At 66.2% G+C, this 55,296-nt stretch carries 56 protein-coding genes and 1 pseudogene (2 of these 57 cut by a window edge); 28 read left to right on the top strand and 29 right to left on the bottom strand.

All coding sequences use genetic code 11. From position 1 onward, the window contains the following. The 7 genes from C8J47_RS13805 to nadA form a co-directional block, all read left to right on the top strand. Positions 1-80, top strand: the 3' end of a protein-coding gene (locus C8J47_RS13805; RefSeq protein WP_183129110.1) for an NADPH:quinone oxidoreductase family protein. The gene continues 919 nt to the left of window position 1, outside the view; 80 of the gene's 999 nt are visible here — the last part of the coding sequence; the start codon falls outside the window, past its left edge; its stop codon occupies positions 78-80. A 111-nt stretch (positions 81-191) separates the two neighbouring features. Then, positions 192-515, top strand: a complete 324-nt coding sequence (locus C8J47_RS13800; RefSeq protein WP_056047222.1) for a DUF1476 domain-containing protein — start codon at positions 192-194, stop codon at positions 513-515. A gap of 1 nt (position 516) precedes the next feature. Next, positions 517-747 (top strand): BolA family protein, encoded by a 231-nt coding sequence (locus C8J47_RS13795; RefSeq protein WP_056420018.1) that lies wholly within the window; start codon positions 517-519, stop codon positions 745-747. A 22-nt stretch (positions 748-769) separates the two neighbouring features. Continuing rightward, positions 770-1,093 (top strand): Grx4 family monothiol glutaredoxin, encoded by a 324-nt coding sequence (grxD, locus tag C8J47_RS13790; protein ID WP_107957228.1) that lies wholly within the window; start codon positions 770-772, stop codon positions 1,091-1,093. A 432-nt stretch (positions 1,094-1,525) separates the two neighbouring features. Beyond that, positions 1,526-2,383 (top strand): MBL fold metallo-hydrolase, encoded by an 858-nt coding sequence (locus C8J47_RS13785; protein ID WP_121886106.1) that lies wholly within the window; start codon positions 1,526-1,528, stop codon positions 2,381-2,383. Continuing rightward, positions 2,365-3,090, top strand: a complete 726-nt coding sequence (locus tag C8J47_RS13780) for a DUF4230 domain-containing protein (protein ID WP_056047231.1) — start codon at positions 2,365-2,367, stop codon at positions 3,088-3,090. The genes C8J47_RS13785 and C8J47_RS13780 overlap by 19 nt, the downstream gene beginning before the upstream one ends. Before the next feature lie 28 nt (positions 3,091-3,118). Beyond that, positions 3,119-4,117, top strand: coding sequence for a quinolinate synthase NadA (gene nadA / locus C8J47_RS13775; protein WP_121886105.1), 999 nt, complete (start codon positions 3,119-3,121; stop codon positions 4,115-4,117). A gap of 4 nt (positions 4,118-4,121) precedes the next feature. Here nadA and C8J47_RS19225 read toward each other — a convergent pair whose 3' ends face one another. Further along, positions 4,122-4,271, bottom strand: a complete 150-nt coding sequence (locus C8J47_RS19225) for a hypothetical protein (RefSeq protein ID WP_165899642.1) — start codon at positions 4,269-4,271, stop codon at positions 4,122-4,124. Positions 4,272-4,434: 163 nt separating this feature from the next. Between C8J47_RS19225 and nadC the strand changes: the two genes are divergently transcribed. The 3 genes from nadC to C8J47_RS13760 are packed head-to-tail and all read left to right on the top strand — an operon-like array spanning position 4,435 to position 6,493. Further along, complete coding sequence (gene nadC, locus C8J47_RS13770; RefSeq protein WP_121886104.1) at positions 4,435-5,298, top strand: carboxylating nicotinate-nucleotide diphosphorylase; 864 nt, start codon at positions 4,435-4,437, stop codon at positions 5,296-5,298. Further along, complete coding sequence (locus tag C8J47_RS13765; RefSeq protein WP_121886103.1) at positions 5,295-5,783, top strand: hypothetical protein; 489 nt, start codon at positions 5,295-5,297, stop codon at positions 5,781-5,783. Before nadC ends, C8J47_RS13765 begins: the two co-directional genes overlap by 4 nt. Next, a complete protein-coding gene (locus C8J47_RS13760) occupies positions 5,780-6,493 on the top strand; it encodes a ribonuclease T2 family protein (protein ID WP_121886102.1) in 714 nt (237 codons plus the stop codon). The genes C8J47_RS13765 and C8J47_RS13760 overlap by 4 nt, the downstream gene beginning before the upstream one ends. Before the next feature lie 149 nt (positions 6,494-6,642). Here the strand turns inward: C8J47_RS13760 and C8J47_RS13755 are convergent, their stop codons facing one another. From C8J47_RS13755 to ychF, 3 genes are read right to left on the bottom strand one after another with little or no spacing between them, the layout of a single operon-like run. Continuing rightward, entirely contained in the window at positions 6,643-7,068 is a 426-nt protein-coding gene (locus C8J47_RS13755; protein ID WP_121886101.1) for a DUF4112 domain-containing protein, read from the bottom strand. A 5-nt stretch (positions 7,069-7,073) separates the two neighbouring features. Next, positions 7,074-8,564, bottom strand: coding sequence for an ABC transporter substrate-binding protein (locus tag C8J47_RS13750; RefSeq protein WP_310886132.1), 1,491 nt, complete (start codon positions 8,562-8,564; stop codon positions 7,074-7,076). A gap of 37 nt (positions 8,565-8,601) precedes the next feature. Next, positions 8,602-9,699 carry a redox-regulated ATPase YchF gene (ychF, locus tag C8J47_RS13745; RefSeq protein ID WP_121886100.1) on the bottom strand — a complete coding sequence of 366 codons (1,098 nt, stop codon included), beginning with the start codon at positions 9,697-9,699 and terminating at the stop codon, positions 8,602-8,604. Between the two features lie 266 nt (positions 9,700-9,965). On the opposite strand from ychF, the gene C8J47_RS13740 reads away from it, so the two are divergent. Continuing rightward, positions 9,966-11,030 carry an NAD(P)-dependent alcohol dehydrogenase gene (locus C8J47_RS13740; RefSeq protein ID WP_121886099.1) on the top strand — a complete coding sequence of 355 codons (1,065 nt, stop codon included), beginning with the start codon at positions 9,966-9,968 and terminating at the stop codon, positions 11,028-11,030. A 303-nt stretch (positions 11,031-11,333) separates the two neighbouring features. On the opposite strand, the gene C8J47_RS13735 is transcribed toward C8J47_RS13740, so the two are convergent. From C8J47_RS13735 to C8J47_RS13720, 4 genes are all read right to left on the bottom strand, one after another. Beyond that, complete coding sequence (locus C8J47_RS13735) at positions 11,334-11,939, bottom strand: TIGR02466 family protein (protein ID WP_056047257.1); 606 nt, start codon at positions 11,937-11,939, stop codon at positions 11,334-11,336. Then, positions 11,936-12,505 (bottom strand): aminoacyl-tRNA hydrolase, encoded by a 570-nt coding sequence (gene pth, locus C8J47_RS13730; RefSeq protein ID WP_121886098.1) that lies wholly within the window; start codon positions 12,503-12,505, stop codon positions 11,936-11,938. The genes C8J47_RS13735 and pth overlap by 4 nt, the downstream gene beginning before the upstream one ends. 225 nt (positions 12,506-12,730) lie before the next feature. Continuing rightward, positions 12,731-13,429, bottom strand: a complete 699-nt coding sequence (locus tag C8J47_RS13725; RefSeq protein ID WP_056488652.1) for a 50S ribosomal protein L25/general stress protein Ctc — start codon at positions 13,427-13,429, stop codon at positions 12,731-12,733. Between the two features lie 269 nt (positions 13,430-13,698). Next, positions 13,699-14,565, bottom strand: coding sequence for a TraB/GumN family protein (locus tag C8J47_RS13720; protein ID WP_121886252.1), 867 nt, complete (start codon positions 14,563-14,565; stop codon positions 13,699-13,701). Positions 14,566-14,765: 200 nt separating this feature from the next. Between C8J47_RS13720 and C8J47_RS13715 the strand changes: the two genes are divergently transcribed. The 4 genes and pseudogenes from C8J47_RS13715 (at position 14,766) to ppdK (ending at position 20,849) form a co-directional block, all read left to right on the top strand. After that, positions 14,766-15,605: a glycine--tRNA ligase subunit alpha gene (locus C8J47_RS13715; RefSeq protein WP_121886097.1), complete on the top strand. Its 840-nt coding sequence runs from the start codon at positions 14,766-14,768 to the stop codon at positions 15,603-15,605. A 121-nt stretch (positions 15,606-15,726) separates the two neighbouring features. Next, positions 15,727-17,979, top strand: a complete 2,253-nt coding sequence (gene glyS, locus C8J47_RS19565) for a glycine--tRNA ligase subunit beta (RefSeq protein WP_259467553.1) — start codon at positions 15,727-15,729, stop codon at positions 17,977-17,979. Continuing rightward, positions 17,891-18,094: pseudogene (locus tag C8J47_RS19560) on the top strand (DALR anticodon-binding domain-containing protein); the annotation flags it as partial. The gene glyS and the pseudogene C8J47_RS19560, both read left to right, overlap by 89 nt. A 91-nt stretch (positions 18,095-18,185) precedes the next feature. Beyond that, positions 18,186-20,849: a pyruvate, phosphate dikinase gene (gene ppdK, locus C8J47_RS13705; RefSeq protein ID WP_121886096.1), complete on the top strand. Its 2,664-nt coding sequence runs from the start codon at positions 18,186-18,188 to the stop codon at positions 20,847-20,849. A gap of 266 nt (positions 20,850-21,115) precedes the next feature. Here ppdK and C8J47_RS13700 read toward each other — a convergent pair whose 3' ends face one another. Genes C8J47_RS13700 through C8J47_RS13665 form a run of 8 tightly spaced genes read right to left on the bottom strand, consistent with a single transcriptional unit; the run spans position 21,116 to position 28,702 of the window. Then, on the bottom strand, positions 21,116-21,523 hold the full coding sequence (locus C8J47_RS13700) for a hypothetical protein (protein ID WP_121886095.1): 408 nt from the start codon (positions 21,521-21,523) through the stop codon (positions 21,116-21,118). A gap of 53 nt (positions 21,524-21,576) precedes the next feature. After that, positions 21,577-22,569: a type II secretion system F family protein gene (locus C8J47_RS13695; protein ID WP_121886094.1), complete on the bottom strand. Its 993-nt coding sequence runs from the start codon at positions 22,567-22,569 to the stop codon at positions 21,577-21,579. A 10-nt stretch (positions 22,570-22,579) separates the two neighbouring features. Beyond that, complete coding sequence (locus C8J47_RS13690; RefSeq protein WP_121886093.1) at positions 22,580-23,551, bottom strand: type II secretion system F family protein; 972 nt, start codon at positions 23,549-23,551, stop codon at positions 22,580-22,582. Continuing rightward, positions 23,551-24,840, bottom strand: coding sequence for a pilus assembly protein CpaE (locus C8J47_RS13685; protein ID WP_121886092.1), 1,290 nt, complete (start codon positions 24,838-24,840; stop codon positions 23,551-23,553). The genes C8J47_RS13690 and C8J47_RS13685 overlap by 1 nt, the downstream gene beginning before the upstream one ends. Then, on the bottom strand, positions 24,840-25,469 hold the full coding sequence (locus tag C8J47_RS13680) for a CpaD family pilus assembly protein (RefSeq protein ID WP_121886091.1): 630 nt from the start codon (positions 25,467-25,469) through the stop codon (positions 24,840-24,842). Before C8J47_RS13680 ends, C8J47_RS13685 begins: the two co-directional genes overlap by 1 nt. A 48-nt stretch (positions 25,470-25,517) precedes the next feature. Beyond that, positions 25,518-27,140 carry a type II and III secretion system protein family protein gene (locus tag C8J47_RS13675; RefSeq protein WP_121886090.1) on the bottom strand — a complete coding sequence of 541 codons (1,623 nt, stop codon included), beginning with the start codon at positions 27,138-27,140 and terminating at the stop codon, positions 25,518-25,520. Between the two features lies 1 nt (position 27,141). Next, positions 27,142-28,179 (bottom strand): Flp pilus assembly protein CpaB, encoded by a 1,038-nt coding sequence (cpaB, locus tag C8J47_RS13670; protein WP_121886089.1) that lies wholly within the window; start codon positions 28,177-28,179, stop codon positions 27,142-27,144. A 49-nt stretch (positions 28,180-28,228) separates the two neighbouring features. Continuing rightward, the gene (locus tag C8J47_RS13665; protein WP_121886088.1) at positions 28,229-28,702 is read right to left on the bottom strand and encodes a prepilin peptidase; all 474 of its coding nucleotides are present in this window, start codon (positions 28,700-28,702) and stop codon (positions 28,229-28,231) included. A 19-nt stretch (positions 28,703-28,721) separates the two neighbouring features. Between C8J47_RS13665 and C8J47_RS13660 the strand changes: the two genes are divergently transcribed. The 4 genes from C8J47_RS13660 (at position 28,722) to C8J47_RS13645 (ending at position 32,238) form a co-directional block, all read left to right on the top strand. Further along, positions 28,722-29,732: an alpha/beta fold hydrolase gene (locus tag C8J47_RS13660; protein ID WP_121886087.1), complete on the top strand. Its 1,011-nt coding sequence runs from the start codon at positions 28,722-28,724 to the stop codon at positions 29,730-29,732. Further along, entirely contained in the window at positions 29,732-30,817 is a 1,086-nt protein-coding gene (locus C8J47_RS13655) for an FAD-binding oxidoreductase (RefSeq protein WP_121886086.1), read from the top strand. Before C8J47_RS13660 ends, C8J47_RS13655 begins: the two co-directional genes overlap by 1 nt. A gap of 400 nt (positions 30,818-31,217) precedes the next feature. Next, positions 31,218-31,859, top strand: a complete 642-nt coding sequence (locus tag C8J47_RS18965) for a hypothetical protein (RefSeq protein ID WP_147454336.1) — start codon at positions 31,218-31,220, stop codon at positions 31,857-31,859. 22 nt (positions 31,860-31,881) lie between these two features. Beyond that, positions 31,882-32,238, top strand: a complete 357-nt coding sequence (locus C8J47_RS13645; protein ID WP_147454335.1) for a hypothetical protein — start codon at positions 31,882-31,884, stop codon at positions 32,236-32,238. A gap of 24 nt (positions 32,239-32,262) precedes the next feature. Here the strand turns inward: C8J47_RS13645 and rnhA are convergent, their stop codons facing one another. Genes rnhA through ispH form a run of 3 tightly spaced genes read right to left on the bottom strand, consistent with a single transcriptional unit; the run spans position 32,263 to position 34,636 of the window. Continuing rightward, positions 32,263-32,718, bottom strand: a complete 456-nt coding sequence (rnhA, locus tag C8J47_RS13640; protein ID WP_121886083.1) for a ribonuclease HI — start codon at positions 32,716-32,718, stop codon at positions 32,263-32,265. Next, positions 32,715-33,665 (bottom strand): homoserine kinase, encoded by a 951-nt coding sequence (gene thrB, locus C8J47_RS13635; protein ID WP_121886082.1) that lies wholly within the window; start codon positions 33,663-33,665, stop codon positions 32,715-32,717. The genes rnhA and thrB overlap by 4 nt, the downstream gene beginning before the upstream one ends. 14 nt (positions 33,666-33,679) lie before the next feature. Continuing rightward, on the bottom strand, positions 33,680-34,636 hold the full coding sequence (gene ispH / locus C8J47_RS13630; protein WP_056047305.1) for a 4-hydroxy-3-methylbut-2-enyl diphosphate reductase: 957 nt from the start codon (positions 34,634-34,636) through the stop codon (positions 33,680-33,682). 80 nt (positions 34,637-34,716) lie between these two features. On the opposite strand from ispH, the gene C8J47_RS13625 reads away from it, so the two are divergent. Continuing rightward, on the top strand, positions 34,717-35,397 hold the full coding sequence (locus C8J47_RS13625; protein ID WP_259466723.1) for a hypothetical protein: 681 nt from the start codon (positions 34,717-34,719) through the stop codon (positions 35,395-35,397). A 68-nt stretch (positions 35,398-35,465) separates the two neighbouring features. Here the strand turns inward: C8J47_RS13625 and C8J47_RS13620 are convergent, their stop codons facing one another. Then, entirely contained in the window at positions 35,466-36,068 is a 603-nt protein-coding gene (locus C8J47_RS13620) for a Dps family protein (protein ID WP_056047308.1), read from the bottom strand. A 191-nt stretch (positions 36,069-36,259) separates the two neighbouring features. Between C8J47_RS13620 and C8J47_RS13615 the strand changes: the two genes are divergently transcribed. The 3 genes from C8J47_RS13615 (at position 36,260) to C8J47_RS13605 (ending at position 41,099) form a co-directional block, all read left to right on the top strand. Then, positions 36,260-37,174, top strand: coding sequence for an ROK family protein (locus tag C8J47_RS13615; protein ID WP_121886081.1), 915 nt, complete (start codon positions 36,260-36,262; stop codon positions 37,172-37,174). A 107-nt stretch (positions 37,175-37,281) separates the two neighbouring features. After that, positions 37,282-39,201: a bifunctional diguanylate cyclase/phosphodiesterase gene (locus tag C8J47_RS13610; RefSeq protein ID WP_121886080.1), complete on the top strand. Its 1,920-nt coding sequence runs from the start codon at positions 37,282-37,284 to the stop codon at positions 39,199-39,201. Continuing rightward, entirely contained in the window at positions 39,201-41,099 is a 1,899-nt protein-coding gene (locus C8J47_RS13605) for a CHASE4 domain-containing protein (RefSeq protein WP_121886079.1), read from the top strand. The genes C8J47_RS13610 and C8J47_RS13605 overlap by 1 nt, the downstream gene beginning before the upstream one ends. A gap of 26 nt (positions 41,100-41,125) precedes the next feature. Here the strand turns inward: C8J47_RS13605 and C8J47_RS13600 are convergent, their stop codons facing one another. Both C8J47_RS13600 and dinB read right to left on the bottom strand, forming a co-directional pair. Continuing rightward, positions 41,126-41,977: an SET domain-containing protein gene (locus C8J47_RS13600; RefSeq protein ID WP_259467552.1), complete on the bottom strand. Its 852-nt coding sequence runs from the start codon at positions 41,975-41,977 to the stop codon at positions 41,126-41,128. Between the two features lie 499 nt (positions 41,978-42,476). Further along, positions 42,477-43,559, bottom strand: a complete 1,083-nt coding sequence (gene dinB / locus C8J47_RS13595) for a DNA polymerase IV (protein ID WP_121886077.1) — start codon at positions 43,557-43,559, stop codon at positions 42,477-42,479. Positions 43,560-43,658: 99 nt separating this feature from the next. Here dinB and C8J47_RS13590 point away from each other — a divergent pair, with 99 nt between their 5' ends. Continuing rightward, positions 43,659-45,086: a phospholipase D-like domain-containing protein gene (locus C8J47_RS13590; RefSeq protein WP_121886076.1), complete on the top strand. Its 1,428-nt coding sequence runs from the start codon at positions 43,659-43,661 to the stop codon at positions 45,084-45,086. Positions 45,087-45,299: 213 nt separating this feature from the next. Here the strand turns inward: C8J47_RS13590 and ctrA are convergent, their stop codons facing one another. From ctrA to C8J47_RS13575, 3 genes are all read right to left on the bottom strand, one after another. Continuing rightward, positions 45,300-46,001, bottom strand: a complete 702-nt coding sequence (gene ctrA / locus C8J47_RS13585) for a response regulator transcription factor CtrA (protein ID WP_055872989.1) — start codon at positions 45,999-46,001, stop codon at positions 45,300-45,302. Between the two features lie 202 nt (positions 46,002-46,203). Further along, on the bottom strand, positions 46,204-47,532 hold the full coding sequence (locus C8J47_RS13580) for a HAMP domain-containing sensor histidine kinase (RefSeq protein WP_121886075.1): 1,329 nt from the start codon (positions 47,530-47,532) through the stop codon (positions 46,204-46,206). A 41-nt stretch (positions 47,533-47,573) separates the two neighbouring features. After that, positions 47,574-48,239 (bottom strand): response regulator transcription factor, encoded by a 666-nt coding sequence (locus tag C8J47_RS13575; protein ID WP_121886074.1) that lies wholly within the window; start codon positions 48,237-48,239, stop codon positions 47,574-47,576. Between the two features lie 126 nt (positions 48,240-48,365). On the opposite strand from C8J47_RS13575, the gene C8J47_RS19360 reads away from it, so the two are divergent. Continuing rightward, a complete protein-coding gene (locus tag C8J47_RS19360) occupies positions 48,366-49,058 on the top strand; it encodes a hypothetical protein (protein WP_220683378.1) in 693 nt (230 codons plus the stop codon). A gap of 51 nt (positions 49,059-49,109) precedes the next feature. Here the strand turns inward: C8J47_RS19360 and C8J47_RS13560 are convergent, their stop codons facing one another. The 3 genes from C8J47_RS13560 to C8J47_RS13550 all read right to left on the bottom strand — a co-directional run bounded on the left by C8J47_RS13560 (position 49,110) and on the right by C8J47_RS13550 (position 51,477). Then, on the bottom strand, positions 49,110-49,343 hold the full coding sequence (locus C8J47_RS13560) for a hypothetical protein (RefSeq protein ID WP_121886073.1): 234 nt from the start codon (positions 49,341-49,343) through the stop codon (positions 49,110-49,112). Further along, on the bottom strand, positions 49,340-50,470 hold the full coding sequence (locus C8J47_RS13555) for a PepSY domain-containing protein (RefSeq protein WP_121886072.1): 1,131 nt from the start codon (positions 50,468-50,470) through the stop codon (positions 49,340-49,342). The genes C8J47_RS13560 and C8J47_RS13555 overlap by 4 nt, the downstream gene beginning before the upstream one ends. A gap of 329 nt (positions 50,471-50,799) precedes the next feature. Beyond that, positions 50,800-51,477 (bottom strand): fumarylacetoacetate hydrolase family protein, encoded by a 678-nt coding sequence (locus tag C8J47_RS13550; RefSeq protein WP_121886071.1) that lies wholly within the window; start codon positions 51,475-51,477, stop codon positions 50,800-50,802. Between the two features lie 122 nt (positions 51,478-51,599). Here C8J47_RS13550 and C8J47_RS13545 point away from each other — a divergent pair, with 122 nt between their 5' ends. From C8J47_RS13545 to C8J47_RS13535, 3 genes are all read left to right on the top strand, one after another. Then, positions 51,600-52,694 carry a catalase family protein gene (locus C8J47_RS13545; protein WP_183129109.1) on the top strand — a complete coding sequence of 365 codons (1,095 nt, stop codon included), beginning with the start codon at positions 51,600-51,602 and terminating at the stop codon, positions 52,692-52,694. Positions 52,695-52,701: 7 nt separating this feature from the next. After that, complete coding sequence (locus C8J47_RS13540) at positions 52,702-53,457, top strand: metallophosphoesterase (RefSeq protein WP_121886070.1); 756 nt, start codon at positions 52,702-52,704, stop codon at positions 53,455-53,457. A gap of 215 nt (positions 53,458-53,672) precedes the next feature. Continuing rightward, positions 53,673-54,668, top strand: a complete 996-nt coding sequence (locus tag C8J47_RS13535; protein ID WP_259467551.1) for a VacJ family lipoprotein — start codon at positions 53,673-53,675, stop codon at positions 54,666-54,668. A 27-nt stretch (positions 54,669-54,695) separates the two neighbouring features. Here C8J47_RS13535 and C8J47_RS13530 read toward each other — a convergent pair whose 3' ends face one another. Continuing rightward, a protein-coding gene (locus C8J47_RS13530; RefSeq protein WP_121886069.1) for a hypothetical protein crosses the window boundary here: on the bottom strand, positions 54,696-55,296 show its 3' portion. 185 nt of this gene lie beyond the right edge of the window; the window shows 601 of its 786 coding nt (coding positions 186-786); its start codon lies beyond the right edge, outside the window — the gene reads right to left on this strand; the stop codon is at positions 54,696-54,698.

Here is a 55,296-nt window from a genome sequence, read left to right as displayed (position 1 = left end):
CGTTCGAGGACGGCGGCAAGGCGATCGCGAAGATGGCGGCACGCGGCGCAATCGGCAAGTTGGTGGTCGAGGTCGGCTGATCCCGGCGGCCCGCGGCGGTTCGCGACACCACGTTCCACCGTCATTATTGCGCATGCGCGGTCCGCGACCTATCTCCGGCTTGATACACGGCTGTACCGGGGACTTGCGCAATGACCAGTTTCGACGATCGCGAACGCGCCAGCGAGGCGCATTTCGCGCGCGAGGAGGAGATGGCGTTCCGCATCACCGCGCGCCGCAATCGCCTGCTCGGCGGCTGGGCGGCGCATGAGATGCAGCTGACGCCGGAAGAGACCGACGCCTATGCTACCGCGCTCGTCCATGCCGACATGGAAGGCGGCGGCGACGACGACGTCGTCCGCAAGCTCGTCGGCGACCTGACCGCGGCCGGGCTCGACCACGACGAGGCCACCGTCCGCCGCGCGCTCGCGCAGCAGATGATCGAAGCGCGTCGCCAGTTGCTGGAGGCGCAGTAAGATGCCGATGGCTGCCGACGATATCGCGACGATGATCCGCGACGCTATCCCCGACGCCCAGGTCGAGATCACCGATCTCGCGGGCGACGGCGATCATTATGCCGCCAAGGTCGTCGCGCCTAGCTTTGCCGGCATGAGCCGCGTGAAGCAGCACCAGGCGGTCTACGCCGCGCTCGGCGGCCGCATGGGCGGCGTCCTGCACGCGCTCCAGCTTACCACCGCAATTTCCTGAGGACCCGGAGATGACCCAAGACATGACCGACGACACGAACGCCCGCATCGACGCGGTAGTCAAAGCCAGCCCCGTGGTATTGTTCATGAAGGGCAGCCCGCTGTTCCCGCAGTGCGGCTTCTCCAGCCGCGCGATCGCGATCCTCAACCATCTCGAAGTCGAGTTCGAAAGCGTCGACGTGTTGCAGGACCAGGGCATCCGCCAGGGAATCAAGGCCTATTCGGACTGGCCGACGATCCCGCAGCTCTACGTCGACGGCGAGTTCGTCGGCGGCTCCGACATCATGATGGAGATGTACGAAAGCGGCGAACTGGCCCAGCTGTTCGAAAAGCAGAAGACGGTCTGAAGTTTCCGCTGGGGGCGGGGCGAAGCATCGGGGGGATCACCTCGGCCAGCACGGCTCACCCCACCCCCCGTCATCCTGACGAAAGTCAGGATCCAGAGCCAAGAGATGCTGCGTCCCGTTACCCTGGATCCAGACTTTCGTCAGGATGACGGGAGAACCGATCGATGCACCTTAAATCTTGAGACGTCACCGGGGAGGGTGGATCGATGCGAGACCGGACGGTAGCGATCGATCCACCCTGCTTGAACGCCGCAGCGTTCGGTGACGGGACAGACGATGCAGTGCGCGTGCCAGAACGCGGTATCCCACCGATCTACGCCACATATGTTAGTTAATCGCCGAAACGCCGATCCGCGATGTGTAAAATCCGCCGACACTGCGGTCCGATGACGGGGTCTTGCCATCCCCGCTCGCAACGGCCATCTCGGTCGCATGGCTGAGCACCCGACCGGTATCCCGATCCAGCTCGAGCCGCTCGTCGTTCGCGTGCTCGCGCCCAATCCGTCGCCCTACACCTACACCGGTACGCAGACGCATATCGTCGGCACGACCGATCTGGCGGTGATCGATCCCGGCCCCGACGATCCCGCGCACATCGCCGCGCTGATCCGCGCGATCGACGGCCGCCCCGTCACCGCGATCGTCGTCACGCACCATCACCGCGATCACAGCCCCGCGACGCGCCCGCTTCAGGCGATCACCGGTGCCCCGATCGTCGGCGCCGCGCCGTTCGATATCGAGTATTCCAGCGCACGCGGGGATGCGTCGTTCGATGCCGCCTACGCGCCCGATCGCGTGATGACCGAGGGTGACACGATCACCGGCGAAGGCTGGACGCTGGCGGCGATCGCGACGCCCGGCCACACCTCGAATCATCTCGCCTTCGCCTTGCCCGAGACCAACGCGCTGTTCTCGGGCGATCACGTGATGGGCTGGTCGACGACGATCGTCTCGCCCCCCGATGGCGACATGGCGGCGTATATGGCGAGCCTCGAAAAGCTGATGCGCCGCGACGACCGGGTCTATTATCCCGGCCACGGCGAAGCGGTCGACAAGCCGCAGCGACTGGTCCGCGGGATGCTCGGCCATCGCAAGCAACGCGAGGGGCAGATCCTGCGCCTGTTGCGGAGCGAACCGCAACCTATCGGACGAATGGTGGCCCAGATGTATGTCGGGCTCGACGCGCGGCTCGTGCCCGCCGCCGAGCGGTCGGTGCTCGCGCATCTCTACGACCTGCAAAACCGTGGCTTGGTGATCGAGGAAGGCGAAACATGGCAGATCAAGATTTGAATGCGCCGAATACCGGTTCCGGCGTCGGCGGCTTCCTCGCCAAGGCGGCGGGGTTCGTCGTTATTCTCGTGCTCGCCGGCTTGCTCGCGCTATGGGGCGTGCAGCGCTACGTCAGCGACCGGCTGACGCCCGATCCGACGACGATCGCGAGCGCCAGCCTGGAGGGCCTGCGCGAGCAGAACCGCCTGTCCGCGTTCGCCGCGCGCTATGTCGCGGTCGTCACCTCGAAACAGTCGCAGCTCGGCTTCACCACCGAGAAGACGCTGATCATGCCCGGCATGGTCCGGTACGAGGTGGACATGGGCAAGCTCACGCAGGCCGACGTCGCGTGGGACGGCGCCACCAAGACGCTGGCGGTACGCCTGCCCGCGGTCGAGGCGGATGGCCCGCAGGTCGATCTCAACGCGGTCCGCGAATATGGCTCGGGCGGCGTGCTGACCACGTTCACCGATGCCGAGAAGCGGCTCGACGATGCCAACCGCCGTGCCGGCCAGATCGAACTGATCCGCCAGGCGCGCGAACCGGCGATGATCAAGCTTGCGCGCGACGCAACCCGCCGTGCGGTGGAACGCAGTTTCGCGATGCCGCTGCGCGCTGCGGGGATCGACGCGACCGTCGCGGTGCGCTTCGCCGACGAGCCGGTCGCGAACGGGGAGCGCTGGGATACCTCGCGCTCGCTGCAGGACGTGCTAGGGAACCGCCAGTAAACGCGATCGGGCTATTCGGGATACGACGATGGAATTGAACCAGAACTTTGCGGGTATCGACATCCGCGCCGAGATCGAGCGCCTCCGCAAGGAGAAGAACGCGGTCATCCTCGCGCATTACTACCAGAAGCCCGAGCTTCAGGATCTAGCGGATTTCGTCGGCGACAGTCTCGACCTGTCGCGCAAGGCGGCGGCCACCGATGCCGACGTGATCGCGTTCTGCGGCGTCCGCTTCATGGCCGAGACCGCGAAGATCCTGTCGCCCGACAAGATCGTCGTGCTCCCCGACATGGACGCCGGGTGCAGCCTCGAGGACAGCTGCCCGCCCGAGCAGTTCGCGGCGTTCCGCGCGAAGCATCCCGATCACATCGCGCTGACCTACATCAACTGCTCGACCGAGGTGAAGGCGCTCTCCGACATCATCGTCACGAGTTCGTCGGCTGACACGATCCTCGCGCAGATCCCGCCTGAGCAGAAGATCATCTTCGGCCCCGATCGCAACCTCGGCGGCTATCTCGCGCGGAAGACCGGCCGCGACATGCTGCTCTGGCCCGGCGTCTGCATCGTCCACGAGGCGTTTAGCGAGACCGAGCTGATGAAGCTCAAGGCGCAGCACCCCGGCGCGCCCGTCGTCGCGCATCCCGAATGCCCACCGATCATCCTCGACCACGCGGATTACGTCGGCTCGACGCGCGGTATCCTCGACTACGCGCTGGCGATGCCCGGCGACACGCTGATCGTCGCGACCGAACCGCACATCATCCACCAGATGGAAAAGGCGCTCCCAAACAAGCGTTTCATCGGTGCGCCCGGCGCCGACGGCAATTGCAACTGCAACATCTGCCCGTACATGGCGCTCAACACGCTGGAAAAGCTCTACGTCGCGCTGCGCGATCTCAGCCCGCGGATCGAGATCGAGGAAGGCCTGCGCCTCCAGGCGAAGAAGAGCCTCGATGCGATGCTGCGGATGGCGTCGAACACCGTCGGCAAGGGCGATCTCGGCCCCGCCGGCAGTGCGAACGCCTGATCCGTCAGGCCGAGGGCGCGGCCTTGGGCACCTGGGCCAGCGCCTGATCGATATGGATCGCGGCGATGGTTAGTTCGAGCGTGTCGGCCAGTACGAGGGCCTCGCCAAGCAGTTGGGTCAAACGTGCTGTCTCGGCCATCGTCTTGGTATGCATCGATCGTTCCTCGGTATCGGTCAGGCAAACTCGCCTGGGGATGTTCGGTTCCAACGCGAAAATCTTTATGGTGCAGACAGATGCGGCGATTTCGCTGGCCCCGCATCATGCTCGCCGGCATCTGCACTGATACGACCGACGGGTCGCCACTGGGAGTCTTGAGATGAACGCAGCATTGCCCGACGTCGGATTGCCGGCACAGTTCGTCGTCGACGCGTTCGTCGCGTCGACGCTGGCGGAGGATCTCGGCACGATCGGCGACATCACGTCGAACGCGGTCATCCCTGCCGACGCGCGGTTCACGGGTGTCATGGACAGCCGTGACCCGATCGTCGTTGCCGGGCTGGATCTTGCCGAGGCGTTCTTCCGGACGCTCGATCCCGACGTCCGTATCGAACGGCTCGTGCAGGACGGACAGCAGGTCGCGGCGGGGACGATCCTGATGCGACTCGAAGGGGCAGGGCGGGCGATGCTCACCGCCGAGCGGTCGGCGTTGAATACCGTCCAGCATCTGTCGGGGATCGCCACCATGACTCGCAGCTATGTCGACGCGATCGCCGGCACCGGCGCGATCCTGCTCGATACGCGGAAAACCATTCCCGGCCTGCGCGTGCTGGAGAAATACGCGACCCGGATGGGCGGCGCGCAGAACCACCGGATGGGGTTGTGGGATGCCGCGATGATCAAGGACAATCACGTCGCGGTTGCCGGCGGCGTCGCCGAAGCGGTGCGCCGGGCGCGTGATGCGGGGATCGCGCACATCATCGTCGAGGTCGACCGCATCGACCAGATCGCTCCCGCCCTGACCGCGGGGGCCACGCATCTCCTGCTCGACAACATGCCGCCGGCAATGCTCCGCGAGGCGGTCGCGCTGGTCGGCGGTCGCGTGCCGACCGAGGCATCGGGCGGCGTCAACCTCGACACGATCCGCGCGATCGCCGAGACCGGCGTGACCTATGTGTCGGTCGGCCGCTTGACGCAGTCGGCACCCGCGGCGGATATAGGCCTCGATTTCACGACGGCATGACCGGCTCGCCGGTGCGCCCCGGTCGCAGCATGATCGATAACGGGGACAAGACGATGATCAGGCCGGTATCCATCATACGCTACGAACGGCTGTATCTCGCCTCGTTCGTGATCGGGTTGATCGTGTCGGCGATGAGCTGGGGGCCGCGGACCGCTATGGTCGCGGCCACGCCGATGCTCGCAAAGATCGGCTGGATCCTGCCGACGTTCGAGGTCGCCGGGATCGTGATCACGCTGACGCTCTGGTATTTCACCGTGCGGGCGCCGAGCGGCGTCGCGCGGTGGGTGGTTATCGCGCTGGCCGCGCTCTCCGCGATCGGCGTCGCGATCTCGCTGGTGCAGTTGGCGACCGGGCATGCGGTGCCGAGCGCGACGTTCGGGCTGTCGATCGTCGCAAGCGCGGTCTACATCGGCGCGGGGCTGCAACTCCTGAAACCCGACGCGAAACTCTGGTTCGACCAAGCTGGACGAGGACATGCCGCATGATCGTTAGACTGACCATCGCTGCGGCGGCGCTGGTGCTGCCCGGAGTCGCCCAGGCGCAGGCCTATCAATGCTCGACCCCCGCCACCGTCGAGCGAGTCCGCCCCGATCTACCCTCCGACAGCCAGCCCAAGCGAGTCGTCCCGATCGGCGGCTATACGCTGGCGATCACCTGGGCCCCGCAATATTGCCGCGACAACGGCACGCGCTCCGGGTCGCAGTTCCAGTGCGGCGCGGCCAACCGCTTCGGCTTCACGCTGCACGGCCTGTGGCCCGACGGCGTCGACAAGGACTGGCCGCAATATTGTCGTGCGGCGGAGTTCGTCCCGCCACCGGTGATCCGCGCGCATCTCTGCACGACGCCCTCTGCGCAGCTGCTCCAGCACGAATGGGCCAAGCACGGCACCTGCATGCCGGGCTATCGACCCGCGAAATATTTCAACCAGTCCGCCGGACTGTACGGCAAGCTGCGCTATCCCGACATGGACTCGCTGTCGCGCTCGCCGCTGACCGCCGGACGCTTTGCCGCCGCGATGGCGTCCGCCAATCCCGGGCTCAACGCCGACATGATGCGCGTCACTGCGACGAAGCAGGGCTGGCTCGACGAGGTCTGGATCTGCCTAGACCGCCGCTTCCGCTACCGTCGCTGCCCCGTCCACCAAGGTGGCCTGGCCGATGCCGCATCGCTTAAAATCTGGCGCGGTAGCCGCTAAGGAACATACCAATCCTCCCCTGCCAGGGGGGGGTGGCGCCGAAGGCGACGGAGGGGGAGGACACGGAGCAGAGGTTTCCCTTACCTCCCCCTCCGTCAGGCGTTGCCTGCCACCTCCCCTGGCGGAGGAGGATCAAGGGCATGACGCCGCTACCCCTCCAGCGTAGTAGTCGACGGGTAGTGCCGATCCAGATGCTTCTTGATGATCCGCAGGTTTCGCGTGTTCGAGCGGAAGAAGAAGTCGGGGATCGCGCCGACGAACGGGATCATCCCGAGCGCCCAGTCGAACCCGATATTGCCCGCCATCCGCGCGACCTGGACCTTCGACATGCCGATGTTGCGTGCCTCCCACGCCATCCAGCCGCCGACCGCCGCGGCGATCGTGCTGCCCGCGAACGGCACGATATCGAGGATCACGTCGAGACCGACCTTGCGGTTGGTGCCGGGGATCTGGAACAGCCCCTCCATCACGCGTTCCATCGCCTCGACGCGGCGGCGCACGGACAGCGCATCGCGCCCCATCGGCAGCGAGTCGAGGATCGATCCGGGGGTGATGCGGGTGACGGTCGGTTTCATGCCATCTAGTTGGTATCGGCGCGCAACCGGTTCAACGGGTGCCACGCGCGCGGGTTGGGCTGCCACTGCGCCAGCCTGGCGGTGACAAGCGACCAGCGTAGCGGGCGCGCCAGCGGGATGAACGCGACATCCTCGTTCATCGCCGCGTCCGCCGCGGCGATGCGCACGCTTCGCTCCGCCAGCGTCGGTGCCTCGCGTGCCGCCTCGACCGCCGCCTGCGCCGCCTCGCCGCACACCACGCACGCGCTCGCCAGATACCAGCGTGCGCTGTCATAGGGCGCGACCGCGTCGACCAGCTTCAGCTCGGCCTCGGCATCCAGTGCAACCCGAGACGGGGTGATACCGATCGCCATCAGCGAAGCAGCGACGTGCGCGTACAGCAACGTCGCACCGGGCCCCGCGGGCAGCGCGATCCGCACGCCGATCGGTCCGCCCGTCCAGCCAGCGACGCGCTGCCGCGCCGCCGCGCGTCGCTCGTCCTGCGACAGCAGTGACCAGGGCGGAACCTGGGGCAGTGCGGCGGAATCAAGGATGTTGGGAAGAATCCGGTCCGCCGCATCCCAGTTCGGCGCGATCGCCGCGGTCAGCGCGGTCCGGTCGATAGCCTCCGAGATCGCCGCGCGATTGGCGGCATCCGCGAGGAACCCGTCGCGCCGCACGATCGCCAGCCCGAACAGCCCGACCGCGGGATCGACTCGGATATTGGCGGGCGCGATTTCGGCCGTCGCGAGCAACGGCCAGTCGACGAAGCTCCCACCGCTGACCAGATCCGAATCGCGATGGGCGAACCGCGCGATCGCCCGCGCGGCGCGTTCGCCGATCAGCCGGACGTCCTCCTCCGCCTTCACGTCATGCTGGTCGTCGGGGTCCGCCTCGCCAGGATCGAAGGCGGGGCGCAGCAACGGCGCGGTCCCGCCGCGCGCGATGTGGAACGGCCCGGTGCCGCTGACGGGCTGCAACCGCAGCAGCGCGAGTTCGGGTTGCGCGAACAGCTTCAGCAGGTCGGGGCGCGGGCGCGACAGCCGCACCTCGATGACCTGCGGCGTCATCACGACGATCTCGTCGATCGCGGTCATGAACGGCGCCAGCGGATTGCGCGATCCGGTTCGGAACTGGCGTTCCAGCATCGCCACGACCTGCGCCGCGGTGACCGGCGTGCCGTCGCTCCATTTCACCTCGCGCAGGCGGAAGATGTAGCTCATCCCGCCGTCGATCACGATCCAGCGTTCGGCGATACCGGGCTCGATCTGCCCGGTCGCATCGAACCGCACCAGCCCCTGCGCGGTCGAATCCATCAGCAGGCGCGCCGGGGTATCGAGCGCGACCCGACTGGCATCGACCGCTTCCGGGTGCGCGCCGATCGCACTGACGACCACCGCCCCGGTATCGCGCCGCTGGTCGCACCCCGCCAACGTGACGCAGCCGGCGAGCACGAGCGCGCGAACCGCAGAACGGAGGGCGGGCGGAACGCGGCGAGTCAGCTTTTCACCCCTCAAACGACGCCCTCCGCTTCGGTCCGCTTTCGACTATGCCTCAGCTATGCAGGAAGTGCATCACGTCGCCGTCGTGGACGACGTAGGCCTTGCCTTCCGCGCGCAGCTTGCCCGCCTCGCGTGCCTTCGACTCCCCACCGAGTGCGATGAAGTCGTCGAACGCGATTGTCTCGGCGCGGATGAAGCCCTTTTCGAAATCGCCGTGGATCTCGCCCGCCGCCTGCGGTGCGGTCGCGCCCTCGTGCACGGTCCAGGCCCGCGCTTCCTTCGGGCCGACCGTGAAGAACGTCAGCAGGTGCAGCAGCTTGTACCCCGCGGTGATGACGCGCGCGAGGCCAGTCTCCTCCAGCCCCAGCTCGCCCAGGAACTCGCCACGATCCTCGGCGGGCATCGTCGCGATTTCCGCCTCGATCGCCGCCGACACCACGACCGCCTCGGCGCCCTCGGCCTTCGCCTTCTCGAACACGCGCGCCGACAGCGCATTGCCGTTCGCCGCATCGCTCTCGTCGACGTTGCACACGTACAGTACCGGTTTCGCGGTCAGCAACTGCGCCTGTGCGAACACGCGCGCCTCGTCCTCGTCCTTCGGCACGGTCAGTCGCGCGGGCTTGCCCTCGCGGAGCAGTTCGAGCGCCTGGCCGAGCACGGCCGCGCCGATCTTGGCTTCTTTGTCGCCCTGCATGCCCTTCTTCGCAAGGTTCGGCACGCGCTTCTCGAGGCTTTCGAGATCGCTCAGCATAAGCTCGGTGTCGACCGTCTCGGCGTCGGCGATCGGATCGACCTTGTTATCGACATGCGTCACGTCGCCGTCCTCGAAGCAGCGCAGCACATGGACGATCGCGTCGACCTCGCGGATGTTACCGAGGAACTGGTTGCCGAGCCCTTCGCCCTTGGACGCGCCGCGCACGAGGCCGGCGATGTCGACGAAGCCGAGCTGAGTCTCGATGATCTTCTGCGATCCGGCGATCTTGGCGAGCGCATCGAGCCGCTTGTCGGGCACGCCGACGTTACCGACATTCGGCTCGATCGTGCAGAACGGATAGTTCGCCGCCTGCGCCGCGGCCGTCTCGGTCAGCGCGTTGAAGAGAGTGGACTTGCCGACGTTCGGCAGCCCCACGATGCCGCAGCGAAAACCCATGATATGCCCTTGGTATAAGAATGTGGTGGCGCTTTAGGACAGGGCGGTCCGGAAGGCCAGTAAAGGCCGCACGCGCGGTAAGAGTTCATTCTGCCCCCCTCCCTGAAAGGGAGGGGAGCAGCTCCACGCCTCGCGGCACGGTCCCGCATCCCGCCTGATCGACCCACTCGATTGCCGCAGTGCAGCAAAATAATCATACCGAACGGTAGTTATCATATGGTCGACGCTTATATCCCGATCCCAGCTTGAGATAGATCAGGAATTCCATGACCACGACCGCCAACGGCTACGCCGCGCAATCCCCCGAAACGCCGCTCGCCGCGTTCAGCTTCGAGCGCCGCGAACCCGGCAAGACCGACGTCGCGATCGACATCGCGTTCTGTGGCGTCTGCCATTCCGACCTCCACACCGCCAAGGGCGAGCGGGAAGGCACGCTCTACCCCTGCGTCCCCGGCCACGAGATCGTCGGTCACGTCACCGCCGTCGGCAGCGACGTCACCAAGTTCAAGGTCGGCGACGTCGTCGGCGTCGGCTGCATGGTCGACAGCTGCGGCGAGTGCCCGTCGTGCAAGGACGGCGAGGAGCAATATTGCGAGACCACCGGCTTCGTCGGCACGTATAACGGCCCCGATCCCGTGCTCGGCGGCCACACCTTCGGCGGCTATTCGGACAAGATCGTCGTCGACGAGGGCTTCGTGCTGAAGGTCTCGCATCCCGAAGCCGATCTTGCCGCGGTCGCGCCTTTGCTCTGCGCCGGCATCACCACCTACTCGCCGCTGAAGCACTGGAAGGTCGGCCCCGGCCAGAAGGTCGGCATCGTCGGCTTGGGCGGTCTCGGCCACATGGGCGTCAAGATCGCCAACGCGATGGGCGCCGAGGTCTATGTCTTCTCGACCTCGCCGAACAAGCGTGACGATGCCAAGCGTCTCGGCGCGAAGGACCTGATCGTGTCGAAGGACGAGGCCGCGATGGCGGAGCACGCCAACAGCTTCGACTTCATCCTCAACACCGTCGCGGCGAGCCACAACCTCGACACGTTCACGGCCTTGCTGAAGCGCGACGGCACGATGACTCTGGTCGGTGTGCCCGAGCACGCGCATCCGTCGCCCTCGGTCGGCAACCTCATCTTCAAGCGCCGCGCGATCGCCGGCTCGCTGATCGGCGGCATCGCCGAGACGCAGGAGATGCTCGATTTCTGCAACGAGCACGGCCTGGTGTCGGACATCGAGATGATCCGCATGGACGAGATCGAACCCTCGTATCAGCGCATGGTGAAGAGCGACGTGAAGTATCGCTTCGTCATCGACATGGCCTCGATGAAGACGGCCTGATCGGGCAGGGGCGGGGCTCAACGAGTGCCGCCCCAAACTCCCTCCCCTTCAGGGGAGGGGCGGGGTGGGGCAGTGCCACGAGCGAAGCATGTGCGGCCAAGCCCCACCCCAACCCTCCCCTGAAGGGGAGGGGGTAAGAAGGTACCGAACGCTTCCACGAAATCCACCACCCCGGCGAAGGCCGGGGCCCAGGTGGGAAGGCCAGTGTGATGAAGGGCAGTCCTTCGTTAGCGACGTTTCCCAACTGGGCCCCGGCCTTCGCCGGGGTGGTGCCATTTCAAGCACGGCGCCCGTCCGCCCCAATCACCACCGATAATTGAAACTAATACTAATCCGCTCGCCCTTGGCAGCATTCGGCACGACCTCATGCCGCAACCAGCTCTCCCACAGAAAAACACTCCCCGGCTTAGGCTCCGCATAAACGAACGTCCGCAAATCCTCCGCCGCATCCTCCAGCCGCGTCGGTGCCGCCATCATCATCGGCAACCGAGGATCCTCCAGCTTCAGCGCCCCAGCCCCTTCCGGAATCGCGACGTACATCGTCCCCGACACGACGCTATGCGGATGGATATGCCCAGAATGCGCGCCCCCAGGCTTCAGGACGTTCACCCAAAGACTGTCGAGCTTCAGCTTCCGCCCGCCCAGATCGAACGCGCAATCCTTCGCGAACTGCGCGACATGCTTGTTCAGCAGCCGCACCAGATCCCCGAACCGCGGATCGCGCAACGGCAGGTCGTTCAGCGACGCATACGACGTATACCCGCGATACCCATGCGCCTTCGACCACGCGACCCCGGCGCGATCCGCCTTCGCCAGTTCGAGCGCGGCGTCCTCGAGTTCCTCGACCAGATCGTCGTCGCCGAGATCGGCCTCGTAGAACCGCGTGGCAAACAGGGAACGGGTGGTCATGGCTGCATCCTCAACGCGACATCGTTCATGAAGCGGACGTCGTCGCCTTCCGCCAGCCACTTGGCCTCCGCCGCGACCGCGCCGAGCATGTCGGAGAGCGGCTCGATCTCGGCCTTCGCGTAATTCCCGAGCACGTATCCGGTGACGCGATCCTTGTGCCCCGGATGCCCGATCCCCAGCCGCACGCGGCGAAACTCCGGCCCCAGATGCTGGTCGGTCGAGCGCAGCCCGTTATGCCCCGCAGTCCCGCCGCCGGTCTTCACCTTGACGCGGAACGGCGCGATATCGAGTTCGTCGTGGAACACCGTCAGCGCCTCGACCCCGAGCTTGTAGAAGCGCAGCGCGTCGCCGATCGCGCGGCCGCTTTCGTTCATGAAGGTGGCTGGCTTCAGCAGCAGGATCTTCTGCGAGCCGATCCGCCCCTCCTGAGTCCAGCCCTGGAACTGCTTCTTGACCGCGCCGAAACCGTGCACCTCGGCGATCGCGTCGGCGACCATGAACCCGACATTGTGCCGGTGCATCGCATATTGCGCCCCCGGATTGCCGAGTCCCGCCCAGATCTGCACGTGTGATTCTCCAAGAAAAGCGAAACGGCCGAGCGCTCGACCACATAAGCTGCTCTCCTGCGAACGCAGGAGCCCAGGGTAACGGACGGCGGCGCTGCTTGATCCTGGACCCCCGCGTTCGCGAGGGAACAGTAAGGGGCAGCCCCGTAAAACGAAACGGGCGGGAAAGCCCTAGCTTTCCCGCCCGCCCAAACGCCTACAAAAGTCATCCGAAGACGAAGGAGGTTAGTCCTTCTTCTGCGGCGTGATCTTGTCGTCGTCGTTGTCATCGTCGTTAGGCTCAACGACCGGCTCTTCGTCCGAAGCAGCCTCGGCAGCCTGTGCTTCGGCGACTTCGGCCTCGAGCTCTTCGTCCTCGACGGTCGGCACGGTCGGCGGCACGATCGTGGCGATCGCGAAGTCGCGGTCGTCGATCGCGGGCGTCGCGCCCTTGGGCAGCTTCACGTCGCTGATGTGGATCGAATCACCGATCTCCAAACCGGCGAGCGAAATCGTGATCTCGCTCGGGATGTCCGAAGCGTCGACGACCAGCTCGATCTCGTGACGCGTGATGTTGAGGACGCCCTTGCCCTTCTTGATGCCCGGTGCGTCGTCCTCGTCGGTGAACGCGATCGGCACCGCGACGGTGACGGTCGAATGCTCGCCGATGCGCAGGAAATCGACATGGATCGGACGATCCGAAACCGGGTGGAACGACACGTCCTTCGGCAGCGTGCGCACGCCGTTGACCATCACGACGGAATTCATGAAGTGGCCGGTCATCAGCGCCTTCATCAGCGCCTTTTCCTCGAGGTGAACCGAGGTTGGTTCCTGGTTCAGGCCGTAGATCACGGCAGGCACGCGGCCATCACGACGCAGCGCCCGGGAGGCTCCCTTGCCAACCCGGTCACGCGTCTCGGCTGCGAGCGTCAACTGGTCGCTCATCAATATTCTCCGAAACTCGTTTGTTGTCCTTCCCGCCCACGCCTCCAGGGATGACCATGGACCGGAAGCGCGGGCGCATAGCGGAAGTGGGGGATTTAATCAACTAAACCTGAACCCTCGCCCCTCCGGGGAGAGGGAGGGGCCCGCGTGCGCTTGCACGTGGGAGGGTGAGGGGTGGTGAGGCTTGGGACGTTCGCGTCAACTCCCCCTCACCCTTCCGTCGCAAGGGCTCCTCCCTCCCTCTCCCCGAGGGGAGAGGGACTCGGGCATCAATACTTGACCCGCTCAGCCTTCACCCCGAGCTTCGCCAACTGCGCCTGAACGCTGTCCTTGCCCGCCAGATGCCCCGCACCGACCGCGATAAACACCGTCCCCGGCGACTTCATCCGGTTCGCGACCCACTCCGCCCAGCGCGCATTGCGGTCGAACAGCAGCGCCTTCGCCACCTCGGGCGAGTCCTTCAGGTCGTCGTTCATCTCCTTGGCCAGCGCCTCGGGATAGCCCTTCGCCCATTCGTCGACCATCGTCGCCATCGTCTTCTCGAGCGTCGGCAGTTCGTCGATCGTGCTCCCTAGGAACTGCAACTGCGCCTTCTGCGACAGCCCCCCGAAATACCCGAGCTGCTGCTCCGCCGTCTCCAGCCCGATCACCGGCTTCCCCGCCGCCTTAGCCGCCGCGGTGATCACCTGCTCGGGCCCGTTCGCCGCATCATAGCCGAGCTTCGACAGCGGCGCGATCGACAGGTTGGTCGCCGCCAGCCAAGGCTTGAACCGATCGAACGCATTCGCCGGCAGGCCCAGGTCGGTCACCGCCTTCGCATACGCCGCACGCTTGTCCGCGGGCAGCTGCTCGGTCAGCGTCGGGCCATCCTTCGACACCCCCGTCGCCATCACCAGCGACTGCATCTTGGCGGGATCGGGCATCACCAGCTCCAGCACCACCTGATTCGACCGATCGAACGCGGTCTTCACCGCCTCGTCGAACCACGTCATGCCGGGCTTCAACACATGGATCGTCCCGAACAGGTAGATCGTCGTGTCCTTGTCCTTCACCACCCAGAGCGCCGGATCGGCATCGTTCGCGGCCTGAGCCGGCTTTGGCGCAACCTGCGCACAGGCGGGCAAAGCGAACGCCATGGCGATGGCAGAGAGCGCGGATCGGAACGAAACGATCTTCGAGAACAGCTTCAAGGTGACGGCATCCTTATCGTTGGTGGAGCCCATGTAGGACGCCCGGCCGCAACGCACCACTTGCCTCCCGCACCCCCATCCGCCAAAGCCCGCGCGTGACCCAGCCCGTGACCCAGCCACCGACAAAGCCTCTTAGCTTCCAGCGCATGATCCTCACGCTCCACGATTACTGGAGCGAACACGGATGCCTGATCCTGCAGCCCTATGACATGGAAATGGGCGCGGGCACCTTCCACACCGCCACCACGCTCCGCGCGCTCGGGCCGAAACCGTGGAACGCCGCGTTCGTGCAGCCCTGCCGCCGCCCGACCGACGGCCGCTACGGCGAGAACCCCAACCGGCTCCAGCATTACTACCAGTATCAGGTCATCCTGAAACCGAGTCCCGCCAACCTCCAGGAACTCTACCTCGGCAGCCTCGCGGCGATCGGCATCGACATGCTGAAGCACGACATCCGCTTCGTCGAGGACGACTGGGAAAGCCCGACGCTCGGCGCCTGGGGGCTCGGCTGGGAGGTCTGGTGCGACGGCATGGAGGTGACTCAGTTCACCTATTTCCAGCAGATGGGCGGCTTCGACATGAAGCCCGTCGCCGGCGAGCTCACCTACGGGTTGGAGCGCCTCGCGATGTACATCCAGGACAAGGACTCGGTCTACGACCTGGCGTTCAACGACGCCGGCGTGACATACGGCGACGTCTTCCTGGAGAATGAGCAGGAGATGTCGAAGTGGAACTTCGAGATCGCCGACACGGACTCCTTGTTCGACCAGTTCCGCAAGCACGTAGTGGAATGCGAGAACAGCCTCTCCGCCAAGCTCTCGATCCCAGCCTACGAGCAGGCGATCAAAGCCAGCCACATCTTCAACCTGTTGCAAGCCCGCGGCGTAATCTCGGTCGCGGAACGCCAAGCCTATATGGGCCGCGTCCGAGACCTCGCGAAAGGCGCCTGCGCCGCGTGGATGGACAAGCACGGATGGGCGGCGTGACGCGCCCCCGTAGCGCCGCAGGCCTCAATCAATCCTTCTTATCTCTTCGCGCCTTTGCGCCTTCGCGTGAGAAAATCTTGTTCACGCAAAGGCGCGATGGCGCGAAGATGGAGCGTTCCGCGTGACTGATTTCCTCCTAGAACTCCGCTCAGAAGAAATCCCAGCCCGGATGCAGGCGCGTGCGCGCGAAGATCTGTCGAAGCTGTTCACAGCCGAGCTCGCCAAGGCCGGCATCGCCACCAGCGCGATCGTCACCTACGCGACCCCGCGCCGCCTGACGCTGATCGCGCGCGACCTGCCGCTCGAGACCGCCGCCGTCTCCGAGGAAACCAAGGGCCCCAAGACCTCAGCCCCACCCCAGGCGCTCGAAGGCTTCCTGCGGAAAACCGGCCTCACGCGCGAGCAACTCATAGACCGCAACGGCACGCTCTTCGCGGTCACCGAGAAGTCCGGCCGCGCCACCGCCGCCGTTCTGGCCGAAGCGATCCCCGCGATCGTCCGCGCGTTCCCATGGCCGAAGTCGATGCGCTGGGGCGATGCCTCCGCCAGCACCGAGTCGCTCCGCTGGGTCCGCCCGCTGCAAGGCATCGTCGCGCTGCTCGGCGAAGAGATCGTGCCGTTCGAGATCGCCGGCATCGCCAGCGGCGCCGCAACGCTCGGCCACCGCTTCCACCACCCGTACCAGATCACGATCGGCGGCGCGCACGACTATGTCGAGAAACTGCGCGCCTGCCACGTCATCGTCGACCACGACGAACGCGCCACGCTGATCCGCGACCACGCCCGCGAAGCCGCCGCGCAGGCCGGGCTCGAACTGATCGAGGACGAGGGCCTCGTCGCGGAGAATGCCGGGCTTACCGAGTGGCCGATTCCCCTGCTCGGCCAGTTCGACCCCGCGTTTCTCGACGTCCCGCCCGAGGTGATCCAGCTCACGGCACGCGTGAACCAGAAATATTTCGTCTGCCGCGGGGCTGATGGAAAACTGGCCAACGCGTTCGTCTGTACCGCTAACATCGCCGCGCACGACGGCGGCGCGAAGATCGTCGAGGGCAACCGCAAGGTCCTCGCCGCGCGGTTGTCGGACGCGAAGTTCTTCTACGACACTGACCTCAAGGTGCCGCTCGAAGAGCAGGCGGAGAAGCTGTCGAAGATCGTCTTCCACGAAAAGCTCGGCACCGTAGCCGACAAGGTCGACCGCGTAGCGAAGCTCGCCCGCTGGTTGGTAGAAGAGGGCATAATCCTTCCCGGAACGGGGAGGGGGACCAGCGAAGCTGGTGGAGGGGGCGCGCCACGAAGCGCAGCGTCCGCGGAGAACCCCCTCCACCCTCAGCCTGCGGCTGACGGTCCCCCTCCCCTCGCAGGGGAGGAATTGGCCGACCTAGCAGACCGCGCAGCCCGCCTCGCAAAAGCAGACCTCGTCACCGGCATGGTCGGCGAGTTCCCCGAGCTGCAAGGCCTGATGGGCGGCTACTACGCCGCCGCACAGGGCGAGCACCCGGCCGTCGCGACCGCCATCCGCGACCACTACAAGCCGGTCGGCCAAGGCGATGACGTCCCCACCGCCCCGATAACGGTCGCGGTAAGCTTGGCGGACAAGCTTGATACGCTGATTGGTTTTTTTGCGATCAATCAAAAGCCATCGGGCTCTCGCGATCCTTTTGCACTTCGTCGGGCAGCGTTGGCTGTCATTCGCACGATTCTGGTCGCAGACCTTCGCGTAGGTATCGGGCGGTTGTTGGAAGGGGCATACCTGACCGGAAAGTACTCGATGGGCACGACCCATTTTGTAGACGGCGCTCCGGATCTGGTCGCCGACTCAATGCATAACCGTGACGTGAACAGCGCGGTTGAGGCACTCGAAAAGATTGCTCCAGGATCGATCGATTACGAAAGCTTGCCATCAGGGCCTGCACGTAACGATTTTGGCCCTATTACTGCCTTTGATCCACAAGCCGTGTCCGTTGAGCTTATCACCTTCTTCGCCGACCGCCTCAAAGTCCAGCAACGCGAAGCCGGCGTCCGGCACGACCTGATCGACGCGGTGTTCGCGCTTGGGGGCGAGGACGATCTCGTCCGCCTGCTCGCGCGCGTCCACGCGCTCCAGGCGTTCGTGACCACCGAGGACGGCACGAACCTGCTCGCCGGCTACAAGCGCGCCGCCAATATCCTGAAGAAGGAAGCGCCTTCTGCTTCCTCTCCCCGCAGGGGAGAGGGAGAAGGTGCTGTCCTACACCCCCGAACCGGCAGAGACCGCGCTGATGACCGCGCTCGACTCCGCCGAACCCCGCGCCACCGCCGCGATCGAACGCGAGGATTTCGCCGCCGCGATGGGTGCCCTTGCAAGCCTCCGTGCGCCGATCGACGCGTTCTTTGATAGCGTTATCGTTAATGATTCCGATCCCGCCAAGCGCTCCGCCCGTCTCGCGCTACTTGAGCGAGTCCGTGCCGCAGTGCACAATGTCGCAGATTTTTCGAAGATCGAGGGCTGACTGGAGGAAGTGCACACATCGCGCCAGCGTGTGAACTTTGTGAACTTCGCTCCGGCCCAACGTATAAAAACAGGCACTTAGAGGACCGACCATGACCCAATATGTGTACCGCTTCGGCGGCGGTGTTTCGGATGGCGGCAAGGGCGACAAGAACCTGCTCGGCGGCAAGGGCGCGAACCTCGCCGAGATGGCGTCGATCGGCCTGCCGGTCCCGCCGGGCTTTACGATCTCGACCGATTTCTGCGCGGTCTATTACGACGAGGGCGGCCAGTTCCCGCAAGGCCTGCGCGATGAAGTCGCCACCGGCCTCGCCCACATCGAGGGCGTCACCGGCAAGACATTCGGCGACCCTGCCGACCCGCTGCTCGTCTCCGTCCGCTCGGGCGCCCGCGCCTCGATGCCCGGGATGATGGACACCGTCCTCAATCTCGGCCTCAACGACCAGACCGTCGAGGGCCTCGCTGCCAAGTCCGAGGACGCACGGTTCGCCTGGGACAGCTATCGCCGCTTCATCCAGATGTACGCCGACGTCGTCCTCGAGCTCGATCACGGCGCGTTCGAGGAAGCGCTGGAGATCGCCAAGGAAGACCAGGGCTTCACGCTCGACACCGAACTGTCGGCCGACGATCTGCGCAAGCTCGTCGCCGAATATAAGGGCCTCGTCGAGAAGCTCTGGGGCAAGCCCTTCCCGCAGGACGTCCACGACCAGCTCTGGGGCGCGGTCGGCGCGGTGTTCGGTTCCTGGCAGTCCGAGCGTGCGAAAGTCTATCGCCGCCTCAACGACATCCCCGGCGGCTGGGGCACCGCGGTCAACATCCAGGCGATGGTGTTCGGCAACATGGGCGACACCTCGGCGACCGGCGTCGCCTTCACGCGCGACCCGTCCAAGGGCGATCGCGCCTATTACGGCGAATTCCTGATCAACGCGCAGGGCGAGGACGTCGTCGCCGGCATCCGCACGCCGCAATACCTCACCAAGACCGCGCGCGAAGACGCCGGCGCCAAGCCCGCCTCGATGGAAGAGGCGATGCCCGAGGTCTACACCCAACTCGCCGACGTGTTCGACACGCTCGAAAACCACTACCGCGACATGCAGGACATCGAGTTCACGGTCGAAAAGACCAAGCTCTGGATGCTCCAGACCCGCGCCGGCAAGCGCACCGCCAAGGCTGCGCTCAAGATCGCCGTCGACATGGCCAACGAAGGCCTCATCACGCGCGAGGAAGCGATCCTGCGCGTCGAGCCGATGGCGCTCGACCAGCTCCTCCACCCGACGCTCGATCCCAAGGCACACCGCGACGTGCTGACCAAGGGGCTTCCCGCCTCGCCGGGTGCAGCCTCGGGTGCGGTCGTGTTCGACGCCGATGCCGCCGAGAAGAAGGCCGCTGACGGCGTCGCGGTGATCCTGGTCCGCACCGAGACCTCGCCCGACGACATCCACGGCATGCACGCAGCGAAGGGCATCCTCACCGCACGCGGCGGGATGACGTCGCATGCGGCTGTGGTGGCGCGCGGCATGGGCCGCCCCTGCGTTTCCGGCGCCGGCACGCTGTCGATCGACGCCAAGGCGAAGATCATGCGCTGCGGCGGTCGCGAGGTGAAGGAGGGCGACCTGCTCACCATCGACGGCACCACCGGCGAAGTGATGATCGGCGCGGTCGCGACCGTGCAGCCTGAGCTGTCGGGCGATTTCGCGACGTTGATGGTCTGGGCCGACGAGGTCCGTCGCCTGAAGGTCCGCGCCAACGCCGAGACCCCCGAGGATTGCCGCGTCGCCCGCGAGTTCGGCGCCGAGGGCGTCGGTCTCTGCCGCACCGAGCACATGTTCTTCGAGAGCAGCCGCATCACCAACGTCCGCCAGATGATCCTGGCGAGCGACGAGAAGGGCCGCCGCGTCGCTTTGGAGAAGCTGCTCCCCGAACAGCGCAAGGACTTTACCGAGATCCTCGAGGTGATGGCCGGCCTGCCGGTGACGATCCGCTTGCTCGATCCGCCGCTGCATGAATTCCTCCCGCACGAGGAATCGGAATTCGCCGAAGTCGCGACCGCGGCGGGCGTCGACGTCGACACCTTAAAGCGCCGCGCGGCGGAGTTGCACGAGTTCAACCCGATGCTCGGCCACCGCGGCTGCCGTCTCGGCGTGACCTATCCCGAGATCTACGAGATGCAGGCCCGCGCCATCTTCGAGGCGGCGGTCGACGTCGCGGAGAAGTCCGGTGCGGCACCGATTCCCGAAGTCATGATCCCGCTCGTCGCCACCCGCCGCGAGCTGGAGCTGATGAAGGCGGTGGTAGACAAGGCTGCCCAGGCCGTGTTCGCCGAAAAGGGCCGGACGATCGAGTATCTCGTCGGTACGATGATCGAACTGCCGCGCGCGGCACTCCGTGCGGGCGAGATCGCGGAAGTCGGAGAGTTCTTCTCGTTCGGCACCAACGACCTGACGCAGACCACGTTGGGCGTCAGCCGCGACGACGCCTCGCGCTTCCTCGGCGCGTATGTGGAGCAGGGCATCTACGCCAAGGACCCGTTCGTCAGCATCGATGTCGAAGGCGTCGGCGAACTGATCGAAATCGCCGCCGAACGTGGCCGCAAAACGCGTGCCGGCATCAAGCTCGGCATCTGCGGCGAACACGGCGGCGATCCCGCGAGCATCGCATTCTGCGAAAAGGTCGGCCTCGATTACGTCTCGGCGAGCCCCTACCGCGTCCCGATCGCCCGCCTGGCGGCGGCACAGGCAGCGCTGTCGAAGAAGTAACGCTCGCTCAAAAGTAGCACCAACCCAATGAGGGCCGCCACCCCGGCGAAGGCCGGGGCCCAGTTGGAACGTCCGATGTAACGAAGGACCGTCCCCAGTTACTCGACATTCCCAACTGGGCCCCGGCCTCCGCCGGGGGTGGTGGCTAATTGGTTGGGTGATCGTAAACCAACAGTGTTTCCCCGCGAAGGCGGGGACCCAGACTGGGCTCCCGCCTTCGCGGGAGAACAAGGGGGAGGGGGCTGACCTAGGCCCGCCCCCAAACCTTACCGACGCGGCTCGAAATCGAACCAGCCCCGCTTGGTCCCATCGGCATTATACGCCGGCCGAGCATAACCCGGCCGCGCCGAAGACAGCGCCCCAGACCGCGACGTATCGACAACCGGATCACGTCCAACAACCGGCGCCCGCTCAACAACCGGAGCTGCAACCCGCACCGCTTCGACGTCCTTCACCAACCGAGCATTCTCCCGCTCCGCCTCGACAGCCCGCTTCTCCGCCGCCGCCGCCCGCACATCGCCATCCTTCTTCACCGCAGCATGCGCATCCCGCTCAGCGAGATACCGCGCCTTCCACTTCTTCCCGCCCGGATGGCTTGCCAATCCGAACAGCCAGCCGGCGACGAAGACCAGCGCAAGCGCCGCAAACTGCGTAGGTGTAGAAAACAACGGCATCGTGAAACCCTCCTGTTACGGAAGCCCAACGATCCGCCGCGCCGCCGGTTGCCTCAGGTCTTCAACAGCGCGTCGGAGATCGAACACGCCGCCGGCCCGAGGATGACGACGAACAGCACGGGCAGGATGAACAGGATCAGCGGGATCGTCATGATCGCCGGCAACCGCGCCGCCTTCTCCTCCGCGCGCATCATCCGCTCGTTGCGGAATTCGCCCGACAGCACGCGCAGCGCAGACGCCAGCGGCGTGCCGTATTTCTCGGTCTGGATCATCGTCGTGACGACGCCCTTCACCGCATCCAGCTTCACCCGCTGCGCCAGATTCTCGAACGCCGAGCGCCGGTCGGTCAGGAACCCGAGTTCGATCGCGGTCAGCGTGAACTCCTCGCCCAGCTCCGGATACGCCCGCCCCAGCTCCCGCGCGACGCGGTGGAAGGCCGCATCGACGGTCAGTCCCGCCTCGGCGCAGATCACCAGCAGATCGAGCGCATCGGGCAACCCCTTGCGGATCGCATCCGAGCGCTTCTTGATCTTGTTGTCGAGATACAGGTCGGGCGCCTTGTAGCTCATGATGAAGGTCATCGCGACGAGCCCGTATTTCTTCAGCGGCCCCCAGGCCGCGAAGCCGTCGGTGCCGTACACCCAGTACAGCATCGCCCCACCCAGCACGATCGGCAGCACGAGCCGGCCGAAGATCACCGACGGCGCCCACTCCTTCGAGCGGACGCCGGCCTGCATCAGTTTCAGCTGGACCGCCTTCACCTGGCTGTCCTGGAGTACCTTCATCGACGACAGGATGCCGCGCAGCTTGTCCGCGGTGTCGTTGCGCTGGACCAGCTTGGCACGGCGCTTGGTCGACGCGGTGATGCCCGCCTTCAGCTGTTCTCGGCGATCGTTGAGCGCCTTGACGCGCTTGGTCATCGGATCGCTGACGGTCGTCGCCGCGTAGATCGCGATCATCACTGCGAAGGCCGCGACGCCCGACAGGATCGTCGCGACGAGCAGGACGTCGATCCCGAGAATGGTAGGTCCGGCGGTTCCGCCCATCATCGTGTCCCTAAATCTCGAAGCTGATCATCTTCGACATGATGAAGGCGCCGATCGCCATCCACACCATGCCGCCCATGCCGATCGCCATCAGCCGTTCGTCGATGAAGAAATTCTGCATGTACCGGCCGTTGATCACCCAGATCATCCCGAACACGATGAACGGCAGCGCGCCGATGATGTACGCGGATGCCTTCGATTCCGACGACATCGCCTTGATCTTGAGCTTCATCTGGCCGCGTTGACGCAGCACGTGCGACAGGTTGGCCAGCGTCTCCGCCAGGTTGCCGCCGGTCTCGCGCTGGATGGCGATGGTGATCACGAAGAACTGGAATTCGGGCGTGCCGAGCCGGTCCGCGGTATCCTGCAACGCGGCGTCCATCGTCCGGCCGATCTTCATCTTGTCGCTGACCGCGCGGAATTCCTCGCCGACCGGCCCCTCGACCTCATGCCCGACGACGCCGATCGTCTCGCTGATCGGCAGGCCCGAGCGCAGCCCGCGGACCAGCAGGTCGATCGCGTCGGGAAACTTCGCGGTGAACTTGCCGATACGGCGCTGGATCGTCTTGCCGACGATGAAATGCGGCAGGCCGACGCCGACGAACACGCCGAACAGCAACGCGAGCAGGATCGGCAGGCCCTTCAACAGCATCAGCGCGGCGACGACCAGCGCAATCCCCGCGGTCGCCAGCCCGTATTGGCCGACGGTCCAGTCCTTGCCGGTCATCGCGAGGCGCTTGGCGAGCTGTACCGGGTTCGGCAGGATACGACCGAAGGCAAGATCCATCTTGGTATCTTGGGTCATCGAGATGCGCCGTAACTGCGCCTCGGCGACCACCAGCGCGTCGCCGTGACGCTCGCGCACGGCAGCGATCCGGCGCGATTGGGCGCGCCCGGTCGACGGACCGGCGAACGCGAACAGCACGATCCCCAGCGCCAGGGCGGAACCGATCATCACCAGAAGGAACGGCAGCATATCCATTACTTGGCAGGTACCGGCTTGACCGTGCGCTTCGGCATCAGGCCCTTGAGATTGCTGAACTTGCCGATCAGCGACTTGCCCTTCGCGCCCTTCACGACGCCGAGATCGGTGTCGACCGATGCAGCGGCCAGCTCGGCGGCGAGTGCCAGGATCGGCGCGATGGTCTTCGACGTCTTGCCGACCTCGACGATCGGCTTGCCGAGCTTGGCCGCCTGCGCCGCCAGCTTCTGGTCGAACGGCACGATGTAATCGATCTTGCGCTCGATCGACCCTTCGAAATCCTTGCGGTTGATCTCGAGCTGGCCGCCCGCGTGCATGCGGTTGGCGATCACGTACACCGTCGTCTGCTGGGCGTTCGACTTGAGCCACGACAGGATTCGGATCGTATCGCGCGCTGCCGCCAGCGTCAGGTCGGTGACGAGGACGAGGAGCTTCACGTCGCTGATCAGATGCGGGTGCTGGATCAGCATGCCGCGCGGCAGGTCGACGACGGTGCATTCGAACGCCAACCGCATCTCCTCCTGCAACTGGAAGAAGGCGGAGCCATCGGTAATCAGCGGTGTGTTGATCGGCGCCTCGGCCGACAGCACGGAGAGTTTCTCCGACGCCTTCACCATCGCGCGTTCGATGAACAGCCCGTCGATCCGGCTCGGATTCTCGATCGCGTCGGTCAGGCCGCGGCCCGGTTCGAGATCGAGGGCGAGCGCGCCGGTCCCGAAATGGACGTCGAGATCGAGCAACGCGGTCGCGCGCCCTTCATGCTCCGCGAGCAGCCACGCGACCGATGTCGCGATCGTCGATGCGCCGACCCCGCCACGCGTGCCGATCACCGCGACCGAACAATGCGCACGATCGGGCGATACCTCGACGTGCTTGGGCGCATTCAGGATCGTCTGCGCGTGCGAGAACGCCTCGCGCAGCATGTCGGGCTGCAACGGCTTCAGCAGATAATCCTGGATCCCGCTGGCGACCAGATCGCGGTACAGCCGGACGTCGTTGACCTGGCCGGCCGCGATCACGACCGTACCCGGCTCGCAGACTTCGGCGAGCGCGTTGATGTCGTTGAGCGGATCACCCGATTCGGCGAGATCGACGAACAGGATCTGCGGCGAGGCGGACACCGACAGCGACTGGACCGCGTTGCGCAGGCCGCCCTTGAAGATCTTGTCGACCGACCAGCCCAGTTCGGCGGCGATCGGCCGCAGCGCGTCCGCCGTCACCTCGTCGCAGACATAGGCGGTAAACGGTTCGCGGTGCGCGATGCCGCCTGGCTTCCACGGAGCGTTCATCATTTTCCTCCCGTGGTGGTGGCGGACAGGCCACCGGCACCGGTCGGTGCCTTTTTGCGATACGTATCGATCGCCTTGTACGCGACCGCCGTGTCGGTGGTTTCGGCGCCGGGCGCGCCGCGGACGAGATCGGCAGGATTGGCGACCATCGCCGCGAGGTTACTGTTGATCGCGCAGCCATAGTTCGACGAGGTGTTCGCCTGGAACTCGTTGGACGCATCGCGCGACCAGTCGGGGCAACGCGGTACCCCGGCATGCATCCTGGTCACGACCACGCGGATCGTGCCGGGCGCGAGCGGGGCAGGCGTCACCGGTGCATCGTCGCTGAGCAACAGCCCGTATTGCGCCACGACCGCAGCGATGTCGCCGCGCGCGGCCGGTGCTTCGCCGGCGGGATCGTCGATCGTGACGCGGTCGCCATAGCCGAGCCGCATAGTCGTCATCCAGCCCGCCAGCCGCTGCTGTTCGCCGCCCGCCAGCGCACCCCCGGACACGCCCAGATCGAGCGCATAATCGGATCGGCTGACGACCGGCTGGTGGACCGATTCGAGGCCGCGATTCTCGGTTCCCATGCATCCACCGAGCAGCAGCGCGGGGAGGAGGGACGCTAGGATCGATTGCTTGATCATCGGAAATCCTTGAGACGTCGGGTGCAGGGGCATGTCACTGCGTTCCGATCAGTTCGAGAAGCCGGGGGCGGGGACGACAGCCGTGCCCGGCTTGCTGCCTTTGCCTGTGCCGTTGGCGATCGGAGCCGGCGCTCTGACGTCGTCTTCGCTGCGGCGGATGTCGCTCCGCGGCACCGGCATGACCGGTGCGGTGGCGCCGACGGAGGGCTGGACATAGGCGGGACGCGCCACGGTCGGCACCGGCCGCTTGCCGCCGCCGCTCGCGCTCAGCGTGCCGAGCAATACCCGATCGATGTCGGACGGTGCGCGCGCGCCGTCGGTCGGCAGGGCGATGTCGCTCGCGTTGTTGACCGGCTTGACCAGATACGGCGTGATCACGATCACCAGTTCGGTCTCGTTGCGCTGGAACGCGTTCGAGCGGAACAGCGCGCCGATGATCGGCAGGTTCGCCAGTCCGGGGGTCTTGTCGTACGAGTTGTTGTGACTGTTCGACAGCAGGCCGCTGATCATCATGCTCTGGCCCGAGCCGAGTTCGACGGTGGTTTCGGTCCGTCGCGTCGTCAGGCCGGGTACGCGCGTGCCGTTGAGCGTGACCGCGTTCGAATAATCGAGCTGCGACACTTCGGGACGGACGCGCAGCGAGATGCGGCCATCCGAGAGAACCGTCGGCGTGTACGCCAGGCTGACGCCATATTGCTTGTAGTCGACCGTGACGGTGCCGAGCGCCTGCGCGATCGGGATCGGCACTTCGCCGCCAGCGAGGAACGTCCCCGTCTCACCCGACAGCGCGGTAAGATTCGGATTGGCGAGCGTCGTCACTTGGCCGGTGGTCTCGCCGAGGTCGATCGCCCCGATGAGGTCAAGTCCGAGCAACTTGCCGGCGAGACCGAAAGTAGTGCCCAACGTCGATTGCGTGACACCGCTTTGGGCGGGTGCGGTGAAGCCTGTCGACAACGCGCCGCCAGGAAAGAATTGGTTGCTTGCGCCGCGGCCTTGGGCAACGCCGAATTTGAAACCGCCCGTACCGTCCCTGCTTTGGATGTTTACCCCGATATTCTTGACGAAACTCCGGCTGACCTCTGCGATCCGTACCTGCAGGTTGACCTGCAACGGCGTCGCGGTCTTCAGCCGCGACAGGACCTTGGTCGAGTCGCCGACGAATGCCTGAACGAGGCGCTCGGCCTCGGCGGCGTCCTCGGGCGCGGCCACCGTACCGGTCAACAGGATCAGGCCGTTCATCGGCGTCGCGACGACCTGTGCTTCGGGCATCGCCAGCCCCAGCATCTGCTGCACCGAATCGAGGTTGTTGCCGACGCGGATCGTCGCCGAATAGACCACTGCGCCACCCTTGGCGGTCGCCGAGATCGTCGTCTCGCCGGTCTTCTTGCCGAAGATGTAAAGCTGCGTCGGCGAGCGGACCTGGACATCGGCGATCGCATCGTCGGCGACGAACAGGTCGCTCATCGGCCGTGCGAGCGTCACCAGCCGACCGCGGCCGGTATTGACCTGGACAACCGGCGATCCGGCGGGGGCGGTCGCGCCACGACCGCGCTGCGCCATCGCGGGGACCGAGGGCGCGGCGCTGGCTGCGACCAGGGCGACCACGAGCGGCCATCCCAACGTCGTTTTCTGGCGAGCCGCGCCAAAGGGGTGCGTCAACGGAATGCGCATTTCAATTCTTCCCCCCGACCGGAACGACGGTCATTGCGTTGCCGCGCGCCACCCGCACGATCGGCCCTTGCACGGCGACTGCACCCGTCGTGGGTCCTGCAACCGGCATCATCGGCATCCCGCCTTGCCCGCCAGAACTTGCTGCCGGCTTTCCAGGGACCGAGCTGCGCTGGTAGCGCGAGACGTCGGCGCCGGTCTGGTAGCTTCCCGCACCGGCCGATGGCTGGCTCGCGAGCCGGACCATCATCGCCTTCTCGGCCTTCGGATCGTTCCCGTTGGGCACGTGCACCGCGCCCGAGGCGATCGCCTCTTCGAGTTCGGCGGAATTGTCGGCGATCGAGCGCAGCGACAGCGACAGCGTGCCGAGCGTCTGCGCGACCGCGACCTGCTCCGCCATCTTCGGCGTCGCTTCGATCGTCACGTTCGAGAAGGTCTGGACCTTGGTCTTGCCGTCTTCGCCAACCAGATTGTCGGTACGCTGGTCGGTGGCGAGCACGCGGATGTTGCGCATGATCGTTTCCGACACCTTGAGCGGCTGGCCATCGCCGCCACCGGCGACGTTCTGCGTCAGGACGAGGTCGATGCGGTCGCCCGGAAAGACGAAGCCTGCAACCGCGGCCTGCGCCGAAACGGGGACGGAGACCGCGCGCATGCCAGGGCCGAGCGCCGCGGCGAGAAATCCGCGGTCGCCGGGCTTGACCAGCGCACCCTGCGTGACCGGTTGTCCCGCCGTGATGATGCTGCGCACCACCGTGCCCTGCAACGACTGGAGGTTGGTCTTGTCCTTGAGGTAATAGGCGTTGTCGACCAGCTCCTTGGGCCAGGGCTGATACTTCAGCGCGGTCGCGTCGAGGATCGTGCCGACCGGCAGCGAGCGCGTCGCGACGAGCACTTCGGGCCCGTCGACGGCCGGCGCGGCCATTGCGGAGGCACCGGCTTGCGGTGCCGAACTTCCCGCCACAAGCGTTCTGGCAAAGAAGGCTGTTACGGCCGCGACTATAAGCGCGCCTACCAGCAGAATTATCTTGCGGCTGTCCATGACTACATCGTGCCTTTCAGGCGCCCGGTGTTCGTTCCGAGGTTAATCATCACTGAAACTGGTTAAGGAGTGGTTCGCGGAGTGCGAGAATACCGGCGAATGCTATAGCGACCCCATATGGAACCTCGATTTGTCCGGTATTCTTCTTGATCGTGCGCTCGATCATCATGACGATCGTGACGATCCCGCCGGCGATCGACATGATCATCAGCATCGACAGGAACGCCGGGAACGGCAGCCACAGCGCGAGCGCGACGATGAGCTTGACGTCGCCGCCGCCCATCATCCCGAAATGGAACGCGATCAGAAACACGGCGAACACGGCCAAGGCCACGCCGAGCTGGAGCGCCATGTCGGGCCAGACATCCAGGCCGTTGGCATACCACCAGATTGGCGCGAGCAGCGCGACCGCGGCGTTCTTCCAGTTGGCGATTTCCCGAGTCCGCACGTCCTCGATGCCGGCGGAGACCAGCAGGCCCCCGAGCACAAGAATCAAGATTGGAAGCGCAATGTTGGACCCCATCGGCTAAGTCCTAACGGAGATGGCTTTCGAAAAAGTAACCGTGCCGCGCAAAAATACCGGCGATACCGAGGCTTGTACGGCGCGACGGGCAATCCCGGTCGGCGCCCGCATCGGTTATTGGACCGCGCCGGACGGCTGGAAGCTGCGTCGATTCGACTGGCCCGCCGCGGCGCCGCGCGGGCGCGTCCTGTTCCAGACCGGCCGTGGGGATATCTTCGAGAAATATCTGGAAACGTTCGCGCATCTCCACGCGCAGGGGTGGTCGGTGACCGCGTTCGACTGGCGCGGGCAGGGTGGTTCGGGGCGGCTTTCCGCCGATCCGCATGTCGGCCACGCCAGCGATTACGGTGTGTACGACCGCGATCTCGCGGCGTTCTGGGCGGACTGGAGCGCGGAGGACGCGCGGTCGGCGGATGCACGGGACGCGGCGCTGCCGAGCGTCGTGCTCGGCCACTCGATGGGCGGCATGATGGTGATGCGCGCGCTCGCGGCACGGTCGATCCAGCCGGCGGCGGCGATCCTCGTGGCGCCGATGATCGGGCTGAAATCACCGTTCGGCACGGGCTTTGCCAGCAAGGTGACGCAGTGGATGGCGGCCCGCGGCGATCCGGCGCGCGCGGCGTGGCGGACCAACGAGCGGCCCGGATCGGTCGCGTCGCGGCAGACTTTGTTGACGCATGACGCCGCGCGCTACGAGGACGAGCTCTGGTGGCAGCGGACGTGTCCGGAGCTGGTACTCGGCCCACCGAGCTGGGCGTGGCTCGCGCAGGGGTTCGCAGGCGCGGCGGCGCTGGCGAAGGATCCCCGTATCGAGTCGATCGATATCCCCGTGTTGATGCTGATCGCCGACGCCGACAAGCTGGTCGATCCGCGCGCCGCGCTCCGGCTGGCGGCACGCTTGCCCGATGCGCAGGTCGTCCGGTTCGGCCGCGAGTCCGCGCACGAAATTTTGCGCGAGGCCGACGGCGTTCGCGACCGTGCGCTGTCGGCGATCGATTCGTTTCTCGCAGCGTGCGTGCCGCTCCGCTGATGGCACCCGTCTACGACATCGCGATCGTCGGGGCCGGCATGGCCGGCGCGAGCCTCGCGGCGGCGCTCGGTCCGCATGCGCGCGTGCTCGTGCTCGAAGCGGAGGACGCCCCCGGGTATCACGCCACCGGTCGTTCGGCGGCATTCTGGTCGGAAACCTATGGCGGCCCCGATATCCAGCCGCTGACGACCGCGTCGGGTCCGTTTCTCGAGGCGGGCGGGCATCTCGCGCCGCTCGGCTCGATCCATATCGGTCGCGCCGAAGACGAAGCGGCGATCGACGCGTTCCTGGCCGAATTCGCGGGCAGCGACGTCGCGCTCGACCGGGTCGACCCCGCTGCGTTCGTCCCCGGTCTCCGCACCGACTGGACGCTCGGCGTGCAGGAGGCGAGCTGCGCCTATATCGACGTCGCAGCACTTCATGCCGAAAGCATCGCCACCGCGCGCCGTGCCGGAGTCGATTTCGTCAGCGATGCCGCGTTCTCCGGTGCGACTCGCGTCGGCGGCGTGTGGACGGTCGACACCAAGGCGGGCGCGTTCAGGGCTCGCGTCATCGTCGATGCGGCGGGCGCTTGGGCGGACGCGGTCGCGGTGCGAGCCGGCGTCCGTCCGCTTGGCCTGCAAGCCTATCGCCGGACGATGGTCCAGCTGCGTACCGATCCCGGCGCGCCCGAAGGCTTGCCGCACATCGCCGACATCGCAGGGCGGTTCTATTTCAAGCCCGAACCCGGCGGTCGCCTCTGGCTCAGCCCGCATGACGAGACACCGACAGCCCCCTGCGATGCCGCGCCCGAGGAAATCGACATCGCGATCGCGGTCGACCGATTCGAACGCGTCGTCGATTGGCGCGTCGCGGCGATCGAGCGGCGTTGGGCGGGGTTGCGGACCTTCGCTCCGGACCGCTTGCCGATCTACGGCTTCGACCCCGATACTCCCGCGTTCTTCTGGTGCGCGGGGCAGGGCGGGTTCGGAATCCAGACGGCACCCGCTGCCGCGTTGCTTGCCGCCAGCCTGCTGCTCGGCATCGCGCCCGATCCGTCGGTCGCGGCGATCGATCCGGCGCGCTATTCGCCCCACCGGTTTTGAACGAGCCTCGGTGCGCGTTCGACGGGGAACCGTAGCGTAGCTGAAAGGTTCGCCAAAACGCAATCGACTCGATCCCCGTGAGCCGTGCCATCGCCCCCGTCGAAGGTCTCCGATCGAGCAATTCGACTCGAGCCGGGCCCGTTTCGTTCTGCAGATAACGCTCGCTTTCAGTAAAAACGACGCGGTTTATCCTGTCCGATATGGCTGCATCGCTATTTTCGCACACCGAAGTGATGTGAAGATTCGCGAATCCATTGGAAAAAATTCCGATCTTCATTCGTAGAAATCGACAGGATCGGGTTAGTCCCAAAAACCTAACCGAGGTTAAATACGCGATATGGTTAACGCGAGATAATTCCGGGGCTGGCAGAGTGCAGCCAGCCTTTTCGGTGTGTAGCGCATGGTTGATTTCTTCGTTGGCAGCTCGATTTCGACGATCAACGCGAAAGGCGAGCTGACTTTACCCGAACATTTCTGCGTGGCGATACAATCGCGCGCGATCCGCGACGATCTGTTCGTCGGTCTTCATGCGGATCACCCGTGCATGATCGTCTGCGACCGTGACAGCGTCGCGGTGCATCATCACGATACTCGGGACAACTTGCTCGGCGGGTGGGAGCGCGAGGCGCGTGAGGCGCTGTTGCGAAGACGGCTGGGGTTCGTCGCGCCCGCGCAGATGGACGGCAAGGGGCGGATCCGGATCGCGCCCTGGATGCGGTCGCGACGCGGCATTCGCCAGCGCGCGCTGCTGATCGGCATGGGCCGTCATTTCGAAGTCTGGAATCTCGATCTGGTGCTCGAACAGGGGCCGAGCGACCTGATCGTCCTCGCCGCACTGCACCTCGATATATCGATCACCAAGGAGGATCGCCATGAACCTGCTATGCCACGTCTCGGGGCACGTCGCCGCGCCGCTCGTCCTGGAAAACCAGGGCTTTCTGTTCAGCCGGTGCCAGCGCTGCCGACACGACCTGATCCGCTCCGCCCGGCCGTCGATCGACCCGGCGAGCGACCCGCAAAGCGAATCGTCGCCGGCCGATAGCTGGACGGCCGTCCCCGACGGTATGCGAGTCGCGTGGCGCTCGACGGACGTCTCGGCGTTCGACCAGCCGTCATGGCACGCACGGTCGTTGCAGCAACTTCGCGACTATTCCCGCGATGCGGTCGTCACGATCACCGACGCGACGCACGTCGCGGTCGCGGTCGTCGGTTGGCACGGTGCGGACGCCGCCCGGCGGATCAAGGCGGCGGCGCTTGCCACCTATCGGTCGGGCCGCCGCGTCCTGCACCTGCCGAAGCCGACGCGGCCGTCCTATGCGGGGATCGTCATCATCAATCTGACGCTGAAACGCGACTCCGCGTCATGGCGCGACGACCAGCCTATGCAGGACACCCAGTTCGGCGACGTGATCGGGGCATGACCGCGCCGGACCGGACGAAGCGGGTCAGCGCCGCCCCGCCGCCACCGCGGCATCGCTCGCCAGTTTGTCGGCGCGTTCGTTCTCGGGGTGGCCGGCATGGCCCTTGACCCATTGCCACTCGATCTTGTGACGCTCGACCGCGGCCAGCAGCGCGTGCCAGAGTTCGGCGTTCTTCACCGGCTTCTTGTCGGCGGTCTTCCAGCCGTTGCGCTGCCACCCCTTCACCCATTTGGTGAGGCCATCCATGACGTACTTGCTGTCGGTATACAGCGTGATCGCGCACGGCCTGGTCAGCGCATTGAGGGCCTCGATCGCCGCGGTCATCTCCATGCGGTTGTTCGTCGTCGGGGTTTCGCCGCCCGACAATTCCTTCTCGTGCGCGCCCATGCGGATCACCGCGCCCCAGCCGCCGGGGCCGGGATTGCCCTTGCACGCGCCGTCGGTGAAGATCTCCACCTTCGTCATCTCGCCGTCAGTCATGCGAACATATCGTCCTTTGCGTAAGCTTCGTAGCGTCGCCAATAGGCGAGCGGATCCTTCCGCGTCACCAGTGCGCCCGCCGGGGTATTCAGCCAGTCCCACGCCCGCGTCAGCAGGAACCGCAGACACGCACCCTGCGCCAGGATCGGCAATGCGGCGCGTTCGTCGTCCGATAGCGGATGCCGGTCCGCATAGCCCCGGACCAGCGCATCGCCCACCGCCGCGTCATAGCGCTCGCCACGGTCGTCGAAGCTCCACGCGCTGTGCATGATCGCCAGATCATAGGCGCGGATATCGGTGCACGCGAAATAGAAATCGATCAGTCCACCGACCGTATCGCCGCGCATCAGCACGTTGTCCGGAAACAGATCGGCATGAATCACAGCGCGAGGTAGCCTATCGGGCCAGACCGAGACGACGCCGTCCAGCGCCGTCGACACGCGATCGAACAAGCCAGGCGCGATCGTGTCGAGATCGTCGCCGCACTGCGCCAGCAACGCCTGCCATCCCGCCGGCCCCAGCGTGTTCGGCCGATCGAGCGCGAACCCGGCCAGACTCTCATGCATAGCCCCCATCGCCGCACCGGCGGCATAGGCCTGCGCGGCGGTCGGCTGCGATACCGACACACCGTGCAGGAACTCGATTAGGCAGGCGGGGCGGCCGCACAGCTCGTGGATGAGCACGCCGTCGCGGTTCGCCAGCGCTCTCGGCACCGGGTTGCCGTCGGTCGCGAGATGCTCGAGCATCGCCATGAAGAACGGCAGGTCGCCCACCGACACGCGCTTTTCGTACAGCGTCAGGATGAACCGTCCGGCCGTCGTGTCGACCAGATAATTGCTGTTCTCGACGCCCTCGGCGATCCCCTTGAACGAGACCAGTTCGCCGTGATCGAAACCGGCGAGGAAGCTCGCGAGCGCTTCGGCCGACACCTGCGTATAGACCGCCATGCTAGGCGCCCATCCTAAGCAGCGGCTTCCAGGCCACGCGGCAACTTGAACGCGATCGTCTCGCGGGTCGTCTCGACCTCGCGCTCCGTCACGGTAAAGCGTTCCGACAATCGTTCGACCAGTTCGCGCACCAGCAGTTCGGGGGCGGAGGCGCCGGCGGTGATCCCCAGCGTGCGGACGCCCGCCAGGAAATCCCAGTCGAGTTCGCTCGCACGCTGGATCAGTCGGGCCCGCGTTCCCTCGCGCTCGGCGACCTCGACGAGGCGTACCGAGTTGGACGAATTGGGCGCGCCGATCACCAGCATCGCCTCGCAGTTATGCGCGATCGCCTTGACCGCGGTCTGGCGGTTCGACGTCGCGTAGCAGATGTCCTCGCCCCGCGGCGGCAGCATCGCGGGGAATCGCCGCTGCAACGTCGCCACCACGGCAGCGGTATCGTCGACCGACAGCGTGGTCTGCGTCAGGAAGGCGAGGTTGTTCGGGTCGGCGGGCGCGAACGCTTCGGCATCCTCGACGGTCTCGATCAGCGACATCGCGCCCTCGGGCACCTGGCCGAACGTCCCGATCACCTCGGGATGCCCGGCATGGCCGATGAACACGATGTGCCGTCCGGCGCCGACCAGCCGTTCGGCCTGGCGGTGCACCTTCGAGACCAGCGGGCAGGTCGCATCGAGATATTCCAGCCCGCGATTCTGTGCGTCGAGCGGCACCGATTTCGGCACACCGTGCGCCGAGAACACGACCGGCGCGCCATCGGGCACCTGGTCGAGTTCCTCGACGAAGATCGCGCCCTGCGCCTTCAGCGTGTCGACGACGAACTTGTTGTGGACGATCTCGTGACGGACGTAGACCGGCGCACCGTGTTTCTCGATCGCCAGTTCGACGATCCGGATCGCGCGGTCGACGCCGGCGCAAAAGCCTCGGGGTGCTGCGATCAGCAGGTCGAGCGGCGGCTTGTCGATTGGGCTCATGATGCGGCTGCCTCTACGCGATTGCTTGCCTGGACGATAGCCGGTTCCTATGGTGCGCGGCGACAGGGGCCGCTTGCGACATGCGGTGGCCCTTTCGCTCGTTCGAGAAGGTAAGCGTCGCCGTGAAAGCCCCCATCCTCGCCATATCGGCCGTTGCTGTTCTTTTAGGAGGATGCGCCGGCAAGGGCGAAGTCGACGCGACCGGCGGTATCTCCGCGGTCCGTTCGGTCTGCCCGGCCGTGGCGATCCCCGCCGCGACCGGCGACGTCACGCTATTCGATCCGACCACCAGCCGCGACCAGTCGGCGATCGACGTCGCCGCGCTGATGACCAACGTCCGCTCGACCTGCGCCGACGCGACCGATCAGGTCGTCACCAACGTCACGTTCGACATCCGCGCCCGCCGCAACCGTACCGAGGGTGCGCGCGACGTGACGCTGCCCTATTTCATCACCGTGGTCCGCGGCGGCAGCGCCGTCGTTGCCAAGCGAGTCGGCCGTGTGACGTTGCATTTCGCCGCCGGTCAGGCGCTCGCCTCGACCTCGGCGACCGCATCGTCGACGATCTCGCGCGCCGCCGCGACGCTGCCCGACGATGTTCGCGAGAAGCTGACGCGCAAGCGCAAGGCGGGCGATCAGGATGCTGCGGTCGATCCGCTGAGCACCCCCGAAGTCCGGCAGGCGGTTCTGCGTGCAAGCTTCGAGGCGTTGGTCGGCTTCCAGCTCACCGACGATCAGTTGAAGTACAACGCGACCCGCTGATCGCCGGGTCGCAACAATGACGCGATGAAGGCGGGGTCCGATTGCCAGGCAATCGGACCCCGTTTCGTTTACTTGTCGCTGCGGACCAGTTCGGTCTCGGCGAGATGCTCCGCCAGGAACCAGACCTGCGGCTCGTGCGTGCGCACGATGTTGCTCACGAGCAGATCGTTGGTGCCGTCGTCGCCGGACTCGTCTGCCGCTTCGGCACCCTCATGCGCCTGGCGCAGGATGATCTCGTGCGCCTCGAGCAGCCGGGCAAGCTGCGTCGGCACGTCTTCGCGACCCTTGGGCGGACGGGGGATCGTCGTCATTTCGGCAACATCATGCGCCATCGCGATCGAGATGCCGCCCAGCGCCATGATCCGCTCCGCAACGAGATCGACCAGTGCAGCCTGTTCTTCGTAATGCTTGTCGAGCAGAAGGTGCAGTTGATAGAATGTCGCACCCGACATCTGCCAATGATGCTTCTTGTACATGTCGCGCAAGGTCATCGTATCGGCCAGAACCTGGTTGAGGATCGATACGCTCTGCGCACGGGCGTTGTCCTCGAGTGCGATCGGCAGGCGCTTCAGCGTTCCGTAAGGCTGGATCTCGCGATACTCGACCTTGTACTGTGGCTGTGCTTCGACCGACGTATCGACCTTCGGCATCTTGAGGGGTTTCTTGGCCATCGGGAATTCCTGTCTGCAAGCGGAAGAGAGAACTACCCTAACGCACGACCACGCGGATCGATAGCGGACGAAAACATCGTTGAGCGTGATCGGTGTTTTGCGTCGTTCCGGACGGCGCGGTCGGCCGAGCCTCTTGACTGGACGACGCCGGCAAAGGAAGCGGGCGGCTGTAAATGCGTAGGGAGTTCAGGATGACGGAAGCACCTTTGGTCGCAGGGATCGAACTCGGCGGCACCAAATGCATCTGCATCCTCGCGCGCGGCCCCGACCAGATCGAGGAGACCGTCCGCATCCCGACCACGCGGCCAGAGGAAACGCTGGCGGCGATCGAGGCGGTGCTCGACCGGTGGAGCGGGTTCGTCGCGATCGGCATCGCCAGTTTCGGGCCGGTGTCGATCGATCGTCATGCCGGCGATTACGGTCACATCACCTCGACACCGAAGCCGGGCTGGGCAGGGACGGATATCGCCGGCCGGTTGCACCGCCGCTACGGCGTGCCGACCGGCTTCCATACCGACGTCGTCGGGGCGGCGCTGGCCGAAGCGCGCTGGGGCGCCGCCACCGGGCTACCCGATATCGCCTATGTCACGGTCGGGACCGGGGTTGGTGTGGGGATGATCGCGAATCACCGCCCGATCGACGGGCTGACGCATTCCGAACTCGGCCATATCCGTCCGGTCCGATTCCGCGGCGACGACTGGGTCGGCAATTGCCCGTTCCACGGTGCCTGCCTGGAGGGGCTCGTATCGGGCCCCGCCATCGCCGCGCGCATTGGCAAACCTGCCGACCAGGCACCGGCGGAAGATCCCGTATGGGACGGCGTCGCCGATGCGCTCGGTCAACTCTGCCATACGCTGGTGCTGACGGGCATCCCGCGGCGTATCGTCATGGGCGGCGGCGTGATGGGCGCGACGCATCTGTTCCCGCGCGTCCGGGCGGCGATGACGCGAAGCCTTGGCGGGTACATCACGCTGCCCGAGGTCGCGCTGACCGACACCTTCATCGTGCCGCCCGCGCTCGGTAACAATGCCGGCCCGCTCGGCGCGATCGTGCTGGGAGCTCAAGCACTTGGCCAACAACTGGCCTCGTCGTTTACACCGTCTTAACCGCGTTCCGTTACCGCTTGCGTCAATAGAGAAGGGCATCGCGCAGTACCGTTTAGTGGCGGCCTGTTACGCTTGGCCTGCTAAGTGCGACATGGAGCGGTACATCGATGCGTATTCTGATCGTGGACGACGAGCCGGCGATGCACGACAGCTATCGGCGCAGCTTCGCCGGGCAGCATCCGATCGGCGCCGCCACGCTGGGTGCGATGGCGGCCGAGTTGTTCGGCGACTCCCTAGCTGACGATGCGCTGGATACCGCCGATGCGATCCCTGCGTTCGTGTTGACGCACTGCGACCAGGGCCTTGATGCGGTTGCGGAGGTCGAGCGTGCCAGCGCCGCCGGCGATCCGTTCACGGTCGCGTTCATCGACGTTCGCATGCCGCCGGGGATCGACGGCCGCGAAACCGCGATGCGGATCCGCGCGATCGATCCGGCGATAAACCTGGTCATCGTCACCGGATTTTCCGATTTCTCGCCGGTCGAGATCAGCAAGGTCGCGGGGCCCGCCGACAAGATCTTCTACATCGCCAAGCCGTTCGAAGTCGCCGAGATCACGCAGACCGCGACCGCGCTCGCCAAGCGCTGGGAGAACGACCGCGAGCTGGTGGCGGCACGCGATCAGCTCGCGGCGCAGGTCATCCAGCTCGAGGAGCAGGGTGCCGAACTGGCGGCGAACGAAAGCCGCGCGATCCACATCGCCACCCATGATTCGCTGACCGAAGCGCCCAACCGTCTCGCCTTCCTTCGCGCGCTCGCCGAGCGCACCAAGACGCAGGGCGCGTTCGCGACCGTGATGGTCGACCTCGACCGGTTCAAGCTCATCAACGACACGCTCGGGCATCTCGCAGGCGACGAACTCATCCGCGAGATGTGCGCGATCCTCAATCGCGCGTCGCCCGAGGGCGCGCTGGTGGCACGGCTCGGCGGCGACGAATTCAGTATCCTGTTCGAAACCTCCGGCGAGGCTGCGGCGGTGATGGCGTGCGAGCGGGTCATCGCGGCCTGTTCGGTCAGCGTCCAGGTGTTCGGCAATTCGGTCCAGGCCGGTGCATCGGCGGGGCTGGTCGTTACCGAAGGCGGGCAGGGCGGCGACCCGGTCGACGTCATGCGCCGCGCCGACCTCGCGCTCAACGATGCCAAGCGCGGCGGTCGCGGTATCGTCCGGCTGTTCGACGAGAGCATGGACGAAGGCATCCGCTTTCGCCGCCGGGTCGAGGGCGGCCTCAGCCAGGCGATCGCCAAGGGCGAACTCAGTCTGGTCTACCAGCCGATCGTCTCGGGAAGCGCGATCGAGGTGATCGGGTTCGAAGCGCTCATCCGCTGGAACACCGGGGAATACGGGTCGATGAGCCCGGCCACCTTTATCCCGATCGCGGAGGAATCGAACCTCATCCACGAACTCGGCGACTGGGTACTGGGCGAGGCGCTCCAGGTCCTGAAGCAATGGCCCGGGCAATATGTCTCGGTCAATTTCAGCCCGCGCCAGTTCCGCCGCCAGAATTTCGTCGGGCATATCATGCAGAGCGTCCAGCGCGCCGGGATCGAGCCCGCGCGCCTGCAGATCGAGATCACCGAAACCGCGATCTTCGACGACGCCGAACGCGCCGCCGACACGCTCTACAAGCTCCGTCAGATGGGTTTCCGGATCGCGCTCGACGATTTCGGGACGGGCTATTCGAGCCTCTACAACATCCGCAAGTTCGCGCTCGACTGCCTCAAGATCGACAAGTCGTTCATCGACGGCATGGGCCGCGAACGCGAAAGCGCGGCGATCGTCCATTCGATCATCCACCTTGGTCGCGCACTCGGGCTCGGCGTCATCGCCGAGGGCGTCGAGACCGAAGCGCAGGTCCAGGCGCTCCGCCTTGCCGGTGCCAGCCATCTCCAGGGCTATTTCTTCTCGCGTCCGGTCAGCGCGGAGGTCGCGCTGGACATGGCCAATGCGCGGATCGTCGGCGGTAGCGACGACACCGCGGGCGACGGTCCGATGGTGTATCGCAGGTCGGGCAACGGGACGCGCGGCTGATGGCGGTACTCCCCGTCGGCCTGGTGCGGCGGTTCAGGCGAGTCCGCGGTCCGGCATCGCTCGGCGCCAAGCTCGTGCTGATCATGACCGCGGTCGGGCTGTGCGCGGCGATCGCGATCACGATGCTGCTCGCCGGTATCATCACGCCGAGCTTCACCCAGCTCGAGGACAAGGCGATCGCCGGGCATATCGAGCGGACCCGCGCGGCGCTGTCCGAATACGAGGCCAAGGTCGAAAGCGCGGTGCGCGACTATGGCGACTGGAACGACAGCTACGCCTATATGGTGGATCCCGCGGCGACACCTCGGCGCGAGGGAGCCGAACACGCCCGCTTCGAGAACGACAGCTTCTCACCGCTGGCGATGAGCAACATCGGCGTCGATGGCATGGCCTATGTCGCCCCCGACGGCCGGATCGTCATCGCCCGCTGGCGCGATCCGGTCAGCGGCGTCGAGCGGCCGGCGATGCGTCGCCAGTTGATCGCGACGATCGCCGGGACGGATCTCATGCAGGCGCTGCAGGGGCAGAGTTCGGGGCGGTTCTACGCGCGGATCGGTGACAGCGTCGCGGCGGTCGGGATCGCCCGCGTGCGCCGCTCGGACGGCAGCGGCGCGCCGCGCGGCTATGTGCTGATGGCGCGGGTCATCACCTCGCAGCAGATTTCCGACCTGCTCCAGCTCGACGCCCGGATCGATCTGAACGCGGCGGGGATCGCCGAGACCGTGATTCCTCGCACCGGTATCCTGACGATCGCGGTGCCGATGAAAGGCGCCGACGGCCGCGGCGTCGCGAGCACGCGGTTCAGCGTGAGACGCGACGTATCCCTACTCGGCCGCCGCATGTTGTTGCTCGCGGTCGCGGGGTCGACCGTCCTGCTGCTGCTCGTCCTGGTCGTGCTGCGACGGACGATCACCCGGCTCGTGCTGCGTCCGCTGCACCGCGTCGAAAGCCATATGGAGCGGGTGCGCGCGTCGGGCTCGCTGGCGCTGCTGAGCGAGCATGGTCGCCGCGACGAGATCGGTTCGCTCGGTCGCAGCTTCAACGCGATGCTGCGGCAGTTGAAGGACCTGCGCGAGCAGATCGAGGTGCAGTCCTTCGATCTCGGGCGCAGCGAAAGTGCGGTTGCGGTGATGCACAACGTCCGCAACGCGCTGAACCCGATCAGCACGATCCTCAGCCAGGGCATCGCGCAGGCCCCGCCGATCGAGCGCACCACGGTCGACCGCGCGCTGGCCGAGCTCGTCCGCACCGATGTTCCCGAGGCGCGCCGTCGCAAACTGGTCGCGTTCGTCGCCGCCGCGGTCGAGGCGGAGTCGGCCAACCGCGAGGCAATGCGCCGCGAACTCGCGGTCGGGCGCGAAGCGATGGCGCATGTCCTCGAGATCATCGGCCAGCAGCAGAAGGCCGCGCACGAGCGGCCGACGCTGGAACAGTGCGACGTCGCCGACATCATCGCGCGCAACGCGACGATCGCGCGCTATTCGCAGAACGTCTCGATCGCGTTCAGCTTCCCCGCCGGGCCGATTCCCGTGATGGCCAGCCGGGTGATCCTCAGCCAAGTGATCGGCAACCTGTTCGGCAACGCGTCCGAATCGATCGTCGCGCGGGGGCTGGGCAGCGGATCGATCATGACGTCGATCGTCGAACAGGACGACCGCGTCACGATCGTGATCCGCGACGATGGCGAGGGGTTCGCCCCCGACCTCGCGCCAAACCTGTTCCAACGCGGGTTTTCGACGCGGCATCACAAGTCCGGCGGTCTCGGGCTGCACTGGTGCGCCAATTCGATGACCGCGATGGAAGGATCGTTGCGGCTGGAAAGCGACGGGCCCGGATTGGGCGCGGTCGCGATCCTGTCGCTGCACCGCGCGGCGGCGGGGATGGCCAAGGCGGCGTAGGCAGCAGCGGTCGGGGTTGCGCCCGGTCAGGCGGCGCGCGCGCCTTCAATCGCCGGGCGCAGATACGGTGCAACCATCTCCTGGTCGAGGAACCAGCGTTGGCGTGCGATCGGCAGCGTGCCGAACCCGCCGATGATCCCCCGACACGACGCGCTCCCGCACGCACACGGCATCTGCCAAGCGGGATCGGCGAGGGTGGTCGAATAATCCCACGCGATCTCCTCGCCGACCGCGATATCGCGGATCGCCACCAGGAAGACATTGCCGCCGACGAACCGCAGCCCGGTGTTGGGCGAACAACTGTGGTTGATCAGGTCGTCGATCCGCCCCGATGGGCCCATGAAGCTGCCCGCGGTCACCTGCATGAAGCGATCGGCGGTCCCGTGCATCGCCGCGGGGACGCGGTCCGCGGCGATCCGGCGCCCCGAAAAGCGGATGACGGTCTCGCCCGCGGCGAACCCCGCGGCGGCATACACCGTCTTGCCGAGATGAGTCTCGCCGACCGCGAACAGGTTGGTTGTCGAGCGGTAGGAATCGAGAACGAAGAACCGGCCGAGCCGCAGCCCGAACGATCGCGCCGGATTGATCGTCGACAGTCCGACCATCATCCACACGCTCGCATGGCAGAGCAGCTCGACGACGATATAGCCGTATTCGCCGACCCCCGAGCCTTGCGTCCGCGTCGCCAGCAACAGCGTCGCGAGATCGCCGAACGTCCACAGGCCCCAGGCGGGCGAGCGTTCGCGCGTGCGATCTTCCCGGACACTCTGCCAGGTCGGCCAGAAGCTGATCGGCACGGCGGCAACGACCAGCATGTGCGCCCAGAAGGTTTCGTGAAACGCGACCCACAGCAGGATCGCGGCGAACGCGAACGCCATGCACAAGGTTTCGCTCGGGGTCGGTGCGCGCCACCGAGATCGCCGCCACATGACCAACGTGACGGCGACGCAGGCTATCGCCGACCCGCCGAAGACGAGGCTTTGCGGAGCGTGCGGATTGACCGCGGCGTAGGTGGTCGCCTCGACCCCCGTCGCGGCGCTCCAGATCAGCCAGGAGGCGCGATTGGGCTCGACCAGATGACGCTGCAGCCCCGCGAGGTAGAGCGCGTAGCCCGCCGCACTGAAACCGATTGCGATGAAGAACCAGAGTGCGATCGCGGTTCCCCCCGTGTCTCGTCCGCGGAAGGGTAAGCGTGGTGACCGGCGCCGTCCACGGTAAAGCGCGATCCTCCTTCTCCCTCTCCCCTGCGGGGAGAGGGTAAGGTGAGGGGCAGCCCAGCAATGCTCCGCCCGGAACAGCCCCTCACCCCAACCCTCTCCCCAAAGGGGAGAGGGAGCAGATTATTCCAGCTCTCTCCCCAGAGGCAGAGGGAGCACATCACAACAAGCTCGGCTGCACCTCGTCCTCGTCGCCGACGATCCCCGACAGCGTCAGCCCCAGCAGCCGCACCCCATCCGGCACCGGCAGTTGCGCCATCAACAAATCCAGCCCGGCCGCCAGGAACGCGGTCTTGTCCGTCACTGCCGACAGCGACGACCGCGCCCGCGTGATCGTCCGGAAATCGGCATGCCGCAGCTTCAACGTGATCGTCCGTCCCCGCGTCCCGTGCTTTTCGATCCGCACCCACGCGGCGTCCGCCACCCGGTGGAGCGCGGCGCGCAGATCGTCTGGATCGCGCAGGTTGGTCTCGAACGTCCTCTCCGCGCCGACCGACTTGGCGGCACGATTGACCCGCACCGGGCGATGGTCGATGCCGCGTGCCGCGCCGTACAGATACTCCGCATAGCTGCCGAAATTGGCCTGGAGGAAGGCGAGGCTGCGCCCGAACAGGTCCGCGCCGGTCAGGATGCCGAGCCGTTCCATCTTCTGCGCGGTGACCGGCCCGACCCCGTGGAAGCGCTTGACCGGCAGCGACTGGACGAACGCCGCGCCGCGCTTCGGGGTTATGATGCAGATCCCGTCGGGCTTGTTCTGGTCCGACGCAAGCTTGGCGATGAACTTGTTGTAGCTCACCCCGGCGGAGGCGGTGAGGCCGGTATCCGCCTTGATCCGCGCGCGGATTTCCTCGGCGATCGCCGCGGCGGTGCCGAGCCCGCGGATATCCTCGGTCACGTCGAGATACGCCTCGTCGAGCGACAGCGGTTCGACCAGATCGGTGTAGTCCGCGAAAATCGCGCGGATCCGGTCGGAGACTTCGCGGTACACGTCGAACCGCGGCGGCACGAACACGAGGTCGGGGCAGCGCCGGATAGCGGTAGCCGACGGCATCGCGCTGCGTACCCCGAACGCGCGCGCTTCGTAGCTTGCCGCGGCGACGACGCCGCGCGCGCGCGATCCCCCGACCGCGACCGGTTTCCCCCTCAGCGACGGATCGTCGCGCTGCTCCACCGACGCATAGAAGGCATCCATGTCGACATGGATCACCTTGCGCTGGGCGGGCGGCTGGGTAGGAGGACTCATCAGCGCGCTAGATAGGCGCGCGGGGGGCGGCGATACAGGTGCATCCGCAACCAATCGTCCGGCCGCAGGTATTGCCGACAGGCAAACGAAGGGACGCGAATGCAGGTCGGGACGGAATGCTGGCGGGTCGAACGCGCCGAACAGATGGCGGTGATCGTCGATGCGGCGGACTATTTCCGGACCGCGCGCGTCGCGATGATGGGTGCCAAGCGTCGCATCCTGCTAATCGGCTGGGACTTCGACGCGCGCATCGCCCTCGAACCTGGCGTCGATCGTCCCGGCGAGCCCAAGACGCTCGGCGAGTTCATGCTTTGGCTGGTCGAGCGCGAACCCGAGCTTGAGATCTTCGTGCTGCGTTGGGATACCGGCGCGATCAAGTCGCTGTTCCGCGGGTCGACCGTCTTCACGATGCTGAAATGGATGAAGCACAAGCGCATCCACACCAAGCTCGATGGGCATCATCCGACCGCCGCATCGCACCACCAGAAGATCGTGATCATCGACGATGCGCTGGCGTTCTGCGGCGGCATCGACATGACCGGCGACCGCTGGGACACGCGCGATCACCACGATGGCGATCCGCACCGCGTCCAGCCGTCGGGCAAGCCGTACAAGCCGTGGCACGACGCGATCAGCGCGGTGCAGGGGCCCGTGGCGCATGCACTGGGCGAGCTGTTCCGGCGGCGCTGGCATCTGGCTGGCGGGATGAAGATGGCGGCGGGCAAACCCGGCGGAAAACACTGGCCCGAGGGGCTGCCGGTCGATTTCCGCGATGTCGACGTCGCGATCGCGCGCAGCGAACCCGAGATGTCCGACCAGGAACCGGTCTACGAAAGCGAGGCGCTGTTCCTCGGCCAGATCGCGCGGGCGAAGAAGCATCTCTACATCGAGAGCCAGTATTTCGCGTCGCGGAAAATCGCCGAGGCGGTGGCGCGGCGGCTCGACGAGGCGGACGGGCCCGAAATCGTCATCATCAACCCGACCACCGCGCAAGGCTGGCTCGAACCGATCGCGATGGATACCGCGCGGGCGCGGCTGATGGAGGCGCTGCACCGGCGCGATACGCACGGGCGGCTGCGGATGTATCATCCCTACACCGCGGGCGGCGAGCCGATCTACTGCCACGCGAAGATCCTGATCGCCGACGACGACGTGTTCCGGCTCGGGTCGTCGAACATGAACAACCGCTCGCTGCGGCTCGATACCGAGTGCGATCTGGCGATTCGCGCGACCGACGACGCGACCGCGCGGGGCATCGCCGCCATCCGCGACGGGTTGATCGCCGAACATCTTGGGGTCGAGGTGTCGGTGGTCAGCGATCTGATCGCCGAGACCGGGTCGCTGATCGAGACGATCGAGCGCCTGCGCGGTAAGGGGAAGACAGTCCAGCCCTACGAGGTCCCCGACCTGACCGCGGTCGAGGAATGGCTGGCGGACAATGAGGTGCTCGATCCCGAAGGCCCGGAAGAAATGTTCGAGGCGCTCAGCAAGCGCGGCCTGTTCCGGCGGCTGCGGCGGAAGAAATAGGTCTGACCCGCCCGCGACCCGTCATCCTGACGAAAGTCAGGACCCAGGGTTCCAGGCATCCCGCTTTATTGCTCTAGATACTGACTTTCGTCAGGATGACGGCGCGTTCGCTTGGCGACGGCGTAGGGGTCCTTCGCTGCGCCCGCCAAAAACAGGAAAGGCCGCGGCACCCCCCGGTACCGCGGCCTCATGCGCTCCCGAAATACAGGGGAGTTACGCGACCTGGGCTTCGAGCACCTCGTCGGGTTCGCGCAGCACATAGCCGCGACCCCAGACGGTCTCGATGTAATTCTCGCCGTCACACGCCAGGCTGAGCTTCTTGCGCAGCTTGCAGATGAACACGTCGATGATCTTCAGTTCCGGCTCGTCCATCCCGCCATACAGGTGGTTGAGAAACATTTCCTTGGTGAGCGTCGTGCCCTTGCGGAGCGACAATAGCTCCAGCATCGCATATTCCTTGCCGGTCAGGTGGACGCGGCTGCCATCGACTTCGACCGTCTTCGCATCGAGATTGACCGCCAGCTTGCCGGTGCGGATGACCGACTGGCTGTGGCCCTTCGAGCGGCGGACGACGGCGTGGATGCGCGCGACCAGTTCCTCGCGGTGGAATGGCTTGGTGACGTAATCGTCGGCGCCGAAGCCGAAGCTGCGTACCTTCGAGTCCATCTCGTTCACACCCGACAGGATCAGTACCGGCGTCGACACGCGTGCGACCCGCAGGCGCTTGAGCACGTCGTAGCCGTGCATGTCGGGCAGGTTCAGATCGAGCAGGATGATGTCGTAATCATACAGCTTGCCCAGATCGAGGCCTTCTTCCCCGAGATCGGTGATGTAGACGTTGAACCCTTCGGTCGTCAGCATCAGCTCGATAGCCTTGGCCGTCGTCGGCTCGTCCTCGATCAGCAGCACCCGCATGCGTCGTCCCCTGTTCGCGAGACCGCTCGACACCTCATGTCCGCAGCTCGACTTCCACTCATTAACCACAGGACAAATGAAGGTAAAAGGTTAATTTCGACTTAAGTGCGGGGGCTCGCCGCGCAGGGGCCAAGATCTTATTAGGCAGACAAAAATTGTAAGTTCCGAAATTCCTGAAGTTTTGTCGGGGGGTTAGCGAGCCTTAGGCCTGGATCGGTAGCGTCAGCATGGCCGACAGCCCACCGAGTTCGGACGATCGTCCGAGCGTTAACCCACCGCCATTGAGCTCGGCGAGCTCGCGCGTGATCGACAGGCCGAAGCCATGCCCGTCGCCGCGTTCGTCGAGCCGACGGCCCGGCATCATCGCCTGGTCGATCACCGCATTGTCGAGCCCGTCGCCGTCGTCGGCGATCGTCAGCGCCACAAGGGGACCTTCTATTACGGCGATAACCGATATCCGTGCGCGCGCGTGACGCCAGGCGTTGTCGAGCAGATTGCCGACCATCTCGTCGAGGTCCTGGGGGTCGATCGCCACCGCGATCTTGGGCAGCACGGCGATCTCGACCGACAGCGGACGCTCGGCATGGATCCGACGCAGGACGTCGGTGAGATCGCCGATCGCGGGGGCGATTGCGGTGCGCGCGCGCGCGCCCGACCCAGCGGCGTCTGCGCGCGCGCGCCCGAGATGATGGCGGACGCGCGAGCCGATCTGATCGACCATGTCGCGCAGCCTGTCGCCTGCGCCGACCTCGGCCAGCTTGAGCGACAGCGCGGCCAGCGGCGTCTTCAGCCCATGCGCGAGGTTCGCGACATGCTGGCGGGCGTGCGCCAGCCCCGCGGCATTCTGGTCGATCAGCGCGTTCAGTTCGATGACCAGCGGGCGCAGTTCGCCGGGCTGATCGTCGGGCACGTGATGCGCGCTGCCGGCCCGGACGGCTGCCAGCGACGTGCGCAGATCGCGCAATGGCCGAAACCCGATCCGGAGTTGCACCAGCGTCGCCAGCCCGAGACCGATACCGAGCAGCGCGAGCGAGCCGAGCAGCGGGATCATCGCCTCGCGCAACGGCGCCTCGACGATCCGCCGCGGGCCGATCGCGGTGATCGTCACCGGGCCTGCGCGACTGGCGACGGTCGAGGTGCGCGAATGCAGGCGTTGCCCGTGCCGGTCGCGCGTCTCGCCGGGCCGCGGCTGCCGATCGTCGATCTCGGGCGGTGCCGGCGGGCGAGGGAGGGCGGTGTCGGGGCCGGGCAAGGCGGCAGCCTCGGGCAATGCCCCGTCGCTGGTCCAGCGACCCGCAGGACTTGCCACCTGCCAGGCCCAGCCCGAACCGGGCGTATCGAACCCGGCCAGATCGACCACCCGCGCCCCATCGAGCGTCCCGTCGGGGCGGACCGCCCGCGCGACCACCGACACCTGCGCATCGAGCCGGTCGTCGAGCCCGTGCATCACGAAGCGTTCGAGGACATGGCTGATCGCGAACCCCGCGAACACCAGCGCGACCAGCGTCGAGATCGCCGAGATCGCCAGCATCCGGCCGTATAACGACCGGGGAACGAGCGACCGTCGCACCTTCACGCGCCGTCGCCCGTCAACCGGTAGCCCCGTCCACGCACCGTCTCGATCATCTGCGCGCCGATTTTCCGTCGCAACCGGCCGATGATCACCTCGATCGAGTTCGAATCGACATCGGCATCGCCCTCGTAGACGCGTTCGATCAGGTCGGCACGTTCGATCACCACTTCGCGGCGGAGCATCAGCGCGGACAGAACGCGCCATTCGAACGCGGTCAGCTTCAGCGGCAGGCCGTCGAGCTCGAACGTGCCGAGCTGCGCGTCGAACGCCAGCGGCCCGCATGTCACGCGCGAGGCGGCATGACCTGCGGCGCGGCGGACGAGCGCGCGGAGCCGCATCACGACTTCCTCGACGCGGAACGGCTTCACGACATAATCGTCGGCGCCAGCCTTGAACCCCTCGACCTTTTCCGACCAGCCGTCGCGCGCGGTCAGGATCAGCACCGGCAGGTCGCGCCCGGCCGCGCGCCAGTCGCGCAGCACCGACAGGCCGTCGCGCTTGGGCAGGCCTAAGTCGAGCACCGCGACGTCGTAGAGTTCGGTCGCGCCGAGATGCCCCCCGTCCTCGCCGTTGGTCGCGACGTCGACCGCGAAATGCTCCGCGCGCAATGCCCGCGCCAACCCGTCGGCGATCGCCACGTCGTCCTCGACCACCAATACCCGCATGCTTGTTTCCCCTGACCCGCTGGCCTTATGCCCAAGTGCCAAACGGAAACTGAACGGCTTGGTTCAGCGAGCGTCGGCCGACTCGGCGTAGAGCGTCTCTCGTCAACCAACGAGAGGACAGACATCATGTCGCAACACCCCGCCAATCCTTCGAAGTTTCGCCGCAACCGCCTGGCGATCGCCGCCGCCGGTCTGCTCGTCGTCGGCGGTGCCGCCGGTGCCGTCACCGTCGCCGCCACCCGCCCGACGGTGAGCATGGCCCCCGCCACACCGGTCGCGATCCGCTCGCTCCAGTCGGACGGCATCGTCACGATCCGCGGCACCGTCGCCGAGGTCTACGGCAACAAGTTCGTGATGGCCGATCGCACCGGCCGTGCGCTGGTCGATCTCGGCCGCGAAGGCGAAGACGGCACGCTCGTCACCCCCGGCCAGCCGGTCACCGTCCAGGGCCAGTTCGACCAGGGCTTCGTCCATGCGTCGTATCTGGTCGGTGTGGGCGGCAAGGTGACCGCGCTCGGCCCGGTCGGCGGTCCGCCGCGGGGGCGGCCCGGCCCCGGTCCGGATGGCCCCGATGGTGGTCCCGGCGGCCCTGGTGGCCCTGGTGGCCCGGGCGGTCCAGGTGGACCCGGTGCGCCGCCACCGCCGCCGCCAGCCGGCGTCGTCCCCCCGGCGCCGATGGGAACACCCGGCACGCTGCCGCCGGCTCCAGCACCCGGTGTTACGCCACCGGCTCCGGTGACCGGCACTCCGCCGGTCCCACTGACCGGCACCGCGCCAACTCCAACGACCGGTATTGCACAACCGGCGCGCGGCGTCTGAGCCGAGAACGAAACTGCGAAACGGGGTCGGCAATCCACCGGCCCCGTTTCGTCACACCCGCCGAACTGCGGGCATTTGGTGCACCGCGCCAGTGCGGTTACGCCTGACCGTCGGCGCCGTCCGCGTCCAATACCAGCCGGTGATCGCGAGCGGTGCGGCGAGCAGCAGCCCGGCCGCGACGTCCCAGCCGCCATCGCCGATCAGCCCTGCGCCAAGCCCGAGTAGCGTGGCGATCCCAAGCAGGATCGGCACGCCGAAAACCTGCAGCGTCGTCCTGTGTCTCATGCCTCACCCGCCATCACGACTTCGCGAACACGCTGTTCGCTCGGCCCGCCGCGTCGCCGCAGCCAGAGGTACAGCCCGCTGCCGAGCACGACGATCGTCAGCGCGTCGAACACCGCCCAGACGATTTTCATCGCCATCCCGCCATAATCGCCGAAGTGCAGCGGCTGCGCGAGCAGCATCGCCTGCATGTACCACGGCATCGGCGTCACCGCGTCGAGCCGCCCGGTTGCCGCATCGACGAACCCCGGCAACAGCAGTTTCGACGTCAGCGGCGTCGTCCCACGCAGGAAAACCGCATAATGATGCTTGCTGCTGAACACGACGCCGGGAAACGCGATGAACTGCGGCGTCATGTCCGGCGCCTTGCGCTGCACCGCGTCGAGCGCAGCCTGCACCGACGCGCGCTGCGTGCCGAGCGGCGTCCGCGCCTCGCTAGCCATGATCGCGGCGAGCCCGTTTGCCTTCCAGATCCCGGTGATCGGCACGACCAGCGTGTTGAACGTACCCGTCAGTCCGACGACGCTCGCCCAGACCAGTGTGACGATGCCGAGCAGGTTGTGCCGGTCGAGCCAGCCGAGCCGTGTGCTTCGGTTGCGGCGCAGCGTCCCAAAGTCGAGCTTCGCCATGAACGGCGCGTAGAGCACCACGCCCGACACGATCGCCGCGAAGAACAGCAGGCCCATGAAACCGAGGAAGATCTCCGCCCAGAAGCCGAGCAGCATGTCGGTGTGCAGCTTGAGGATGAAATCCATGACGCCGTCGACATGCGGCGGCAGCATCGTGCCGGTGCGCGCGTCGAGCGCGAGGAAATGCATCGCGGCAGGAACCGCATCCGGGGTAGGCCCGGTGGTGACGTAGACGATCGGCCGGTGGTCGTCGAAGCTCAGATAGAGTGGGATATCGCCGGGCGCCTGCGCGGCGGCGCGCGCGAGGATGGTGTCGAGCGATAGCGCCGGGGTCGTCGCCGGCAGTGCCGCGAGCGGTGCGGGCGGATCGAGCCAGCCGTCGATCTCCTCGTGGAAGATCAACGGCAGCCCGGTCACGCACAGCATCAACAGGAACGCCGTGCAGATCAGGCTTGTCCATTTGTGAACCAGGTACCACGCCTTGATCGTACCGCGGGTCACGGGCGCACGCCGATCGTCTGTTCCGAATGTGCAGCACCGCGATCCTTCATGCGCGCAGTCGTATAGAAATGATAACGATGTGCAATAGCGGAACGACGCTGGCCTCGCAGGCCGCGAAATCGATAGAGGTAGTTCAGGCGACGGCAGACCCCGAACGGTCGACTGGATCGCGCCATTCCCAAAATTTCTCCGTCACCCCGGACTGGTTCCGGGGTCCACCGTTCCGCAAACCAAATACTATTTATCGTGCGGCACCGTGGATGCCGGAACGAGCCCGGCATGACGGAAGTGGGTGGGATTTGCCGAACCGAACTTAATGGCGATCCCTCTTAGCCTTCGAAGGCGATCTCCAGCGGCTCGAGCCCATCGATCGTCGCGCGGACGCGCTGGCCGCGCCGGATCGGGCCGACGCCGGCGGGCGTCCCCGTAAAGATCAGGTCGCCCGGCGCGAGTTCGACCAACGTCGACAGCGTCGCAATCACCTCGGCCACGCTCCAGATCATCATCGACAGGTCACCCGATTGCCGCGTTTCGCCATCGACTGCCAGTGCGATAGCGCCGTGCGTGGCCGGCCGGCCCGGCGTCAGCGCACCGACCGGGGCCGATTGATCGAACCCTTTCGCCATGTCCCACGGACGACCCGCCTTCTTCGCCAGAGCCTGAAGATCGCGGCGCGTCAGATCGATGCCGACGCCAGCGCCAAAGATCATTGCCGCCGCCTCCGCCACTGCGACATCCTTCCCGCCGACGCCGATCGCAACGACCAGTTCCACCTCGTGATGCAAATCCTCGGTCTGCGTGGGAAACGGCAACGTCGTGCCGCTCGCGACGACGGCATCTGCCGGCTTCGAGAAGAAGAACGGCTGTTGCCGGTCGGGATCGGATCCCATCTCGCGAGCGTGATCCGCATAATTCTGACCGACGCAGAAAATGCGCCGGACCGGGAAGCGGTCCGTGGTGCCGGTGATCGCGACCGTTGGCGGGGTGACTTCGGGTATGTGCATCATAGGCTCCTTCGATGGCGCTGATCGGCGGTTGGCAGCCGGTTTGCAACGTCGTGATCGCAATCTCGCGGAACGTCTTGCGAGACCAAGGGGTTACTATCCGATACGAAATGGAGTTCTACCCGATGCCCAGCAAGCCCCCCGTCCGCTACGATCCGTCCGTCGAGACGGTCGCCTCTGACGAGCAGGAGACGCTGGCCGGCCTCAAGGACTCGTTCCGCGAGATTCTCGAGACCACCTCGCAGGACTATGGCCATGCGGTCCGCGCGGTCCATGCCAAGGCGCACGGCATCGCCCGCGGCATGCTGACTATCTCCGCCGATCTACCCCATGAATTTGCGCAGGGAATCTTCGCAACGCCGGGCGAGCACGAGGCGATCCTGCGCATCTCGACCAATGCTGGCGACATCCTCGACGACAGCATCAGCCTGCCGCGCGGGCTCGCGCTGAAGATTCTCGACGTCGCCGGTGCGCGGTTGCCAGGATCGGACGGCGCGACGACTCAGGATTTCATCATGGTCAACGGGCCTGCGTTCGCCGCAGCGGATGCCAAGGCGTTTTCGAAGAACTTGAAGCTGCTGTCGAAAACCACCGACAAGTTCGAGGGCGTGAAGAAGGCGATGTCCGCCACCTTCCGCGTCGTCGAAGCCGCGCTCGAAGCGGTCGGCGGCCAGTCGTCGACGCTTCAGACGCTGGGTGGTGCAAAGCCCGTCCACCCGCTAGGCGAAACCTATTACTCGCAGACCCCGCTGCGCTACGGCGATTACATCGCGAAGATCGCGCTGTTTCCCGTCTCGCCAAGCCTGACGCGTCTCACCGGCGACATGGTCGACATCACCGCGCGCCCCGACGCGTTGCGCGAGGTGGTCCGCGAGGAGCTGATCGAGCATGGTGGCGCATGGGAGCTTCGCGTCCAGCTCAACACCGATCTCGAAGCGATGCCGATCGAGGACGCGTCGGTGGTGTGGGACGAAGCGGAGAGCCCGTTCGTCACCGTAGCGACGCTTACGGTCGAGCCGCAAATTTCTTGGGAGCAGGGCGTGACCGACCGGACTGACGATGCGCTGGTCTACAGCATCTGGAACGGCGTTAGCGCGCACCAGCCGCTCGGCGGGGTCAACCGTGCGCGCAAGGATACCTACGCGCTGTCGGCGAACTTTCGCGGCAAGTTCAACGGTTGCCCGGTGCATCAGCCCGCGTCGCTCGCCGAACTTGCATGACCCTCGCATGCTGAAGCTGTTCCACGTCAGCGACGTCCATTTCGGTGCGGAGGATCCCGCGGCGATCGCCTGGTTCGACCAGTGCGTCGCCGCGGAAAAACCCGATGCGGTCATCATGACGGGCGACCTGACGATGCGCGCGACCAAGCGCGAGTTCGAACGCGGCGGCGATTGGCTGCGGTCGCTCGGCGTTCCGGTGACGCTCGAGGTCGGCAATCACGACATTCCCTATTATTGGGACCCGTTCCGGCGGATCTTCGCACCGTATCAGCGCTATGCCGCGGTCGAGCAGATGATCGAACGCCCATTGGAACTGCCCGGCGTGACGATCGTACCGCTCAAGACGACCGCGCGCGCGCAGTGGCGGTGGAACTGGTCGAAGGGCAGGGTGGGGCAAGGCTCGCTGCGGCGTGCATTGGCGCTTATTGCCGACGCGCCGAAGGGTAATCTCGTCTTCGTCGCCGCGCATCATCCGCTGATCGAAGGTGGGACGACGGGTACCGCCAGGACGCGCTATGGCGACGAGGCGCTGACAGCTCTGGCAGAGGCAGGGGCGCATGCCGTCTTGTCCGGGCACGTCCACGATCCCTTCGATATCCCCGTCGATCGCGAGGACAGGACGATCCGCATGATCGGTGCGGGCACGTTGTCGAAGCGGACGCGCGGCACGCCCCCGGCGTTCAACGAGATCCAGGTCGACGGCCGTGGTTTCGTGACGCTGTCGCGCACGCTGTCGACCGACGCGAAGCAACCGCTTCGTTAGACGCGCCGACCGCAACCGGACGGCGGGCACAATTCCCGTCACTGTATTACCGTATATGACAGTCCGGCATCATTAGGTGCTTGCTATGCCGCGCTAATCGTCACAGCGGCTGTAACCGATCGGGTTGTGGTGGCGCCCCTGCTTCGGCGAGCGCACAGTGCGGCCGGCTACAAGGGTGATGAGTGCATATGTTGGCCTGGACGACCGCGTTGCTGATGGCTGCAACATCGATGCAGGCGAACGGCGAGTCGCTCGCCGCGCAACAGCCGGTCGAACCGCCGATGCGCGTCGACGACCAGGCCACGAGCCCACCGATAACGTCGCTGTCGATTACCCCCACGCCCGCACCGGTCCCCGTGTCGCCACAAACCGATCGACCGATCCTGGAGGCGACGACTCCTGCACCGCGGAAGGCCGGCAGCACCGCCGGGCCACAGCATGACATCGTCGTCGTCGGGCGGAAAGCGCTCGCGGGCGATCCGCTGCGATCGGTCAACGCGACCGCGTTCGACGCGACCGAGGCGGTCGACAAGGCGTTCGTCGGGCCGGTCGCGCGTCAGTACAAGAAGACCGTCCCGTCGCCGATCCGCCGCGGTATCCACAATTTCCTCTACAATCTGCGCGAGCCGATCGTGTTCGTGAACTTCCTGCTGCAGCTGAAACCCGGCAAGGCCGTCGAAACCGTCGGTCGGTTCGCGATCAACTCGACGGTCGGTGCCGTGGGCGTGCTCGATATCGCCAAGCGCCGGCCGTTCCGCCTGCCGCGCCGCTCGAACGGGTTCGCCAACACGCTGGGCTATTACGGCGTCAAGAACGGGCCGTTCCTGTTCCTGCCGCTGGTCGGCCCGACGACGCTGCGCGATCTGATCGGCGGCGGGGTCGATCGGCTGATGCTGCCGGTCGCGGTCGGCAAGCCGTTCACCAGTCCGACCTACACGATCCCGGCCGGCGTCCTCGGCGCGCTCGATCATCGCTCGGAGTTCGACGACACGCTGAAGGACCTGCACGACAACGCCGCCGACCCCTATGCGGCATCGCGCGAATTCTACCTGCGCCGACGCCAAGCGGAGATCGATCATCTCCACGGCCGCAACGTCGACGCAATCCTCGGGCCGGGCGGGGTCACCGAACCGCCCCCGCGCGCGGCCATGCCGATCATCGAGCAGATGCCGACGGCGCCATCAACAAGCACGACGGGGCCGCTTCCCTGAAACCCGTCAATACGGGATCATGGCGCGCTAGTGTGCTGGTGTCTGATCGAAATCGAGATAGATGACGACTTGGGTGCCGAGGATTGTTTTGCCGCCGATGCGCGGGGGGCGGACCCTGAACTGCCATGCGGCCTGACGCATCGCGCGCGCGAGGCCCGAACCGACCGGCGACTCACTCAGCGCGCGGCAATTATCAACCTGATAGTTCGCGATCATGCGGCAGGCGATCTTTGCCCAGCTGTTCGGCGGGGGCGGGCTTTTCAAATAGCCGTTCAGCTCGGCACCGGTCGGCGGGCGATACCATTCGACATGGTATAGGCGCTCGCCGCCAGGACCTTCGCCCGGACCATAGACCGACCCGCTGTCCTTACCCTTGCCCGACCCACTCCCACCGTCGCCGCCGGCAAGCTGGTCGTCGGGATGCGACGGCATCTTCGAGATATCCGCGGCGTCGAACATCTCCATACCGCCGAGCATCTTGATCGGCAGCGGTGGCGGCGATTTGGGCGGCGCGGGGGGCGCCTGCGCGGCATCGGCGCGCGGCGCCGCACGTTGCGGAGAACCACCGCTCGCACGCTTCACCTTGGTGGGCGAAGGCGTCCGCTTGGCCGGGGTCGGCGTCGTCTGG

This window comes from Sphingomonas sp. PP-F2F-G114-C0414 (assembly GCF_003688595.1).
Lineage (GTDB): Bacteria > Pseudomonadota > Alphaproteobacteria > Sphingomonadales > Sphingomonadaceae > Sphingomonas.
This window is presented reverse-complemented; position numbering and strand designations above follow the sequence as displayed.

Excerpts from the sequence above, each read along its gene's own strand:
- C8J47_RS13800 (WP_056047222.1), top strand. The coding sequence starts at position 192 with ATGACCAGTTTCGACGATCGCGAACGCGCCAGCGAGGCGCATTTCGCG.
- C8J47_RS13795 (WP_056420018.1), top strand. The coding sequence starts at position 517 with ATGCCGATGGCTGCCGACGATATCGCGACGATGATCCGCGACGCTATC.
- grxD (WP_107957228.1), top strand. The coding sequence starts at position 770 with ATGACCGACGACACGAACGCCCGCATCGACGCGGTAGTCAAAGCCAGC.
- C8J47_RS13785 (WP_121886106.1), top strand. The coding sequence starts at position 1,526 with ATGGCTGAGCACCCGACCGGTATCCCGATCCAGCTCGAGCCGCTCGTC.
- C8J47_RS13780 (WP_056047231.1), top strand. The coding sequence starts at position 2,365 with ATGGCAGATCAAGATTTGAATGCGCCGAATACCGGTTCCGGCGTCGGC.
- nadA (WP_121886105.1), top strand. The coding sequence starts at position 3,119 with ATGGAATTGAACCAGAACTTTGCGGGTATCGACATCCGCGCCGAGATC.
- C8J47_RS19225 (WP_165899642.1), bottom strand. The coding sequence starts at position 4,271 with ATGCATACCAAGACGATGGCCGAGACAGCACGTTTGACCCAACTGCTT.
- nadC (WP_121886104.1), top strand. The coding sequence starts at position 4,435 with ATGAACGCAGCATTGCCCGACGTCGGATTGCCGGCACAGTTCGTCGTC.
- C8J47_RS13765 (WP_121886103.1), top strand. The coding sequence starts at position 5,295 with ATGACCGGCTCGCCGGTGCGCCCCGGTCGCAGCATGATCGATAACGGG.
- C8J47_RS13760 (WP_121886102.1), top strand. The coding sequence starts at position 5,780 with ATGATCGTTAGACTGACCATCGCTGCGGCGGCGCTGGTGCTGCCCGGA.
- C8J47_RS13755 (WP_121886101.1), bottom strand. The coding sequence starts at position 7,068 with ATGAAACCGACCGTCACCCGCATCACCCCCGGATCGATCCTCGACTCG.
- ychF (WP_121886100.1), bottom strand. The coding sequence starts at position 9,699 with ATGGGTTTTCGCTGCGGCATCGTGGGGCTGCCGAACGTCGGCAAGTCC.
- C8J47_RS13740 (WP_121886099.1), top strand. The coding sequence starts at position 9,966 with ATGACCACGACCGCCAACGGCTACGCCGCGCAATCCCCCGAAACGCCG.
- C8J47_RS13735 (WP_056047257.1), bottom strand. The coding sequence starts at position 11,939 with ATGACCACCCGTTCCCTGTTTGCCACGCGGTTCTACGAGGCCGATCTC.
- C8J47_RS13725 (WP_056488652.1), bottom strand. The coding sequence starts at position 13,429 with ATGAGCGACCAGTTGACGCTCGCAGCCGAGACGCGTGACCGGGTTGGC.
- C8J47_RS13720 (WP_121886252.1), bottom strand. The coding sequence starts at position 14,565 with ATGGCGTTCGCTTTGCCCGCCTGTGCGCAGGTTGCGCCAAAGCCGGCT.
- C8J47_RS13715 (WP_121886097.1), top strand. The coding sequence starts at position 14,766 with ATGATCCTCACGCTCCACGATTACTGGAGCGAACACGGATGCCTGATC.
- ppdK (WP_121886096.1), top strand. The coding sequence starts at position 18,186 with ATGACCCAATATGTGTACCGCTTCGGCGGCGGTGTTTCGGATGGCGGC.
- C8J47_RS13700 (WP_121886095.1), bottom strand. The coding sequence starts at position 21,523 with ATGCCGTTGTTTTCTACACCTACGCAGTTTGCGGCGCTTGCGCTGGTC.
- C8J47_RS13695 (WP_121886094.1), bottom strand. The coding sequence starts at position 22,569 with ATGGGCGGAACCGCCGGACCTACCATTCTCGGGATCGACGTCCTGCTC.
- C8J47_RS13690 (WP_121886093.1), bottom strand. The coding sequence starts at position 23,551 with ATGGATATGCTGCCGTTCCTTCTGGTGATGATCGGTTCCGCCCTGGCG.
- C8J47_RS13685 (WP_121886092.1), bottom strand. The coding sequence starts at position 24,840 with ATGAACGCTCCGTGGAAGCCAGGCGGCATCGCGCACCGCGAACCGTTT.
- C8J47_RS13680 (WP_121886091.1), bottom strand. The coding sequence starts at position 25,469 with ATGATCAAGCAATCGATCCTAGCGTCCCTCCTCCCCGCGCTGCTGCTC.
- C8J47_RS13675 (WP_121886090.1), bottom strand. The coding sequence starts at position 27,140 with ATGCGCATTCCGTTGACGCACCCCTTTGGCGCGGCTCGCCAGAAAACG.
- cpaB (WP_121886089.1), bottom strand. The coding sequence starts at position 28,179 with ATGGACAGCCGCAAGATAATTCTGCTGGTAGGCGCGCTTATAGTCGCG.
- C8J47_RS13665 (WP_121886088.1), bottom strand. The coding sequence starts at position 28,702 with ATGGGGTCCAACATTGCGCTTCCAATCTTGATTCTTGTGCTCGGGGGC.
- C8J47_RS13660 (WP_121886087.1), top strand. The coding sequence starts at position 28,722 with ATGGCTTTCGAAAAAGTAACCGTGCCGCGCAAAAATACCGGCGATACC.
- C8J47_RS13655 (WP_121886086.1), top strand. The coding sequence starts at position 29,732 with ATGGCACCCGTCTACGACATCGCGATCGTCGGGGCCGGCATGGCCGGC.
- C8J47_RS18965 (WP_147454336.1), top strand. The coding sequence starts at position 31,218 with ATGGTTGATTTCTTCGTTGGCAGCTCGATTTCGACGATCAACGCGAAA.
- C8J47_RS13645 (WP_147454335.1), top strand. The coding sequence starts at position 31,882 with ATGCGAGTCGCGTGGCGCTCGACGGACGTCTCGGCGTTCGACCAGCCG.
- rnhA (WP_121886083.1), bottom strand. The coding sequence starts at position 32,718 with ATGACTGACGGCGAGATGACGAAGGTGGAGATCTTCACCGACGGCGCG.
- thrB (WP_121886082.1), bottom strand. The coding sequence starts at position 33,665 with ATGGCGGTCTATACGCAGGTGTCGGCCGAAGCGCTCGCGAGCTTCCTC.
- ispH (WP_056047305.1), bottom strand. The coding sequence starts at position 34,636 with ATGAGCCCAATCGACAAGCCGCCGCTCGACCTGCTGATCGCAGCACCC.
- C8J47_RS13625 (WP_259466723.1), top strand. The coding sequence starts at position 34,717 with ATGCGGTGGCCCTTTCGCTCGTTCGAGAAGGTAAGCGTCGCCGTGAAA.
- C8J47_RS13620 (WP_056047308.1), bottom strand. The coding sequence starts at position 36,068 with ATGGCCAAGAAACCCCTCAAGATGCCGAAGGTCGATACGTCGGTCGAA.
- C8J47_RS13615 (WP_121886081.1), top strand. The coding sequence starts at position 36,260 with ATGACGGAAGCACCTTTGGTCGCAGGGATCGAACTCGGCGGCACCAAA.
- C8J47_RS13610 (WP_121886080.1), top strand. The coding sequence starts at position 37,282 with ATGCGTATTCTGATCGTGGACGACGAGCCGGCGATGCACGACAGCTAT.
- C8J47_RS13605 (WP_121886079.1), top strand. The coding sequence starts at position 39,201 with ATGGCGGTACTCCCCGTCGGCCTGGTGCGGCGGTTCAGGCGAGTCCGC.
- C8J47_RS13600 (WP_259467552.1), bottom strand. The coding sequence starts at position 41,977 with ATGGCGTTCGCGTTCGCCGCGATCCTGCTGTGGGTCGCGTTTCACGAA.
- dinB (WP_121886077.1), bottom strand. The coding sequence starts at position 43,559 with ATGAGTCCTCCTACCCAGCCGCCCGCCCAGCGCAAGGTGATCCATGTC.
- C8J47_RS13590 (WP_121886076.1), top strand. The coding sequence starts at position 43,659 with ATGCAGGTCGGGACGGAATGCTGGCGGGTCGAACGCGCCGAACAGATG.
- ctrA (WP_055872989.1), bottom strand. The coding sequence starts at position 46,001 with ATGCGGGTGCTGCTGATCGAGGACGAGCCGACGACGGCCAAGGCTATC.
- C8J47_RS13580 (WP_121886075.1), bottom strand. The coding sequence starts at position 47,532 with ATGCTGGCGATCTCGGCGATCTCGACGCTGGTCGCGCTGGTGTTCGCG.
- C8J47_RS13575 (WP_121886074.1), bottom strand. The coding sequence starts at position 48,239 with ATGCGGGTATTGGTGGTCGAGGACGACGTGGCGATCGCCGACGGGTTG.
- C8J47_RS19360 (WP_220683378.1), top strand. The coding sequence starts at position 48,366 with ATGTCGCAACACCCCGCCAATCCTTCGAAGTTTCGCCGCAACCGCCTG.
- C8J47_RS13560 (WP_121886073.1), bottom strand. The coding sequence starts at position 49,343 with ATGAGACACAGGACGACGCTGCAGGTTTTCGGCGTGCCGATCCTGCTT.
- C8J47_RS13550 (WP_121886071.1), bottom strand. The coding sequence starts at position 51,477 with ATGATGCACATACCCGAAGTCACCCCGCCAACGGTCGCGATCACCGGC.
- C8J47_RS13545 (WP_183129109.1), top strand. The coding sequence starts at position 51,600 with ATGCCCAGCAAGCCCCCCGTCCGCTACGATCCGTCCGTCGAGACGGTC.
- C8J47_RS13540 (WP_121886070.1), top strand. The coding sequence starts at position 52,702 with ATGCTGAAGCTGTTCCACGTCAGCGACGTCCATTTCGGTGCGGAGGAT.
- C8J47_RS13535 (WP_259467551.1), top strand. The coding sequence starts at position 53,673 with ATGGCTGCAACATCGATGCAGGCGAACGGCGAGTCGCTCGCCGCGCAA.